Below are 57,671 nucleotides of genomic sequence, written 5' to 3' on the forward strand. Positions count from 1 at the left end.
TCAAGAGGTAGCACCAACGGCGGCCCCGGGTGAAAAACCCCAGCGCCCAAAGGGCCGCCTGAACCGCATGGAAACCCCACTGACACAGACTAACTCAGATCCAATACTCCTATCAGATTTTCTTGAACTTGATTGACTGTAATTCAAGAGGAGAAATAACAGAAAAGCTACTCATTTGAGTGGCTTTTCTGTTTTATACTACTTTCAGCTACACCCCTCTTCTTCATTTGTCGCAACTTAAACACCTCAAAGCTCTACTCTTTTAAAAGAGACTTAGCCTGATAATACAAATTGAAGCGTTGGCAGCCGTATCTTTGACGCAAATTCTTACCCTTAGAACTACTTAGATGTTATATAGCTTCACCAATGATTACAGCGAAGGCTGCCACCCTAACATTCTTCAAAGATTGACAGAAACCAATTTTACCCAACAAGCGGGGTATGGCAACGATCAATTTACTCTGGAGGCTGTAGCGGCCATCAAAACGCTTTGTCAGAAACCAGAGGTTGAGGTGCATTTGGTGGCGGGCGGCACGCTGGCGAATCTTATCATTTTAGGAGCCTTCCTAAAATCATATGAATCTGTGATTGCGGCCGAGACAGGACATATAAATAATCATGAGGCGGGTGCCATTGAAGCTACTGGGCATAAGATTGAAACGGTTCCCACCCCAGATGGGAAACTGACGCCTGCTACTATTCAACCATTGCTGAACAAGTTTCCAGAGTTTCATACGGTTAAACCTCGCATAGTATATATCTCTAATTCCACCGAGATCGGCACCATTTATACAAAACAAGAACTCACCGATCTCTCCACTTTCTGCAAGCAAAACAACCTGCTTCTGTTCATGGATGGGGCAAGGTTGGCTATGGCCTTATCGGCACCAACTAATGATGTAAGTTTAGCAGATGTGGCCTCTCTTACCGATATCTTCTATTTAGGAGCTACCAAGTGCGGAGGATTGATTGGCGAAGCCATTATTATTACCGACCCGAGCCTGCAAAAAGATTTCAAGTACTACATCAAACAACGCGGGGCGCTCATGGCCAAAGGAAGGCTCTTCGGAATGCAGTTCGCCGAGTTACTACGCCATAACCTCATGTTTGAACTGGCTGCCCATGCGAACCAAATGGCGCAAAAAATAGCCACCCAACTGCAGGAACTAGGTTTTACTTTCTTGACCCCAGCCCAATCAAACCAAATTTTCCCTATTCTGCCAGACACCCTTATTGCTGAATTAAGTAAAAACTACGGCTTTTTTGTATGGAAAAAAATGCCTGAAAACAAATCGGCGGTTAGACTGATCACCTCCTGGGCCACGCCCGAAGAAAAAGTAGACCAATTTTTACAGGAGGTGAAAGTACTTTCTGAGAAACAAAACTAAAACTGAACACCGCTTGCTGTTTTAGGTCTTATTTTCAGAAAACAGCCCTAAAACAGCAAGCATTCTTTATTTCTGCCTACTGTTGCCTTCTTGGGTGAAGAGGACAACCTATGTTCTTATCTCAATTACTGTAGAATCATTCTAAATAACTTGGCATTTTAAAATCTATACCCTAATATTGAATCATTATTTAGATTAAGTCTAATTACAAGTCAACGACTTGTTTAGCGATATGGAAGTACTTTCCCCGCGGCACTTTACACAATTCACTATTTCCTTTCAGATAAGGATTTTTTTCTTCATTTGCCTACTTCTAGCTCTTCCCTTTGCCGGGCAAGCGCAAAAAAAAGAAGCAATCTCTGGGAAGGTCATAGATACTGGAAGTAATGCCATAGAATTTGCCAACGTATATTTAAAAGGAACCGAAGCCGCTACACAGACCAAGGCTGACGGTACTTTCACACTTTCTGCTCCTTCCGGTGATTATGAGCTTGTCATCTCGTTTGTAGGATACTCTACCAAAACTACCCCAATACAGATAGCAGCCGGGCGTACCACTAATTTGGGCACCATAGTTCTGTCAGAAAACCAGAAAATAAGCGAGGTGGTGGTTACCGGGAAAACCCAAGGAACCATTGTTAAAGAAGAAGGCTTCAATGTGACCGTTCTGGATGCTAAAAAGCTTTACAGCACCTCCGCCGACCTTAACCAAGCCTTAAACAGAACTACTGGCATTAGAGTGCGCGAAGACGGAGGCGTGGGATCCAACTTCAGCTTCTCCCTGAACGGATTCACCGGCAGGCAGGTCAAGTTTTTCCTGGACGGTATTCCCATGGATAATTTCGGATCATCTTTAACGCTCAACAACTTACCTGTCACTATGGCAGAACGGGTAGAAGTATATAAAGGCGTTCTTCCTATTCATTTGGGGGCTGATGCCTTAGGCGGGGCGGTTAATATTGTCACGCGGGCCAACCCCAACTTTCTTGATTTTTCCTATGGCCTTGGATCCTTTAATACCCACAAGGCCTCTGTGAACGGAGCATTTACCAATCCTGATAATGGACTCACTTTCCGGGCGAATGCGTTCTACAACTATTCAGACAATAACTATAAAGTGGAGGTGCAGCCAATCAACTTCAGCACGGGTCAACGGGAAGAGGCGCGGGAAGTTGAGCGTTTTCATGATAAGTACAAATCGGGTACTCTCCAATTAGAAGGGGGTGTTTCCGGAAAGAAATACGCAGACTTGCTCTTGGTGGGAGTGATTGCATCAGGAAATGAAAAGGATATTCAGACAGGTGTAACCATGGAGCAGGTTTTTGGCGCCCGCACTTCCCGTTCCTCGTCTGTAATCCCTACGGTAAAATACCGGAAAACGAACCTTCTTGTAGAGGGACTTGACCTGAGTTTGTACAGCGCCTATAACATGACGCAGTTCAGGCTCATTGACACTACGCGTGCACAGTACAACTGGCTTCAAGAGACTAAGCCCACCAGTACAGCTGAACAAAACCGTACACAACTAAAGAACAAAGACAACGAAGGCTTGACCACGGCTAACCTTAGCTACGCGATTAACCCTGTTCACTCTCTTTCTTTCAACTATGTATTTTCTGATTTTGAGCGAAAATCAAGTGACGTGGAAGATCCTGAGAACGTGACATACCAGTTCCCCCAGTCCTTGAAAAAGCAGGTAATGGGCTTTGCTTGGCAAATGAACAAGCATCGGTTTAATGCTACGGCGTTCTCAAAGCTTTACCTATTAGATGCAAGTTCCTTTGAACGGGTTTTAGACGGAACGGGCACCGGTTATTACGCACCTACCCAGACCAATACCAATAACGTAGGCTATGGTTTGGCTGCAGCCGGCTTTATTTTGCCTCAATTTCAACTGAAGGCCTCTTACGAACATACCTATCGCCTTCCTGAAGCCATAGAACTACTGGGCGATGGATTGTACTACCGGGGAAACCCTGACCTTGTACCTGAGAACAGTGACAATATAAACGTAGGAGTTAACTACTCCTTCAAGATCCGCACAGATCACCAAATTGCAGTAGAGGCAAATTATATCTATCGGAAATCAGGTAATTATATCCGCCCAGACCAGAGACAAACCCAGCCAATTGACCGGCAATACATTAATGTTGGAAATGTGAACACCAACGGTGCAGAAACTGACTTCAGATACTCCTGGAAGAACAAGTTCCAGCTTGGTTTAAACCTTACCTATCAAAACATCATTGACAAGCAGGAATCCTTTACCAGTACAAATGAAACCGGCACTACCGTTTATAGAAACTGGGGCTATGATCACCGCCTCCCCAATACACCTTACCTTTTCGGGAACGCGGAAGTAGGGTATTCCTTCACTGACCTGGGCACAAAAGACAATGTACTCACCTTCAATTACAGCCTCAATTATGTGGAAGAGTATTACTTCACGCCACATCATTTGGGGTCTAATAACCAAGATGTGATTCCGCGCCAGCTAGCCCACAATGCTATGATTAATTACACGCAGCAGAATGGCAAATACGGTTTATCTCTGGAGTGCCGGAACCTGACCGACAATAAGCTCTTTGATAATTTTAAGCTTCAGAAGCCTGGTCGCTCTTTCTTCTTAAGAGTCAGATACTTTATCAATAAATAAGAATCTCCAACCAATAATTAACTTAATGAAGTCTATGTTAAAACAATTAGCCAAGATCAGCTTATTTGCGGGAGTAGTGTTTACTGCTTTCTCTTGTGATGATAAAGATGACCCCACCCCCGCTGCTGAAACGGATAAAGTATATGCCTTAGGTGTAGGCGTGACCACATCTACAGCTACCACTAACTATGTGGTACAAACTGGCGACCTCATGAACGGCACCATCTCCCTGACCGGAAACGGCCTGTTGCAGGAAGGATACCGTGATTACGCTTTCGGCGGCGGCAATTTCTATAGCATAGGCGGGTTGGGCGTAACAGACGTGAACACTATCAGCCTGAATGCCTCTAATCAGTTGACCACCAAAACGGGGCTTACGTTTGAAATGGCCAACAATGAATTTATTGATGTGGACGGCACGGGCAAAACCATGGTAGGAGTATCTATGCCCGCTAACCCCACCGCTGGACTAAACGCCAAGTTCTACACAGTAGATGTTGCTTCCAATACTATTACCAACAGAGCGGAAGTACCTATGAACGACATTCACCCCAGTAATCAAGACTGGCTGTTCCATACCGGAATGCAGGTAAGAGGCAACCAATTGTTCCAGACATTTTACCCAGTAAACCATACTACTTACGCTACAGCTAATACAGACACCTGTTACGTTGCCATTTACAGCTACCCGGGTTTTGCATTGCAGAAAGTGATTAAAGATACCCGCACAGGACCAGCGGGAGCGTTTAACACCCGTTCAGGTATTTTTGAAACCGAGAACGGCGACCTCTATACAGTTTCCAACAGCAGCTACTCAAACGGTTACAGCCAATCAACTAAACCAGCTGGTATCTTAAGAATTGCCGCCGGAAGCACTGAGTTTGATCAAAACTATTTCTTCAACACAGACACCGCGCCTAACGGAGGTAAGATTGCTCACGCAATTTACATAGGCAATAACAAGCTGTTTGCCGCAATAACTGTGGTGCCACCCACTCTTGACGACCGGTGGTCTGACAAGAACCTTCGACTTGCCATTGTGGATCTTTCTGCCAAAACTATTACTCGGGTAGCCAATGCGCCTGTTTTCACAGGTAATGGGGGCAGAAGCTTTGCAGCCCTAGTAGACGGGGACAAAGTATATACTGCCATAGCTGCTGATGGGGTAGTAAACATTTACCAAACAGACATAGCCACTGCTACAGCCACTAAAGGGGCTGAGGTACAAGGTTCCTTCTTAGGAGGTATTGCAAGACTAAAATAAAACTAATACCACAGCTTCAGCATTGCCTGCTGAGGCTGGTGTTTTTTTACTTTTTAATTCTGGTACAACATGAAAGGCAAGAAAAGGAACAACCCAAGCATACTTAGACGCATCAATGATTGGCTTCACCTTTGGCTGGGTCTGGCGTCAGGGATTGTGGTGTTTATTGTCAGCATTACAGGTTGCTTTTATGCCTTTCAGCAGGAAATCAAAGATGCCATAGAGCCTTGGCGTTTTGTGGAGGTGCAAGAGAAAAGCTTTGTGCCGCCCAGCCAGCTATTAGACACTGCTATGGCGTACATGCCCGGTGCAAAGCCAACTGGCCTCACTTACAGTAACCGAGAGAGCGCCGCCGCGGTGGGCTTCAGCAGCTTTGAGAACGGAAAGCGCAGCTTTACAGCTATCTTCCTGAACCCATACACCGGAGAGTTCCTGCAGAAACAGCAATCCATAGGCACTGGGAAATTCGACTTTTTCAGGTTCATTATTGATGGGCACCGCGCCCTCTGGCTGCCTTATAACATTGGCCGTCCAATTGTGGGGGTTTGCACGCTCATCTTTCTGGTGCTGCTCATTACTGGCTTGATCATGTGGTGGCCCAAGAAATGGAACAAGTCTAACCGCGACAAGAGTTTTAAAATTAAGTGGAAAGGCAGCTTTAAAAGGGTCAATTATGACCTTCACAACGTGCTCGGTTTCTACAGCCTACTTCTTGCTTTAGCACTGGGCGTTACTGGCTTAGTCTGGAGCTTTAAGTGGTTTGAAGAGGGCCTTTACTATGTAACTTCTGGCGGAAAAGAAATGCCAGAGCACCACCACCCGCATTCTGATACTACCAAAGCAGGTTTACTAGCCAATAACACCGTTTCTGCCCTTGACCAGGCTTGGTATAAAACTGTGGCAGTAGAGCCTAACGCGCAAGGCTGGTATATGACTCCTATTTTGGAAGACAAGGAAGACGCCATTGAAATCATAGCTTATCAAGACCACGGCTCCTGGTACAACCGCAACGAATATTTCTACGACCAATACACGTTAGAGCTTTTTAGGGTGCAAGGCGACCGGTATGCCGAAGCAAGTTTTGCCGACCAGTTGTCTTTGCTCAATTATGATATCCACGTTGGCGCCGTTTGGGGCTTGCCGGGCAAGGTTTTGGCCTTCTTTATCAGCTTAATTTGCGCTAGCCTACCTATTACCGGGTTTTTGGTGTGGTGGAATAAAAAGAAGAAAACTAAAAAGAAACTAAACTCATCTAAAACGCCTACGCCTAAAAACGCGGCAACCATTACGGCCTAGCGTTCTTCCTACTATTTCTGTTGCCTTCCCTACTGTATTTAATTGCTGACACTTTGGTGTTTTAGCCCTGTTTTTCAAAAATCAGGGCTAAAATAAAAAATAAGCAAACGGTCAATCCTACAGAGGCCTTCCACAGATCTGAGCAAGTTGTGAGGAAGGCTCTTCTGCTTCTCTTAAACATGAAGTAGTTTAAAGTTACTGTTAAACTTCTGTCTCTAACATTCATTCCCTTCCGTTTTGTGCAGACATAAATGAACACCTCCAGTCAATGTACGATGACAACCATTGAAGCGAAGTGGCACAGTTTTTCTCATTTGATATAGGGAATAATAAGCCAAGCCTGTTTATTCTTTCAAACTCAGCAACGGCTTCTATTTTGTCCTGTTAACCATTTCTTTTTCTACTAAGCCGCCTTTGATACATTAGTACAGTTTTTTTAACTATTTACCAGGATACCATTGGCGCCATTTAATTTTCTTTTGCATCTAATTAAAAATAAAGCACTTAACAAGATCAAAAGTCATTCCCCAACTTCTGCTCTTGTGTTCAATATTACCATACAAACAATTAAGAACAATACTATATTAGATTAATACCATAATCATATTTAACATATTTCATAATTCAACCATCACAAACACTTGCACTTATCCAATATAATATAAAACGTTTTATAAAATTCACAGAAGTAGCTTTTGCAGTTAACATTTAAATAACACGCCCTTATAACTCATTTTAATTATTTTTTTCTTTTAATTAAAATTTTTCATCAAATTTGATCAAGATTCATACTTAAACTAAATTGCACTAAGCAATATTTTTAGTATGTTTCTGAAGGCAACCCCTAGAACCCCCTAATGCCTGCTGCATGAAAAAAATTCTACTTCTCTGGATAGTTTTAATTCTTTCCCCTTTCGCTGGTACCGCTCAGTTTACCCCGGCCACACTAGGCAAAGCTTCTTCTTTTACGGTACTGTCGGGCACAGGAGTGCATAATGCTGGCGACACAAAGATCAATGGCAACGTTGGCGTATCTCCCGGAAACGGCTTTACAGGCTTTCCTCCTGGCATTGTCAACGGAGCTACAGTTATTAACCAGCCTGCTGCTGCCGAGGCACAGCATGACTTGGCAGCAACCTATACCCAGGCAGCCAGTGAAACTCCTACACAAATTCTGACTGGCCAAAATTTAGGCGGACTTACTCTTCAGCCAGGGGTATACAGATTTGAAGGAAATGCCGACCTTAACGGCACATTGACGCTTGACAACAACGGAGACCCAAATGCCCTATTTATCTTTCAGGTAAATGGCGACTTGCAAGTAGGGAGCAATGCGCGGGTAGCTCTTCTGGAACAGGCTCAACCCAGAATCAGAAATATCTTTTGGCAAGTATCAGACTCTGCAAGACTTGGCAGCGGCAGTACCTTCAGAGGAACTATTATGGCTCAGCAGGCTATCACCGCCAATACCGGGGCAACTGTTTATGGACGTCTGCTTTCTATAAATGAGGCAGTTAACTTAACTAACAATATCATCACTATTCCTACAGATTTATCGGTTACTATTACAAAAAGCGCCGGCAACACTGATGGCAACTACTTTATTGGCGAAACAGTTACCTATACCATTACCGCACAAAATGCCGGCCCCATAGGCGAAACCAATGTGCGGGTCACTGTGCTAAACTCAGGCTTATCTTTTATCAGCGCCAGTGCCCCTGCCGGCTCTACGTTTGACTCCTCAACCTCACAATGGAGCATCAACAATTTTGCCGCCGGAGCCACGGCCACCCTTGAAATAAAAGCGCAGATCAATAGCAATGCCACGGCCATATTGGTCAACAATGTCACCATATTAGGCGATGGTCTGGATGAAATAAGAGGAAACAATGAAAATTCTGTTTCTATCTGCGTGGCTCCTTCTGACCCGGGGACTATTTCAGGTCCAGCTTCTGTTTGTGTAGGCAAGGAAGTTACCTACAGCGTTATTCCAACCAACGTTGCCTCGCAGTATAACTGGACAGTACCTTCTGGTTGGCAGATTGTAAGCAACCCCAGTGCCCCTAGCATTACAGTAGTTGCGGGTTTACAGGAAGGTGAAATAACAGTTACTGCCCAAAATGTATGCAGTGTCAGTGACCCAAGCACAAAGCAAATTGCTACGTCTTCAGCTCCCCCTCCGGCACCAGGCCCTATCACTTCTAACGTAGCATTCAACAACCCCTGCGCCGGAAGCGAAGACATTACCTTCAGTATTGAACCTGTAAGTTCCGCAAACTCTTATGTTTGGACAGTACCCGATGGCTGGCAAATATTGTCAGGGGCAAATACTACTTCCATTACCGTGCGGGTAGGCAGTACTGCTGGCAATGTAGAAGTAAAAGCCTTAAATGCTTGCGGCCCCAGCGCCCCAAGCACCTTACAGGTAGTGCCCTCTACTACCCCGCCTACTGAACCAGACGGCATTTCAGGCAACACTACCCCCTGCGTTGGGGAAACCGTAACGTACATAGTCACCGGAGAAACTGGCGCAACTTATTTTAACTGGAAATTCCCAGAAAGTTGGAAGATCACCAAAGGAGACAGCACCAACACAGTTCAGGTATTGGTAGGCAGCACAGCTGGAAACGTTGTGGTAACAGCCATCAACGGCTGCGGCACCAGCAGCGCTTCTTTAACTCTTGCGCCTATGACTACTCTCACCCCTAGTGATATTAATGGCACCCTGGCTCCTTGCGCATCTAATGAAGGCATGGTGTACACCTACAGTGTGGCAGAAACGCAAGGAATATCAAGTTACTTCTGGCGTGTATCTGGCAACCTGACCATCATGGAAGGCCAAGGCACAGCCTCTATCAAGGTTAAAGTGACTACCAGCGTTACATCGGGCAATATTGTTGTAAGCGCCTTAAACAACTGCGGCCAGAGCGCTGAAAAAAGCATAACGGTAGTACCTATCACTAAGCCAAACCGTCCTTTGGCCATAACCGCTTCCACTCCGAAGCCTTGTGCCGGCGAAGAAAACCTGGTTTACTCTATTGACCCCGTTGCCGGCGCTACAAGTTACGTGTGGACCCTGCCGGCTGATTGGATTATCATGGGCCCAGCAGATGGCACCACTATTACAGTAAAAGCAGGCAGCACAGCAGGCAACATAACAGTAGCCGCCGTGAATAGCTGCGGAGCCGGTCCAGAAAGAACATTAGCGGTAACTCCCTCTTTAGATGTACCTACTGCTCCGTTGTCTATTACGGGCACAGCCAATCCTTGCGCAGGCGACCTGAGTGTGAGCTACTCTGTGGCAGAAGTGGTTTCTGCCACAGGCTATGTTTGGGAAGTACCAGCCGGTTGGACCATTACCAGCGGAGCTGGAACGTCTAACATTCAAGTAACCATTGGCAGCGCCAGTGGCCAGATACGGGTAACCGCTAAAAACAACTGCGGCAACAGCACTGCTGCCGTGTTAGAGGTAGCCCCTTCTACAGCACCTGCCCCGGCACCCGGATCTATAACGGGGAGCACTCCTTCTCCTTGCGTAAATGAGGAAAATCTAACTTATTCAATTGACGCCGTTAAAGGAGCTCAAAGCTATGAGTGGACGGTAACCGGCGACTGGATTATTACGGGTGGCAACGGCACCACCTCTATTGAGGTAAAGGCTGGTACAGGATCAGGCACCATCACCGTCAGAGCCAAGAATGGCTGTGGCTTGAGCGATGCCAGCAGCCTGACAGTACAACCCGCTACTGGTGCACCTCTTGCTCCGGTGGCAATCAATGGCAGAGCGGCAGTTTGTACAAATGAAGACAATTTAACCTACTCCATCAGTCCGGTAGCTGGCGCCACCAATTATACATGGCTTATCTCCAGCGCAGACTGGTCAATCATTCAAGGCCAAGGAACCACTTCCGTTCAGGTAAAAGCCGGCGTAAACCCTGCTGAGATTTCTGTGATTGCTAAAAATAACTGTGGAGTCAGTGAGGCATTTGTTCTGGCGGTTCAAACCAGCAACGCATTACCTGCCACTCCCGGACCAATTACTGGCAATAACAACCTATGCGCCGGGAATACAAATGTAAGGTTTAGCATTGCTCCGGTAGAAGGTGCTATTTCCTATGTTTGGTCAGTACCTAGCAGCTGGTCTTATACTCAGTCTACTGACGGCACTTCCATACAAGTTACAGTTGGCAATACCAGCGGCAAGGTAAGGGTAAAAGCAGTAAACGGTTGTGGTGAAAGCGCTGAAAGCGAGTTTAATGTTACACCAACACTTACGCCTCCGGCTACTCCAGGAAGTATCTTGGCTGGCTCAGCCGCTGTCTGCGCCTCAGAAGAAGGTGTTACCTATCTGGTTCCCCCAGTGACCGGCGCCAGCACGTACAGCTGGACCGTACCAAACGATTGGGAAATCACCGGAGGGCAAGGCACCAATATCATCACCGTTACAGTAGGAAAGTCAGTTGGTCAGATCACAGTGACAGCCTTCAACAACTGCGGAGCCAGCTCGGCCAGCACCCTTACTGTGAATCCTTCAGTTATTCCGGAAGCACCTGTTGCAATAAATGGTGAGAAGTTGCCGTGTGCGGGAAGCTCTGAAAATAAATATTCTGTAACTGAGGTTTCTGGCGCTACTGCGTATGAATGGACTGTTCCGGAAGGCTGGACTATCACCTCTGGTGCAGGAACAGCCTCTATTACTGTAATGGCTGGTAATACCGGAGGAAACATTACCGTAAAGGCAAATAACCACTGCGGCAGCAGCGCCGCCACCACATTACCAGTATCTGTTTCTACCACCGCTCCACCGGCACCACTGGCCATCTCTGGAAGTAACAGCGTATGCTCCGGTGCCACCAGCCTTGAATACAGCGTTGATGATGTTGACAATACCTCCACCTATATTTGGTCTCTACCTGCCGGCTGGTTGATTACTTCTGGCCAAGGCACTTCCCGCATAATGGTAGAACCGAGCAACAGCCCGGGTACTATTTCTGTGATGGCGCAAAATGGCTGCGGCATTAGCGCAGCCAGTATTTTGACAGTTACGGTTACCGGCCAAATGCCCTCTACTCCAAATAACATAACCGGACCTACTCAGGCCTGTGCCAATGCGCAGGAAGTTGTGTATAGCGTGGGTGCCGTGAGCGGGGCCACTGCCTATGAATGGGCTGTTCCGGAAGGCTGGGAAATCACCTCTGGTCAAGGCTCTGCTACCATTAAAGTGACTACCGGAACCTCAGGAGGCGCAATCAGCGTGAAAGCCGAAAACGGTTGTGGCATCAGCCAAGCAAAAACCATAGCTGTTACCACCATCAACGCACCCGAACAGCCGCAACTGATCAACGGACTGGCACACCAATGCGTCAACACTACAGGTGTTGTTTATTCCATAGAAGCTGTTGCAGGTGCAGACACCTATACCTGGTCAGTACCTGAAGACTGGAAAATCACCCAAGGCCAAGGCACCACCTCCATTACTGTAACCGTTGGGAACAAATCTGGAGACATAAAGGTGTTTGCTGAGAACAAGTGCGGAATCAGCAATACCATTACCTTGGCTGTTACCTCTTCTACTACTCCTTCACCGGCTCCGGGACCCATTAGAGGGGCAGTTGGTTTGGTATGTAAAAACCAGGAAAGACTAGTTTTCTCAGTTGACCCTGTCAGCTCCGCAAACTCTTACCTATGGGATGTGCCCGAGGGATGGCAAATAACTTCCGGACAAGGCACTACCTCTATCACTGTAAGAGCAGGCACAACTTCCGGATCTATCTCCATAAAAGGAGTGAATGGCTGCGGGGAAAGTGAAGCCAACTACTTAGCGGTAAACATCAGTGAAGCCACTTCTGTACAGCTAGGTGCCATTGAAGGTGAAACAAGCTTCTGCGCTACCCAATCTGGCTTACGCTATCAGGTTCCACCAATTGCAGGCGCTACAAACTACACCTGGACGCTACCTGCTGGTTGGGAAATCACCTCCGGCAAAGGAACCAACTCTATAACCGTAACGGCCGGAACGCAAACCGGCACTATAAGTGTGGTTGCCTCTAATGATTGCTCTAGCAGCCAAGCTCAGACTCTGGCACTTGTACCTAATGCCATGCCTGAGACACCCGCCTCCATCATGGACACCAGCAGCCCTTGCGGCGGACTTTCTTTCACCGTTAGTCCTTCCGTTAATGCTATTTCTTACACCTGGGAAGTACCCCAAGGCTGGACTATCATCAGCGGGCAGGGAACCACCTCAATACAAATAAAAGCCCCAGAAGGCAGCAAACCAGGGGTTGTGGGTGTAAGCGCGAATAGTGAAAATTGCTCAAGTCCTTACACATTCATTACCGCTGACCCAGCCATGGCTGAGGGTGAACTGGAATTCGCCAACGCTTTGACACCGAACGGAGACAACATCAACGATACCTGGAAAATCAGAAACATAGAGAATTACAAGGAGAATGATTTGGTCATCTTGAACCGGTGGGGCACCGAAGTGTATCGCCAAAAAGGATACCACAATAACTGGAACGGAGGAGAGCTAAGCGGTGGCACTTATTTCTATGTACTGAACGTGAAAACGTGCGACGGCTTCTTAAGATCATATAAAGGTTATGTAATGATTGTCCGGTAAACCAGAAAAAAGATTTAGAAATGAAGAAGATTTTATTCCCCCTGCTTTTTTTCTGGGCATTTACCGCCACCGCCCAGCAAAGCGCCTATTATACACAGTACATCTTCAATGGCCTGATTATAAATCCGGCCTATGCGGGCAGTAAAGGAGTGTTGAATATTAGTGGCATGCACCGGAGCCAGTGGAGTGGTTTAGAGGGCGCCCCTACTACACAAACAATTGCCTTAGATGGCGCTGTTCTTAACCAAAGAATTGGTCTTGGGCTGCAGGTAATGAATGATGTGCTTGGGGCGCAGGGCCAGAAAAGTGCCTTGGCCAGCGCCGCTGTACGCATTAATGTAGGGGCATCGGCCCGATTGGCATTAGGCTTAGCTGGCGGGGTTTCCCAATACTATGTTGATGGTACCAAATTACACCTACTAGATCCAGAGCAAGACCAGGCAATTCCTCTTTCAAAAGAAAGAAATTTTCTGCCAGATACTAAAGCGGGACTATTTTTTAACACAGAACGGTTCTTCTTGGGTTTGTCTGCTTTTAACTTAATCTCCTTCAAGAATGAGTTTACCTACACACCGGTACGTCACTTCTTTCTTACTTCTGGCTATGTTTTTCATATAAATGAAATGCTCAAGTTTAAACCAAGCTTTCTGCTGAAAGAAGACTTCAAGAGCCCCACTAACCTAGACCTGAACGCTTTCTTGCTAATTGGCGACAGGATTTGGGTTGGCGGAACCTACCGGAAAGCGTTAAGATTGTTCAACCCTGAAAGGTATAGAGGACAAGGCCTTGATACCAACAATGCATGGGCCCTGATGACAGAACTGTACCTAACCCCGAAGATCAAAATAGGTTATGCGCACGACATGACGTTGAACAGCCTGCAGGGCTATGCCAGCCATGAGCTGTCAGTGGGATTCTATTTTTTCAAAAAAGAAGCAACCCCCTCTTTAACCATTCGCCATTTTTAGACCTTACCCAACTACATGAGCTGCAAGAGAACCCCTAAATCTTTAGCTATATTACTTTTAGTGCTGTTTACACAAATCGCCTTAGGTCAAAAAGGACAGAAGCTGGCCGATTTACATTATCAAAAGAAGGAGTATGCTCTGGCCATTAAAGCTTATAAAGATGTGCTTAAAACGCAGCAGCCATCTTTAGAAGTAGTCACCAAACTTGCGGATGCCTACCGACAACTCAACAACCCTCAGGATGCTGAGTTTTGGTATGCCCAAATGTTGGCATTCCCGAATTACGACCCACAGCACCTAAAACATTTCGCTGACATGGCACGCATGAACGGCGACTTTAAAAAAGCGAAGAACCTGTACCTCACTTACGCTGAAAAAGTACCTTCTGCTCAACATGAGGCTATGAACCTGATCGCCACGTCTGAAAATGCTCAACTCTGGATGGCTCAACCTCAACCGTATGCGGTAGAAAAGCATCCTCAACTCAACTCAGAAAATTCTGATTTTAGCCCCGCCTTTTATCAAGAAGGAATTGTCTTCACCTCAGACCGGTACGGGAATGATAAAAAGCGGAAAGTGTCTGCCTTTACAGGAAAGCCTTATTCAGCTTTGTACTACAGCAAAAAAGAGGATTCTGGTTTTAGCTCAGCAGTACCTTTACCAGCCCCTATCCACAACGATGTACAGAACGGTTCAGCTGTCTTTTCTCCAGACGGCAATACTATCTATTTTACTCGTATCAATCATGTAAAGCAAAAGAAAAAAAAGGTAAATACTGATCCTTTCAGCTGGACCAAATTCTCCTCTACGCCAAATTATATTAATCGGCTGGAGCTATTTATCTCACAGAAACAAGCCAATGGCTGGAGTAAACCTAAACCATTCCCATACAACAATCCCAGCCTATATTCAATTGGGCACCCGGCTTTATCAGTAACCGGTGATACTTTGTATTTTGCTTCAGACATGCCCGGCAGCCTTGGCGAATCTGATATCTTTTTTTCTGTAAAGCAGCATAACAACGCTTGGTCTGCACCAACTAATTTAGGTCAGCAGGTTAATACCGAGGGCAAAGAGGTTTTCCCAGTCATTTCACCCTCCGGAAAACTTTACTTTTCATCTAATGGCCACAAGGGAATGGGAGGACTGGATATCTTTTCAGCGAATGGCTCCGGTGTTATTTGGAGCCAAGCAAAAAACCTGAGATACCCGTTAAACTCACCAGCTGATGACTTTGGTATTTTGTTCGAAAAGGCTGGCGACTCTGGTTATCTTTCATCTAACCGTGGAAGTACTGACGGCACCGATGATATTTTTTCTTTTAAGTACGCTCCCATACCATGCCATCTTTCAGGTATAGCTCTGGAAAAGGCAGAAATAAAGCCAGGACTCTTTAAAGACGTACCAGTAGCCAATGTTAAGATAAGCCTTTACAAAGAAGGTGATACTGTGCCTGTCATTACATATTCTAATGCAGCCGGACAGTTCACATTTGCCATTTTTGACGGCGTCGGATACAAAGTGAGAGCAACTAAAACAGGTTACCTCAATAGAACTGCCACTATTACACCTGCCTGTGAATCAACCGTAGATATGGTAAAACTAGGCATGGTGCTTAACCGCAACACCCTAAATACTCCTATTCTTGTTGAGAACATCTATTACGACCTAGACAAATACGACATTAGACCAGATGCCGCTTTAGAACTTGACAAGCTGGTACAGACGCTGAATGACAACCCGAATATCAACATAGAGCTAAGCTCCCACACAGATAGTCGCCAAACCCGATCGTATAACAACCTCCTTTCACAAATGCGCGCCCAGGCAGCCGTAGATTACATTGTATCCAAAGGCGTTGACCGCTCCAGAATTTCAGCAAAAGGCTATGGAGAAACCCGCTTGCTCAACCGGTGCGCAGACGGCGTAGCTTGTTCAGAAGAAGAACACCAGCTCAACCGCAGAACTGAGTTTAAGATTCTGAAGATAGAGTAGGTTTTGCCTGAAAAATGAACACAGGTTTTTTTTTCAGGCGTTAATTTTTCTGTTAGAAGTTTCAGCTTACGTACCTGTTTTAAAGCTGTTTTGGGAAAATCAGGCTTAAAACAGGTGTCCCCTGCTACTCATAGCCACAGGGTACCGCAAGACTACTTTAGTGGGTTCTTTTTAGAGTGTTTTTCTATAAGCAAAATCAACCTAATAGCGCAAGTCTTCCGGCTGTTTTAGAGCTGTTTTTGGAAAAACAGCTCTAAAACAGCCTTATAATAAGTATAAACCTAATGGTTGTGCCCAGCCATTGGGCTTGTTCCTTTTTTCAGCACGTATTCGCTGTACAAGAGGTATGCACCGGTAACCACTACCGTATCATTAGGTTTCAGGCCATTTTCTATGGCAACCTGATTTGCACTTTCCTCGCCTAAAGTTACCATTCTAGAAGTAAAGGTATTTTCAGCAGTCTTTACCCAAACGTGTGCCCCCTGCGCATCTCGAACTACTGCATCCAGCGGAAGCACCATCGCTTTCTGACTATCTGAGGCAGAGGGTAATGCAATAGAAGCCTGCGTACCGGGGATGAGGCGTCCCTGCGGATTAGACAGGGCTGCCCGCGCCACCACTATCTGGCTGTTCTGCCTAAACTCTGGGTTGATGAAAGATATTTTGGTCTTGATTGCCTCTTGCACACCAGGCACGCGTACTTCAACGGGTGTGCCAATCTGTACCTGGCTGGCTTCGGAGGCATATAGCTCCGCCTCTACCCAAATGGTATTCAACCGGTTGATGCGGTACAGCAGGGCTCCTTCAGCTACATACATACCTTCAGCGGAGGCTATTTCCGTTACCGTGCCAGCTGCCTGAGCCAGAAAAGTGATGCGGGCGTCTAATTTGCGCGAGCGGGCTATGCGGGTTATCTGCCCCTTGGACAGCCCCATGAGCAGCAGCTTTTGCTTAGCGGCCTCTAAAATAGAGGCAAACTGTTGCTCTTTCGGGAAGGCCTGCACCTGATCCAGTGCCAGCAGGTATTCCTGCTCCAGCGTGAGCAAAGATTCGCTGTAGAGGTCGTACAAAGGCTGCCCTTCCCGGATAAATTGCCCCGTTTCTTTCACGTACAGTTTTTCTATTCGGCCATCTGCACGGCTGCTTATCACATCTGCCTGCGTTTGGTCAACCACCAACCGACCATTTAATACAGTACTGCTGCCTACCTGCCCCCCCTGCACAGGCTGAACCTGTATGTTGCCTAGCTTTATTTGTGTATCAGAGAGCATGAGGCTGGCCTCACTGCTTTCTGCAGTTTGTTTTTGTACGGGCACTAAATCCATGCCGCAGATGGGGCATGAGCCGGGGCCTTTCTGTACAATCTGCGGGTGCATGGGGCAGGTATAAGTAACATTGGCAGCCTCTTCCACACCGTGGCCATGTTCGGCTTCTCCCCCACAGGCAACCAAAGCAGTAGCTATCAGCAGCAGTAAGAGACGGTTAAAAATTCTTTTCATCTGTTGTTTTCTTCTACCCTGATAAAACTTTCGCTGTCTACCAGGAATTGCGCATTGCTTGCTATGTCGTCTTCCACCCTCAGGCCTGACACCACCTCTACTAATCCATCGGCATGCTGCCCTACTTCCACTCTTTTGGGTCTGAACACTCCTTTTACTCTAAGGAAGGCAACGGAGGTAGCACCTCCCAAATCTAGCAGCGCCTCTTGGGGTATCCATAAGGCAGTGCCGGTACTGAAGCTCGTTTTGCCAGTGACCAGCTGACCAATAATGGTTAGTTTATCCTGTGCAGGCAGGGCTGCTCTTATCCGCGCAAAGTTCTCCCCTGCCTCAAACACGGGTTCTATGAGGTTTATTTGTGATGTCACTGGTTCGTTAGGCAATTGATTGAAAGTAATGGACACTGGCATTCCCTTCTGCAACTGACTCGCTTGATTTGGCGGTACGTTGAACTGCGCCCACACCTGTGATGCATCTATTACTTTTAAAAGCGACTGGCCATTAGTCACGTACATGCCCTCCCGTAAGGCAAATTCTCCGCCCGGAGACGTGGCAGTGGCACCTCCTGCACCGCCCGTGGCTCTGCCAGAACTTGATGCACCACCGCTCATACCCGCCATTCCTCCGCCGCCAGCTGCTGCATTACCTGCTGTAGGTGCTGAATTGGGAAGAGCGCTCACCTCTGGGTCAACCACGTAGCCGGAGTAAGGGCTGTACACGGTAAATGTATAAGAAGCTTTCCCGCTTCGGATGACTTGGTTTATCTGGGCTTCCGTAGCGCCTAACAGTCTGAGTTTTTGTTTAGCTCCACTGATTAATGCCGTGTGGTCAGGGTCGTTCTGCAACAGGTAAAGCAGTTCTTTCTGGGCCGTCACCAGTTCAGGGCTGTAGATATCATAGAGTTTCTGCCCTTTGCGCACTGGCTGGAAGTTGAACTGCACGTACAGCTTTTCAATACGCCCCCCAAACCTCGCCGGAATAATGTACTGCCTGCGGGTATCATAGACTACCACACCACTCATGGTGATTTCCTGCTGCATTTGTTTCTGCACAGGCTTGACTGTCCGGACAGAAGAAACCACCGTTTGATTTGCCGGCTCTAGCAGATAATTCAGGTCTGAAGTGTAATTTACCACTGGCGCGTCTTCTGCCTTAGTAGGCACCAGGTGCATGCCACAGATAGGGCAATCTGCAGGTTTATCGCTAACTATCTGCGGGTGCATAGGGCAGGTGTATTCTACGCCTGCTTCAGTGGCACTTTCTTCTCCCGCATGCTCTTGGCAGGCGGTAAAGGAAAAAGGAAGCAGCAATATCAACAGCCCTAAAATTCTATTTCTCCAGTTCCTTTTCATAATTCACCACTATCAGGTACAGCTGCTGCAGGTTGTTGAGGTATTCCATTTGTGCCATGTTCCAGGCTTCCCAGGCATCTACTACCAAGGGCAAGGCACCGGTGTTCTGCTCGTAGCTAAGCAAGGTTGTTTCATAGTTTCGGCGCAGGGCCGGAATAATTTTGGTTTCATAATTCTGCACTTGAGTTCGCTTGGCCTGGAGCTCTACGGCCATGCTACGCACCATGCCTACCGCTTCATTTAATAAACCCTCGCGCCCACGTTGCATGCCTTGAATTTCTAAATCTATAGCTTTCGCATTGGCCTTATACATCTTAGAAGCCCAGGGCGCAATAGGAATAGATACCATTCCCATGAGCGAGAACATTCGGGGCATCATATCCGCCCGAGGCACCATACCTTCTAAACGCACTCCAAAGTCTGGTTTGCGTTGCAGGTTCTCGAGGCGCAGGTTCAATTGCATGGATTCTATGCTACGGTCCAACCGGCGGATATCACTTCGGGAAGCACTTAAATCTACAGTATCTATGACGGCAATAGGCTCCGGCACTTTTACCAGGGGCACTACGGCGAATTTAAAGTCAGGCGGCAGGTTCATGAGCGTGTTCAGCTGAATGTTTTTCATGGCCATCTCGCCCTTCGTCATCACCAGCATGTTTTCAATCTCGCCTATCCGCCCTTCCACTTTATAAATACTGCCCAGCGAGCTTTGGTTATAGGGGTAGCGCACCTTGGCCAGCTTGAGCATGAACTCCATAATTCGTTGACTCTCGCGGAGCACCTGCATTTTCCTTTCCAGCACTACCCACTGATAATATGCTGTCTTGGCTTGCGCCCTTAGTTGGTTGTATTGGTAATCGCGCCCGGCCTCTTCCATACCGGCTCTGGAGAGTTGATATGCCTCCCGCGCTTTCAATTTAGCGGGATTGGTAATTTGCTGCTCCGCCGATACCATAAACATACCTTTATCCCCCGGGTCCATTACTTTCTGCCCGGGGTACGGGTACATAAACACGCCGCCACCCACCATAGGCGCCATTTGGCTTCGGGCACCTTCGGCCATGGCATTCTGGGCCAACGCCCGGTACTGATTCTCCAGCAGCATGGGGTTGTTCTGGTCAATGAGCATCAGGACAGAATCCAGTGATAACACCGGCCCCCGCGCCTGCACTTGCAGCGAGTCTTGCGCTCTTGCTACAGAACTTATGAACAGCAGAAGCGCTAAGAAGTATAGTTTAGTGCTTGACATCGTAAATTTCTATTTTGCCGTGTTTCTTCAGTTCGTACTCTTTGGTCATCTCAAACACCACGGGCGTTACCAGCAGAATGTGAATGGAAGAAGTCAGCACCCCTCCAATCAAAGGCAGCACAATGGGCAGCATGACATCAGTACCCACACCCGTTGCCCAAAGCACCGGAATCAGCCCGAACAATGACACCGACACCGTCATGATTTTAGGCCGAAGACGCTTAGCAGAACCCATGAACACATATTCCCGGATGTCTTTTTTGGTGATGGTCTGGCTGGAGTTTCCTTTGTCAGCGACCAGTTGGTTCATGGCCTCGTTGAGGTACACCACCATCACCATAGCTGTTTCCACGGCTAACCCGAACAAGGCAATAAAGCCAATCGCCACCGCCACCGACAAATTGATGCCGTAGAAGTACACAATAAAAACGCCGCCAATGAGCGCAAACGGAATGGTGATCAGGTTAAGGAGCGCCTCCTTGAAAGATTTAAACGAGAAGTACAAAATCAGGAAGATGATGAGCAGCACCAGCGGAATAATGAGCTTCAGGGTTTGGTTAGCCCGTATCTGATTTTCCCATTGCCCACTCCACTCCAGATGGTACCCGTTCGGGATGCCCGTTACCTGCTGGTTGATGGTTTCAATAGCCTCTTGAACGGTACTGCCCAAATCCCGGTCGCGCACGTTGAACAGCACCGCCCCACGCAGCTGTGCGTTTTCTGAGGTAATCATGGGCGGACCGTCTGCAAACTGCACGTTGGCTACCGCCGAGAGCGGCACAGTACCTCCTGCGCTGGCTTGCAGCGGAATGCGGCGAATGCGGTCTAAACTGTTGCGGTACTCTTGGGCCAGACGCAGATTAATGGAGAACCGCTGCCGCCCCTCAATGGTGTTACCAATGGGCATACTGCCCAGAGCAGATTCCACCACGGCGTTTACATCATCAACCGATAAACCGTAGCGCCCCAATTGGTCCCGCTTCACGTCTATCTCTAGGTATTTACCTCCGGTGACCGGTTCAATATAAAGGTCTTTCACACCCTCTACCCCTTGCAAGGCCTGCCGCACCTTCTCAGACACCACGGCAATGGAATCTAGGTTCTGACCATAGACTTTCACGCCCACATCAGTTCTTATGCCGGTGGCCAACATGTTAATGCGATTGATGATGGGTTGAGTCCAGCCGTTGATAACGCCGGGAATCTGCAGCTTCTGGTCCAGCTCGGCTATGATATCGGCCTTAGTCAAACCTTCCCGCCACTCACTCTCCGGCTTCAGCTGAATAATGGTTTCTATCATGCTGATGGGCGAGTTATCTGTGGCCGTACTGGCCCGGCCGGCCTTACCCAACACCTGCTCCACCTCGGGCACCGACATAATGATTTTATCTTGCACCTGCAGGATGCGTTTGGCCTCTGAATTGGAAATATCAGGCAGGGTTACCGGCATGAACAAAATGGAGCGCTCATCTAGCGGCGGCATAAACTCGGTACCCAAACGCATGAGCATGGGTATGGAAATAAGCAGAGCCAGAAGGTTCAGCCCGATGGTGGTTTTGCGCCACTCCAAACACCACCGCAGCACAGGACCATACACTTTGCCCAAACCCCGGTTAATGGGGTTGCTGCTCTCAGGCTTGAACTTGCCTTTCAGGAACAGCGACACCAGCACTGGCGTCACGGTGATAGCCACAAAGGCATCGACAATTAGAATAAAAGTTTTTGTCCAAGCCAGAGGACTGAACAGGCGTCCCTCCTGGCCTGTGAGCAGGAACACCGGTAGGAATGAGGTGATAATGATCACGGTGCTCCAGAAAACGCTGGGCCCTACTTGCTTTGAGGCTTTCTCGATGATGTTTAAACGCGTCTGCTTATCCATGGCTTTCCTCCGTGTGTTGGGCCTCGGCCAAGTGCCTGTAAGCGTTTTCTACCATCACAATGGCATCATCTACAATTACCCCAATAGAGAGGGCAATACCGGTAAGCGACATAATATTAGATGAAATATCAAAGGCGTTGAGCAAGATAAAGCCAATAGCCACCGAGAGCGGCAATTGAATGATGATGATGAGCGCGCTGCGCCAGTGGAACAGAAACAGGAACACAATGACGGAAGCCACAATCATTTCTTCAATAAGCGTACCCCGCACCGAGTCAACCGCCTCATTGATTAGGCCGCTGCGGTCATAGACTATGTTAAACTTCATGCCCTTGGGCAACCCCGCCGCTACCTCGTTCATCTTCTCTTTCACGTTTTCAATGACCTCCGCTGCGTTCTCGCCATAGCGCATAACCACTATGCCGCCCACTGCCTCACCCTCTCCGTTAATGTCAAAAATACCTAGGCGGCTTTCGCCGGTCATTTGTACTGTGGCCACATCTTTTACCTGAACTGGAATGGTATTTTGGGTAAGGATAGGAATACTTTCAATCTCTTCGGCAGACTGTAAGTAGCCTGTGGTTTTAACTATGTAGCCAATGTCGCTCATCTCAAACTTGCTGCCTCCGCTCTCGTTGTTGTTGGTACGCACCGCCGCCATTACCTGCGGCACCGTAATATTGAAATAGGCCAGCCTGTTGGGGTCAAGCGTGATTTGGTACTGCTTCTGAAATCCCCCAAACGAAGCAATCTCACTGACGCCCGGCACGTTCTGCAGCGCAAACTTCACATACCAGTCCTGCACGGCCCGCTGCTCACCCAAATCAAGCCCTGGGGCATCCAGAGTATACCAGAGAATATGACCCACGCCCGTTCCTTCTGGCCCAATGGTGGGCACCGCCCCCTCGGGCAGCAACCGGTTAGCCGAAGCCAGCCGCTCCGACACTCTTTCCCGCGCCCAGTACACATCGGCGTCATCTTCAAAAATGACATAGATGAAACTCATGCCAAACATAGACACGCCCCGCACATATTTCACCTGGGGCATGCCTTGCAAGTTGGTCACCAGTGGGTACGTCACCTGGTCTTCTATAATCTGAGGACTGCGGCCCATCCACTCCGTAAACACGATGACCTGATTCTCAGAAAGGTCAGGGATGGCGTCTACCTTGTTGGTGCTGACGGAGTATAACCCCCACCCGAACAGCCCTGCCGCAATGAGCAGCACCACCAGCCGGTTGCGCAGCGAAAAAGAAATAAGTTTGCCAATCATAAAAAGAAGGGAAGAAACTCTCCGGGCTGTTTTTGGCTCATTTTTCAGAAAACAGGCCAAAAACAGCAGTAGTGGTATCTATTGAACCGGAAGAGTCAAATGAACAGTCTACTGTTAGTGCTGGTCACCGGCTTCATGCTGATGCTGGGCTGTTGAATCCTGGCTTGCGCCTGCTTCCACTTTTTCCAGGAACATGCCGCACTTAGGGCACTTACCAGGCTCATTGCTTACTACTTCGGGGTGCATAGGGCAAGTATACGTTACCCCGGCCACCTGCTCCGTTGTTCCGGCCTGCTCAGTGGTAGTTGCATTTTGCTCGGTTCCGCCGCTATTGCAGGCAGTAAAAAGAGTTAGCCCAAAAAAAGCCACAGCAACGTTTAATTTGATTTTTTTCATTTGAGTATGATTAATAAGATGAATGATTCTTGTACAGATTTCACAGCCAGAACTACCGTTCCTCTTACGCAACAGCAACCAGCTTGAGAAAAGAATAAAAACTGATTTTAGTAAGTACCAGCATGCGTATTGGCGCAAAAACAGATAAGGGGCGCAGAAATAGCTATAGCTGCGCACCGATTGCTAGCCACACGGACACCATTATACAGAAGCCCAAGAACAGGCTAATAAAATCTAAATTAGAAAGGTTTGGTACAAGATTCCGAGGTGCCTGCCAGACATGGGCGGTGGCATTGGAACAGAAGGGAATTTATGAGAGAAGGTACGCGCCTTTGGAAAAACAGAAACAGAACTGGTGGCATAGACCTGCTTTGGCTCGTGTTTTGCAATTTGCTGCGTAGGAGCGTTGAAGTTAACTTGTGTAGCCGCACCGCGTAGCATGACGCAGGTAACGTCACTGCAGTTTTTTTTCGTGGTTTCTGCCTTTTTACCACAGCAGCAAGAAGGTTCTCCAAAGAAGCTGATGGAGGTTGCACCCTTGCCGCCGGCGCACTGCTTCACGCTCACTCTAAAACCAGTAGTCCCCAGTAACAGGGCCACAACTAAGGTGATGTGAATAAATTTCTGCAGTGCTTTCATTTGGCGCGAAATAATAGCTAGCGGGCTGATTTAGTCAAAAGCTTTGGTGGCTACTTTGGTAGAACGGCTACAAAGGTAAATATGTTGCCAAGCTAATATGTTATACAATCTTCAGGTTTTGTTATACAACTTTACATTTACCAGAAGCATTGAAACTGTAAGTTCCTGATTCATACCTCACTCATTTCTCAGGCTACTGCTGCGGCTACTCCCTTCTCTCCTTTCATTTTGCACACCTCAATAATGCAATTAAAATAAGCATGCCTTTTTAAAAATTTAATCGATTCCCCCATTGCCTGAATACAAGTATCTACATATATTACGCTTCTGTATTTTTTATAAATTTTATTTATTAATCTAATAACATCTTTAATAAAAGAATGAATAATCCTCGGCACCCAGAATTGCAGCGCCAGATAGATGAGAAAATTGCCGCCATTGCAGCTGTTGCAGACCAACTACCAGGTGTAGTGATTATCCATGATATTCAAAGAAACTTTTCTGTTGAATACATGTCCCCTAATGGGTTAGCTTCCCTTGGAGTTACGCTAGAACAATTAAAGGAAGTAGGTGCTGATTTCTATCTGGAGTTCTTTCACCCCAGTGATGACTCTCAATCTAATCCTTCAAAGTTGGCTGCAGGTCTGTTTGAACGAAATGACCCGCAAGAAATAATCTCGTTTTTTGAGCAAGTTAAATTCAGGGGAGTGGACGGCTGGCACTGGCACTTAACCACCATGAAAATTTTATTGCAAGATGAAGAAGGTCTGCCTCTGCTAACTATTTCCATAGCAATTTTAGTAGACCCTAAGCATCATATTACACCAAAGGTGGCTAGGCTTCTGGAAGAAAACACATTTCTACGTAACAACTATCAGCGCTTCGCTACATTAGGAGGACGTGAGCAAGAAATTTTGAGACTGGTGGCATTAGGGAAAAGCTCAGTGGAGATAGGCCAGGAGCTAAATATTTCTGAGAAAACCGTCAATACCCACCGGCGCAACATCAAGTCTAAGTTAGAGGCTCACACAAATTTTGAGTTGTCACAGTACGCGTTGGCGTTTGACTTGATCTAAAATCTCTTCTTACTGTTTTAGGCCTGTTTTTCAGAAAACAAGCCTAAAACAGTAAGTTTACAGCATGCCCCTTGCCTTGAACTCAAGGTATTTGTTGATGGCATTTACAGTTAATTTTTCCGGTGGCGTCAGAATGGATTGAATGCCGTGGCGGCTAAACTCCTTTACAATCTGCCTCTTTTCAAAAGCGAACTTCTCCGCGATGGCTTTCAGACAAATGGCTTCCAGACTATCAGCGGGTTTATCCAATAGCTCACGGGTTTCAGTGTTTTCAAAAAATACTACCAGCAGTAAATGGTGCTTGGCTAGTTTGCGAAGGTACGGCAGTTGGCGCTGTGCACCATTTAGGGTTTCGAAATTTGTGAACAGCAACAGCAGGCTCCGCTGCTTTATTTTAGACCGAACGGTTACATATAGGCGTTCAAAGTCAGATTCCAGAAAGCGGGTCTTTTGGTTGTAGAGCAGCTCCAGGATTTTCTGCAATTGTGAAGAACGTCTTTCAGCGGGTAGCACAGAACCTAAGGTCTCAGAGAAAGTGATGATGCCTGCCTTGTCTTCTTTCTTCAGCGCCACATTACTCAGCACCAAAGAAGCATTGATGGCGTAGTCCAGCAGACTCAATTCAGCAAAGGGCATTTCCATGACGCGGCCTTTGTCTATCACGCAATACACTTGCTGTGATTTCTCTTCCTGGTAGTGGTTCACCATCAGGTCGACTCTGCGGGCGGTGGCTTTCCAATTGATGGTGCGTTGGTCATCGCCGGCCACGTAATTGCGGATTTGCTCAAATTCAGAGCTATGCCCCACCCTTCTGATGCGCTTGATACCCAGCTCGGTCAGCTTCTGCGAAGCCGCTAACAATTCATATTGCCGCATTTGTATGAACGACGGATACACTGGCACCAACTGCCCCTGCCCAAACTTGTAGCGCTTCTTCACGACCTGAAAAGGCCCAGTTACCAGCACATTGATGGCCCCAAACGAATATACTCCCCGCTGCGTGGGTCTCAGGGAGTACTCAATGACTTTAGTTTCGTCCTTCGGTACCCGTACCCTGAAGGTAGCATCACGCTTCTGAAACTGGAACGGCAGTTCCTCCATCACCTCCGCCGAAATGTCAAAAGGATAATGGTTCTCCAGGTAGATATATACTGGGTTCTCGCTGCCGTTCGAGAGCTTCTCCTGCATGCTTCGGCTAGCCACCACTCCGTTTTTACGTTGAAATACCGTAGCCATGTCTATGAGCACAAACAGTACCAGCACCCCAAAAAAGATCTTGACCACAAACAGAATGGCCGGCAGGAAAAAGCCGAGCACAAACAGCCCCACCACCGCCGAGATAGCGTAGTAGAAGAACCGGGTGAAATAAAGGCTGCGGAGAAATGACACGGGAGCTGCGCTCAATTAAAAATTAGAAATTATGAATTAAAAATGCGGGGGTACTGCAAAGCTTTACGCTTCAAGTAGAAGAAGCACTGCTCTTCCATACCTGCTCTTTCGGATTTATTAATCCGGAAGTTCTCTGTCGGGGATTTCCTAATCCCCGTGCCTCCATCGGAAGACGTGAAGGGGATTTATTTATCTCCAACAGAGTGGTTCGGGATTGGTAAATCCCGAACAGCGTAAAAAGGTAAATTCATTACCTCGGCACCTCTATTTTCTGGATAATTTGCTTGATGACATCATCTGGCGTGGCTCCCTCCATTTCTTTTTCTGGGGTCAATTGAATACGGTGCCGCAACACGGGGTGCGCCAGTTCCTGCACATCTTCAGGAGTCACGAAATTGCGATTACGTACTGCCGCCAGCGCCTTGGCACTTGACAGCAATGCCAGCGAGGCGCGGGGCGAAGCCCCTAAATAAAGTGCTTTATTGGCTCTAGTCTGCACGATAATACTGGCAATGTACTCCAGCACCTTTGGGTCTACATGTACATTCTTCACTTGTTGGCGCAGCTGCACTATCTTACCAGAAGTAAGCACTGGCTGTATCTCATCTAATTCCCGCTGCAGGCTTGGGCGCTGGTGATGAATTTCCAGAATAGAAACTTCTTCCTGCAAAGAAGGATATCCCACCAAAATCTTGAACATGAATCGGTCAAGCTGAGCTTCAGGCAAGCGGTACGTTCCCTCCTGTTCAATTGGGTTTTGAGTGGCCAGCACCACAAATGGATCAGCCATGGTGTATTCTTTACCGTCATGGGTGATCTGCCCTTCTTCCATTACCTCAAACAACGAAGCCTGTGTTTTGGCGGGGGCACGGTTAATCTCATCTATGAGGACAATGCTGGAGAAGATGGGGCCTTTCTTGAAGTCAAAAGTAGCCGTGCCCGGATGAAACACGGAAGTACCCAGCACATCAGACGGCATCAAGTCAGGGGTGAACTGAATACGGTTAAAGGCCACATCTACCGTACGGGCAATCAATTTAGCCGTAAGTGTTTTGGCAATGCCCGGCACGCCTTCAATCAGCACGTGTCCATCGGCTAGCAGCGCCACTAACAGTAAGTCAATAAACTGCTCCTGCCCAATAATCCTCTTTCTGAGTTCGTCTTTTATTTGCTGTACGGCGGTGTGCAGTTCAGAAAAATCGGCCTGCGGTTCCAGCCCTAACACGGTTTCTTCTATTTGATCCATATCTTTTGTTTATCAGCTAGCCAGCCGGTAAAAATCTTCTAATTTCTTATTCAGGTTCCAGAGCGTATGCTCTTCTATACTGTCTGTATTTCGTATGTAGTGAATGAGGTTGAACAGCTCCCCTACTTCTTTGGACTCTACTCCTGATTTTTTCGAAACCCGCTCCTGAAATTCATGGTCCAGCACGTTGGTGCTCTCGTAGTAACGCAGGCGCAGGTACTCTAAAAAATAGTTTATTTTCTTTTGCGCAATAACCTGGTGGTCGCGGTAATTGTAGTAGAGGTTTCCCACTACCTGCACAAACTCCAAGGTAGTGTTTCGGGGCTTTTCCTGCACGGGAATAATGCGCTGGGTGCGCTTGCTTTCAAATACTACAAACAGCAACAAACCGCAGAGCGAAATATAGTATGCCCAAGACAACGCATCATTTGCTAAGATCACCCTAAAGATGGAATTTTCACCTAATGGCCCCTGGTTTTGGTACTCGTCCCACCAGACCTGACGAACAGGTAAATGCGAAAGGGCCGTGGCCGCATACTGTGCTTTGTTGCTGTTGATAACATAGTAGTTGCTGAAAGCCAGCGGCACCGTACTTACATAGATATTACCCTTGCCCAACGGAGCTCGCACGAAATTCACACCACCCTCCGCGTTCTTGCCTAAGACTTCTAAGTCAGAAACAGAATCTGGCTTGATGGTAATATTTGCCTTTTCCCAATCGAATTTGTACGCAACTTTTTTCTTTAACTGAGGGTGCAGGAACACCAGCTCCAAAGAATCTTTTTCTGTTTTAGGCGTATGCCCTGTTGAAAAGTTGAGGGTGTCTTTCAGGTAGTCTTCAAAATAATGAGCGCCTATAAACACGTTGTTGCCTTGGTGCACGAAATCCAAAAGGGTATTCATATCAAGGGAATCAGCCTCAAAAGCCTGATCTATGAAAACGTAGTTGGCTTCTTCATACACATACTCCTCTTCTTCCTCCTCTACTTCCAGAAGGTTTTCCTCCAGTTGGTTTACAATAGGCAAGCGCACCTGACTTACTGATTCACCTTTGAACAGATCCGGCAGCAGTTGGTACAGCACGTAAGTGCCGTATGGTATTTTATCTTTGTTAGAAAGGCTTTGGGTCCAGTCTACTGGTTTGGGCCGGTAGTACTCTACCAATACAAAAGCGGCAAACAGCAGGGCTAGCATCACCGCATATTTCCGGTATCCGCTCATGCCTTTGCTTTTATTGACCTGTTAAACTCTTGAATTGATTGCCTTACCGCCGCAAAACTTTCCTCATTTAACGCTGAGCCACCGTACCACACGTACTCAAACAACTGAGTTATGTGTGCAAAGGGACGCTGCAACGGGTTGTTCTGCAGTTCGGTGACGTAGGTACGGTTAGTTTTACTAGGGGTCCACTTGATCAATTCAAGATCAGTGAGCACTTTCAGCATGTTCAAATAGTACAGCCTGATGGCCCGTCGGTAATCTCCCTGCGTTTCTGCTTCTTCAATCAGAGACTGAAAATTCAGCTCGTGAATATCCTCGGTATAGGTTTCATAGGGTATCACTACTTTAGAAGTCTTTCGGCCAAAAAGCCCCACAAAATCTATCTGCAGTAGTTTTATGATAACAAAAACTGTAATGCCAATCAGAAATATGTAGGTGACATAGTTCCAGTTTGAGTCTGAAGTATCTTCTTTACTGCTCCCGAGCAAGCTGTTTAGCCACTGCCCTACTTTCCGCCAAAAACGCTCCCAGGCGGTGAGGTCAGGCCGGACGTCCTGGTAATACTTGAAGTCTTCGCTTTCCTGCAAAGACTTTAACTTTTCCGGATTTATTTGACGCACCTCTAAAGGCTGATGCTGATTGGCCGCAGCAGTACTATCTGGCAATGCCGCAGCAAATGAATGCTGTGGCAACGCCCAAAACATCAGCAAAAAAAGAAAAGGTAAATAGAGCCGCACCTGCTTAAATCTCATCTTGTTCTGTAGCAGGGTACAGCGGTTGCCGTTGCCCAATTTGATTTACTTTTTCCAGCAGCCCTACGCCATCTTTAATCTCTACCAGAGTAAAATACTGAAAGGCTAGAGCCACAGTGGTAATAACGTACAGCAACAGGTTCACAATAGATGAAAATGTACTGGCCGCAATAAAAACCATATCGTTCGTTCCGCCTGGCAAGTGGAAGATTCTGAGTACATACACTACCATGGAGGGTAGTGAAGCCACAAAAGCTATCAGTGCCTGTATAAGGCCAATAACTAAAATATAGCCGAAAGTTGGCCACCAGTTCCCCTTCATTAGGTAAAAGCAACGCTCTACGGCATCAATAAAGCCTAAGTCTTCGCGTACCATTACTATAATAAAAATAGACAGCACCACTGAAAGGTAAATACCTGGCACTATCAAAAGTAGCATTCCTAAGGCCACCATGATCACCACTGCAACCGAAGAATAGAACACCGCGACGGCCTGGCTCTTTACCACCTCCCACACATCAGTCACCTCAATGGGGCCTTCATAGTCCATGCGCAGCACCAGGTAAGAATATACCGTTAGGCTTAGCATGACAAAAGCCATCAAAGAGAAGAACATAGTAGCCAGGTAGTGTACATTGCCCACCATCATGCTGAAGGAGTCAAAGGCGCCATACTCTCCGTTGAGCGCCTGCAGCTGACTGCTTTGGAACAAACCCGAGAAAATACCCGCCAGCAAGGCAAAAGGGGCAGCAATAAAAAGAATGCACCGTGAGAGTGGCGCAAAATTTTGCCTGATGAACCCAAACGTGGCGTTTATTTTCTGGCCAAAATCGCGCTCAACTCTAAAATCAATGGGTTGGGGTTTGGTTTTCATTCCGGGCATGTAACCTGATGGGATAATAAATAAAGTAAAAGATAATAAATAAAGCTGACCCAATGATAATAAACAGGCTTAGGTAGAGCGGCATTTGCGTATAGCGGGTCACAAAACCCTCTAAAAACCCGGCCATGATAAAGATAGGCACCAGCCCCACCACAATCTTCAGCCCTTGTTTAGCGCCACGTTTAAAAGACTCTAACCTCGAGTAGGTTTTAGGAAACAGAAGACTGTTACCCATCACAAAACCGGCACACCCAGCAATGACAATAGCTGATATTTCAAGGGTACCGTGAATCCAGATGGTAAGGGCTGAGGTAGCCAACAGCCCCTGCTTGTAAAAGAAATATTGAAAGGCCCCTAACATTACCCCGTTTTGCAGCAGTACCCAAAAAGTACCCACTGAAAACAGCAAACCCAACACAAAAGCCGTGAAAGACACGTAAATGTTGTTAAAGGTTATCCGGAGGAACATGTAGGTGGCATCAGGGTCTTTGTAAATGGCCATTGGATCACCGCTCCGGATATTATCCAAGGTTTTGTTCACGTAAGAATCACCTAGAATGAGCCGCACAAATGTGTCATCATAAGCTGCCGACAAAGCCCCGATAAAGCAGGCAGCCGCAAATATCAGGAAGGAGTAAAACAGCTGCCGGTGGTGGTGGTAGAACAGCAAAGGCAACTCCTCTTTCCAGAAAAGAAAGAAGCGGTTCCGCTGTTCTTTTTTATTCTTGTAGATAGCCTGGTGCACTCTGCCCGTCAGCCCGTTCAGGTAATCGGTTACTTCTGACTCAGGGTAAAAGGTACGGGCATACGAAAGATCATCGGTTAACTCTATAAACCGATTGGCCAGCTCATCTGGGTTAGACGTTGGTTCACTGGCGTACTGCTTCCACTTAGCGGTGTTTTGTTTGATAAAAGCGGCTTCGCGCATGAACCTTCCTTTTGTTTCCTCTCAAATATATTTAACTTAGGCTACTTATTAAAGTAGTTACTGCTTAAAAATGAATACAATTAAGGTTAGAACCACCCAGAATGTGGAGGTTGAATATGCCATTGCCAGTGTGGGAGACAGAATTCTGGCGTATCTGGTTGATGGGGCGGTATTGGTAGGATGGTTCATTCTTATAGGAATTGTAGCCAGCACCTTCACTTTTCTTGAGTCAGCGGGAGAAGCCATTCTTATTTTCCTGCTTTTCCTGCCGGTACCTTTTTATCACTTGTGCAGCGAAATTTTTATGAACGGCCAAAGCCTAGGCAAAAGGGCCCTTGATATAAAGGTGGTGAAAATGTCTGGCCACTCCCCCTCTGTTGGCGATTACCTGTTGCGCTGGATTCTGCGCATTATTGATTCCGGCATTGTGGCTGTTATAACCATTGCCATTAACGGCAAAGGTCAGCGCCTGGGTGATTTGGCAGCTGGCACCACAGTCATCAAAACCCACATGGTGCGCCGCCGCAGACCTTTTCAGGTAAAAATAGAGGATGACTACCAGATCCAGTTTCCGGAAGTAACTCAACTTACCGACAAAGACATGGCTCTGATGCGCCAGCTACTTTATAAAGCCATTGAGCACCGCAACGAAGTCCTTCTGGAACGTATAGCCCAACGCGCCAAAGAAGTGATGGGTGTAGAAACCAACCTTACTGACCGCGAGTTTCTGAAGACCGTCATCAAAGATTACCAGCATGCAATGGCTGGGGTGGAAGCAGAAGCATAGCGTTTTAGGCTCGTTTCTCAGAAAACAGCCCTAAAACACATAGACCGCTGTTATCAGTTTTTGCACAGCCAATACTCATAGCGGCTTCTCTAGCTTCTTTTAACTACACTCCATTGATGCCCCTGCTCCCGCTGAGGGGAATTTTGCCTAGGAGCAGGCATGATTATGACTATTATACACAAGGTTTGTTCTTAACCCTCAACCTTATTTCTTCATTTAAATTTAGCGGAGAAGGCCTGCCGCATTCAAGTGCGGCAGGCCTTCTCCGTTTTCTGTTTATGGGCTACTTTTCTGAAATCAGCCTAAAAACAGAGTTACCTTTCCTACTCTATTCTCTTAGTTGCTTTGATTCTTTAGAGTGAACCACTCAAAGCTGGCGTTGCCGCTGGCGGTGCCTTTTGCTACTAGCCCTACGCGTACGGCTCTATCCCACGGCGGCAAAAAGGCTCCGCTTATGGCTTGGCCGCTGTTCAGGGTATTCCAGGTGGTTCCATCTGCACTCCAGGCAAACTGCAGTTGGTCACCCTTGGCTGCTGTAAGCCTTAGTTGCAACACATCTTGGGCCGGAGCAGCAGCTTTACCCAATATTTCCGTTTTACCTCCTTTGGTGATCCACAGCTGTATTTCATTACCTCTGACAGACACTCCTACCGCATTGCCAGGGTCTCCTACGGCGGCAAGACCGGCCGCTACTCCAGAAGATGTCTGTTTCTGATTGATGGCAGCAGTGGCAGTATAGTTAGCTTTCAGAGTCCGTTGGGCCAGCACGTTCCCAATCTTGTCCGGCGATGCCTGCAACGCTAACCTACCGTTGTTTCCGGTTTGCACAGAATAAGTTGGCATCGTCTCCACGAACCACTGCCAGCTTTCAGGCAACTTAGAAGATGTGAATTCCTCCCGCACATCCAACGCCTCATTACCATTTGCGTTATGTGGAGCCAGGGCGGTTACCGCAGGAGAGTTTACTTTAAAGGCAGGCCATCCGTCTGCTCCCCATAAGATTTCATCTAGCAAGCCCTGACGCCCGGCATAAACACTGCTGTTAGTGCTGTAGGCATGGTACAGGAAATAGTCTCGGCCTTGCGGATCTGACACGACCGTACCGTGTCCAGGGCACTTCCACGTTTCATTCTTCTTCATGATAGGGTTACCAGGATGTTTTTCCCAAGGCCCCCGTAAGTTTTTCGCTCTGGCCACACCCACGCCGTAGGTGCATTCCCTGCCGCAGCAGGCGTCACCCGCGTAAAACATGTAATAATACCCGTCGCGTTTCACCAAAGCCGGGCCTTCTACCAGACCTCCCTCCCAAGTTCCTCTTTCATTGCGGAAGAGCTCAAATTTCTCGCCCAGCAAAGCAGTTCTTTCCTCGTTCATGCGCTGGCCCCAGAGCGGAGTAGGTTTGCCCACGCTGTTGGCGTCTTCTTTCCAGATTAGGTACAGCTCACCCTTCTCATCTCTGATGGGGAAACCGTCAATTGAACCAACCTCTTGGCACACTATGGGGCCATGGTCGGTGTAAGGTCCAGTGGCGTTAGTGGCACTGGCTATACCCACACATAGGTTACCGCCTTTCTTTTTGGCGGTGTAGTAGATGTAATATTTGCCGTTATCGTATGAAATTTCAGGAGCCCAAAAATGAGCCTCGGCCCAGTCTGGCAGCTTGTTTGGGAACACATGCCCTACCGTCTCCCAATCTACCAAGTTCTTGGAGTGCAGAATAGGAAACAGAGGCGCCCATTCAGAAGAGGTAGCCGTGGCCCAGTAGTCATCCCCCACCCGTACCGCTGATGGGTCTGCATAATCGCCAGGCATCACCGGATTGGTATAGGTAACTGTTTGGGCAGATGCCGCGGGCGCAGGGGAAGTTCCTTGGTTGGCGGTACCTTTGTTCACGTTGCAGGAAAAGGTCAGGAGACCTACCACCGCAACGGTTAAGGAAAATATATTTTTTTTCATAGGAGAAAGGAATTCTTAGTCAGGTATTATTTCTGAACGGAAAACTTGTAGACGCTGCTGGTCTCGTAGGTCTCTCCCGGCCGCAACACGGTAGAAGGGAAATCCGGCTGGTTAGGGGAGTTCGGGAAGTGCTGTGTCTCCAGACAGAAAGCTGTTCTATACTCATCTTTGCTTCCGCCTTTGAAGGTGTTCTTGCTCTGCATGAAATTACCACTGTAGAACTGCAAACCCGGCTCGGCTGTTGACACCTCCAAAATGATTCCGCTCTTGTCGCCCTGTACGGTGGCCGCTTTGGTAAGCCCGTTGCCCTGCCCCTCGTTCAACACATAGTTGTGGTCATAGCCGGCCCCATTTTTCAGTTGCTCGTTTTGCTCATTAATTCTGGACCCTATGGCGGTAGGCTTACGGAAGTCGAAAGGAGTGCCTGCCACCGGAACAATTTTACCAGTTGGTATCAAGGTGGCGTCTATTGGAGTGTACGTGTCGGCGTTGATCTCCATTACATGGTTTAAGATGGTACCGCTGCCCTCGCCGTTCAGGTTGAAGAAGGCATGGTTGGTCAGGTTTACTACGGTGGCCTTGTCGGTAGTGGCTTGGTACTGCATCTTCACCTCATTATCATCAGTTAAAGTGTAGGTGACTTTTGCCTGCAGGTTACCGGGGAAACCCTGTTCCATGTCTTTGGAAAGATAGGTAAACACAATAGTTTGCCCGTCAGTCTGCTCCGCCTGCCACATAACTGCCTGAAAGCCCATTTTACCGCCGTGAAGCGTATTGATGTCATTGTTGATAGGCAGGTTGTACTCTTGCCCGTCCAGAGAAAACTTGCCTTTTGCAATACGGTTCCCGAACCGGCCAATGGTAGCGCCAAAATAAGGTTCAGTTGAGTTTTCATAGGCCTCTGCACTAGGCAGGCCCACCACCACATCCGTCATCTCGCCATTTTTGTCGGGCATCACGAAACTCACCCAGCGCCCACCGTAGTTTGTGAACGTTGCCGTGACATTGTTCTTGTTTTTCAGCGTGTACAGCCGCGCCTCTGTGCCGTCTTTGATTTTGCCGAACGGCTCACCCTCTGTGTTTACAGCTCCGGCCCTTTCAGCGGTGACTACTTGAGTCTCGGCTTCCGGCTTCGCAGAACAGCCTACCAAGCCCGCAGCGGAAATACTCAGCAGGGAGAGAGACAGGAGGATCTGCCGTATGTTTCTTTTTTTCATAGAGAGGTAATGATGAAATAGTGAATGGATGAATCAATGGGCAATTGTACTATTTGACCCAGACGGTAACGGAATGGGCACCCCAGCCGGAACAGGTTCTCCAAACTGAGGGTAGCCGTTTATTGTCCAGGTGAATTTTTGGGCTCTGATATTGCGCTGCCAACCCGGAGTGGCAGATTTCTTGGCATGGTACAGAATCCAGTCTTCCGTATTGTCCGGTGATTTGGTAAACGAGCAATGCCCTACCCCCAGAACCTGATCTGTTCCCTGAAAAACAGGGCCGTCAGATTTCTTCCAGTTTTTGGATTGCATAGGATCCATTAGAGTATCTGCCAGAGTTAGCTGCCCCAAACGGTATTCTTTCAGCCATGATTCACGGGTGGAGTAGATGACAAAAGCCTTCTCGTTCTTCTTCAGTATCTGTGGTCCCTCGTTTAGGTCTAGCTCTCCGCCTGTCTCCCATGTTTCAGTTGGTGAAGAAATTTTAACTCGGTTGGAGCTGATGGTGTAGGGGTTGCTCATTCTGGCGATAAACAGATGCTGTTTGGTTTTATCAGTTAAGGCGTTTTCCTCCCAGCCAGACCACACCGCGTACAGCTGCCCGTTCAGGTAAAAAGGAGAAAGATCTATAGCCCATTTCACGGAAGAGGAATCATCCATATTATCGCCGGTATACAACATCCCCCTGTCTCTGTAAGGGCCGAAGGGACTGTTAGTGGTAGACTCCAAGACCCCTGATCGCTGGTGTATGTAAGGCCCGCCCCTGACTTTGCCGGCTGTGTAGTAAATGTACCACTTGCCCTGCAGGTAATGTATTTCCGGCGCCCAAATGTTGTGCGCGTTCCAACCCTCCTCAGGGGCGCTCCACACCTGCACTCGCTTACCTAGTTGGGTTAACGTAGAAGATTTTGACACATAGATGCCTCCTCTACCCGCTCCGCAGGAGTAGTACACACTATCCATCTTGAGAACCCAAGGGTCTGCACCTTCCGCAATGGGGTTAGTAAAAAAACGTGAGGAGTCAACGGCAACAGCCTGGGCATCTGGAGAAGTCACTGGCACAGTCTGCTGCTTGCAAGACCACAGCCAAACCTGGCATGCAAGAGCTACCCAATAGAACGTACCTGATACCTTCATTCCTAATGATTTGATGTACTCAACATTGTTCAACTTTAGCACACGGTCATCGTTGAGTTTTTTGTTATTAGAACTACCCTTCAAATAAGTTTTAGAAACTTGATTTTAATTTGCGTCTGTTTTGCACCCACTTTTTAAAAAACAGGCGCAAAACAGACGTAAAGTATATTATGATGTACTTTCACTTCCCAATGACTAATCCAACTGGAAGTACAAAGTAGTTCCCCTATAGCACCTGCTGATATCCTAAAGGTGCAAAGCGTTAGAAACCACAATTCTGTTCAGTTCATTAAAATCAGACTAATAATTCAATTTCCGTTTCTGGCTTGATTTCTGAAAACCGGGTCAAAAACGGAAAATAAATACTTGTGCAGAGTCTAACGAACTGCCACTCATGCAGCCACTGAGAACCTCATAAATTTGCCCTAAATTTTTAAAAGTGGAGCAAAAACAACTCTGCTAAAAAGAAAGAAGCAAAGCCATATTGGCTCCGCTTCAGTTTTCTACACAAACAAAAAATTAATTTACTTCCCGCTCGTTTTTAGACGGCAACTTAGGGAACGGAGCATGCGGCTCTGTCTGGTACCAGTACACCACTGAGCTTATGTCTGATTGCTGAGGCAGGTAACGGTGTTCACTGCGCCAGCCCAGGTCTTGAATGGTTACCCTTAAATCTTTGTCGAAACGGATAGGATCCATGATATGCCAGCGGTACATTCCAAAACGCTGCTGTGCGCTATACAAACCATCTGGTCTTATTACCTGGTGTAAACCAGCATAAGCGGTAGAATAAGGTTCATATTGCCGGGTTCTCTTATTCTCAAAGTTGTATGAACCCAGGAAGTAGTCTTCTGCCCCAGTACCGTTTATGGTTGGCCAATCTTTATCACCGTCCATGTAAAACTTGATTTCGCCTTCGCCCCACCAGCCGTTGTTGTTCACGCCCCAGGCTATATAAGTACCCACATAGTGGCCTTTCCCTTTTATACCATCAATCAGCGTGTACAGAGACCCTTTTGTTGGATTGCTACGGCGAAACTGCGCATGGAAATAAGCAGCATCATCAGGTACTTGCGTCAAAGTGTAATCAACTTGGTAGAACAGGTTCATTCTGTCTGAATTGGTATTCTCCATCGTGATTTTACATTTCTTCCGGAAGGGCATTACCCAGTAAGAGTTAAATGCGCTGCCCGGGTTTACCTGCACAGGAAGCGAGTTCAGAGGAGCATATTCACCCCAACCCATTCCGAAGAAATCACCTACAGGCACTTCAATAGAAGGCTCTTTCTCATCATCCCAATAAACACGCAAGATAGAGTAGCGCCAGTTTCCGGTTGGGGTCATCCAGATGTGCTGAATGGCGCCTGGCCCTTCAATCTCAGCCAAGGTCACAGTTTGTCCACCTTCTATCCAAACAAAAGGATTTACTTTCCAACCAACACCTAATTCTCGGGCCTGATGCCCATGCACCCCTTTTTCAAGAGGCGTCATTCCGCCTTTGCCTTTGCCACCAGTAATGTTCTCTGGGCTTATAGAACGGGTTTCAGCATTAGACAAGCGGTACAGATTTCCCATGTTCATTTCAAGACCAGAGAAATTACCGACCTTCTGCGCGTAGGCGCTAAATGTAAAGAGGACTACAGCTAATAATGTAAGCAGGTTTTTCATTAGAGTTACTTTGGTTTTGGTAAATTTCATTGTTTGAACAGCCTCAGAAAAGGCATAACCCTCTCTTCAACAGATGCAGGCACCTGTTCTAAATCATGCTAGCAGGAGACTTGCTGCCATACCGTACCATGACAGCATGAACAGCAATCCTACAATTAACTAGAGGCAGTTATCTATTTTATTTCGCCAGAGGGTCTGGAAATTTTGGTTCCTACTTTAACAGGCTCTCCAAAGTGTGGGGTTCCGTCTGCATTCCAGGTAATTTTCTGGATGCGTGGACTTCGATTATTACCACATCCTTGACCGCTGGCCATGTTGGCGTGGTAAATTATCCAATCTTCAGTTCCGTCCGGAGATTTAAAGAAGCCATTATGGCCAGGGCCATACGCATTATTTTCACCCTTGGTAGAAAGAACAGGAGTGGCAGTTTTAACCCAGTCAGTTGGGTTCATTGGATTACCGTTGTCTTTGAGGGTTAGCATACCCAAGGCATAGTGGTCGGTCCAGCAACCGCTGGCTGAGAACACCATGAAAACTTTTCCATCTTTATTCTTGATTACTTCAGGCCCTTCATTCACTAGTCCGTTCCGCTCCCAATTATAAGTGGGCTGTGAAATCATAACCCGCTCTCCTTCTATTGTCCAAGGATTACTCATTCGGGCAATATAGATTTGTTGATTACCTGAATTGCTGGAGCTAGCCGTTCTCCAGCCAGACCAAATGAAATACATTTGATCTTCATGCGTAAAGACAGATCCGTCTATTGCCCACAAATCAGTTGGGTCAGAAATTTTACCTTTAAAGGTCCAAGTACCCGCCAATGGGTTTTCATTAGTATTTTCCAACACATACATTCTGTGGTTGGCGTCATCCCCGTCATCTGCCGCAAAGTAGATATACCACTTGTTATTAAGCCTATGTATTTCAGGCGCCCATATATTTTTGGAATAAGGGCCGGTGCTGGGCGGAGTCCATACTGTGACAGGGCTTGCTTTAGACAGTTGGCTTATATATTGGGTCCGGTAAATACCTATTCTGTTGCCCAGGGTATGGGTGTAATAATAGAAATTGCCATGATGCACTACCCACGGATCTGGCCCGCTTGGCAAGAGCGGATTAGTGAAAGTAGGATCCTGTTCTGTAGGCGGCGTTGCAGGCCCACTAGTTTGGTTATCATCACTTCCACATCCTAAAATGAATAGGACGGCAAAAAGATGTAGAAACAAAAAATTCTTGAACAACTTCATAAGCGGCATTTCATATCTTACCTCTGAAATGGATAGCAGAATTACCCTTTAGAGGGTTAGACTTCATGTGAGTGTACTTGACTACTAATCAAGGCACAAGAAATATTATTAATCTTGATTCTTTAGCAATTTAATAATAGTTAATCGTTTAAACAAGCTGTTTCTTAGCTCTACCTTTTAATTTTTCCTTCCTTCATAAAAATTTCACTATGCCCGTCACTAAAGTTTCGGGTAGTCACTGCCAGAACAGTGTTTTCATCTTTCAGGAACAAAGAGTTATAGTAGGCACCTTCAGACGAAGGCAGGTTGGGCCAAGGATATGAAATGTTAGTGAAATTTTTTGCCACACTATTTCCCACCAATACCAGCATAGTTGTTTTCTTCCAGTCTGGAATACTTCTTCCGCCTGCATCTTGCACCGAAAGTATGGTCTCTCCCGTTGGCAACTGAATAATATAAGGAGCGCCTCCCCAGATGTTTTCAGTGGTTGCCAACCATCTTCTACCGTTTTCAAGAGAAGCCGGAGCTTTGTATTCCCATTTCGCATCAAGTGAAGACCAGATTATCCAGGGAGATTTAGCTCCTTTTACCTGTTCAATGGGGAATACTATGCCTTTGTTGTTGTTCAACACTAAGGGTACTGGCATACCGTCGCGCATGTTGGTGGTGTAGGCAACACGCCTAGGTGATCTCCAGGTGTTTCCATTATCTGTAGAATGCACCATCAATATCTCTTGTTGCTCAGCCGTAGAACCAGGCCCATTCCAGAATCTGGCCTCACTGGCATAAAACAACTCTATTTCTCCACTTGGAAGCTGAATCATGGCTGGCTCCCAAGAGCGGCCCCTTGCCACAATTTTGGGTGGGCCAAATGTCCACCCGCGGTCGGTGCTCATTCTTATCTGAACATTAGAATGGGCGTTGTCATCTGGCCTACCTCTTCCGGCGTAAGCCAACATGACTGATCCATCTTTGAGGACTAATAACTCAGGGTTAGCGAATCCATAATAATCCGGATGATCATCTGCCACTATGGTTTCAGCGGGAGACCAAGTAACTCCATTATCAATACTTCTTCTAATGGCAATATTATCCCACACATTGTTGATGGGACCAAAATGATATGTAAGAAGTAGCGTGTCTCCTTTTACACGATGTATGCGCGGGTATTCTGCAAAATATACTTCATGTGATAATTTTGTAGCCGTGTTACTCCACTCGATGGTTAACGAAGGTCTGGAATTATCCTGCTCCGGATAATCGTCTTCATGAGCCTGTGATGGCGGTGCTGGTGCCGGATCTTCCTTGTCGCTTTTACAAGCGGAAAAGGAAAGCAATCCCGCCACTATAAACCAGAATGGTAATTTCTTAAAGTTCATCATGCTACTACTTTACTTTATTCGATATTCCCAACTTCTCTTTACAATCTTTTAAGGCTCTAGTTAATAAAGCCGCATTATGCATTACTCCAGCTTTCATCTCCTGATTAACCTACTCAGGCACAAGAGGAACTACTTCTACCTAGTTAAGAGATCTTCAAAGACCACACAAAAACTCTTGTTCTTATAAAAAAGAAGAAGCTGGAAAGTTCCTCCACAGGGTACCCTCCAGCTTCTCTTTATATTACTGCACTACAATTCTGCGGGTCTCAACAGAACCTTGATTATCTGTTACTTGCATTACATAAATACCAGGTGTCAACTGCAACTGCGCTGCGCCGCTTGCTGATGTTTCTGTCACAAAGCGTCCGTCAATAGCGTTAACACGCACGTGGTAATTTTTGCCGTTTTCAAACTTAACGTTCACCAAACCTTGTGAAGGGTTAGGATAAACCGCCATTTCAAACTTAGCTCTGGCATCTTTTGCGCCCAACACGCCGCCTGCCACAGAGAAGCTTTTTTTAGCGAACTGAGATCCAACATACGCATTGTCAATGGCCTGTACACCCCAACGGTACTTACCTTCTGGCAGCCCCTTTAAGGTCCAGCTTCTGTTAAGAGCTACATTTCCCATCTTTTGCATCATCAGCTTACCAGTGGTAGTGTCTGCCATAGCATAAGAAAAGTGTCTTCCGTCTGGGCCCACCACAAATAAGTTATAGCTTAATGAGTTTTGTGATGTCTTATCATCAGTGGCAGCATCCCAAGTGAAAGTAATGTCGCCGTTTGATCCTAAAGATGCTCTCAAGTTAGCAGGCATACTCGGAGCAGCATTTGTGGTAGTAGTTGGGTTCTTCACAATTAAGCTCACATTTCTGGCGAAGGCACTTCCTGCTCCATTGTAGTTATTGCCAGAGAAACCGGTCATAATTAAATCCAGATCACCGTCATTATCTGTATCGGCTACTTCTATAGCACTTTCAGATACCCCTGGAATTTTCGCATTATCTGCATGGGGAGTAAAAGTACCATTGTTGTTCAGATAGATATCGGTTGCCTGGCGCCCTTGGTTGTGGCTCCATCCAGTTACTATAATATCAAGGTCACCGTCGTTATCCCAGTCAGCAAACCTTGAGCCATCGCCCAAGCTAATTTGACGGTAATCCATAAAAATGGCGGCCTCCACAAAAGTACCGTTGTCATTTCTGTAGAGACGGTAGATATTGTCATTGTCTTCCCCAGAACCTAACCAGCCGTCTCCGTTCAGCAAAATATCTAAATCTCCGTCGCTGTCATAGTCACCCCACGAGTACGAGCCGTTCCCTTTAGGCTGTAAGCCCAGATTGCGTTCAGTGAACACGCCACTTCCGTTGTTTTCCAATACTCTGGAATAACGAACAGTATTAGGCAGGTTAGCATCATTAGCCGCCATCATGAACAAATCCAGATCTCCGTCTAAATCGTAGTCAATAGCCTCTACTATAGGTTCCCAAAGGTCAAAAGCATCGAATTGAGCCGACTCAGTAAATCCGCCCTGTTTGTTATTGAAGAATATTTTAGACTTGCCACCTTGTTTGTTTCCAAACAGGAAGATGTCTTGGTACCCATCATTATTCAAATCTGCCAACCCTACAGACGGAGACATTTGAGGAAGCGTCACGCCTGTAAAAGCAGTAAACACACCAGCAGCATTTGAAGTGAAAATATTTGTGTAAGGGTTTATATTATTAGGCTCATGAATACCGGCTTGCGCTAAATCAGGCAGACCATCGCCGTTTATATCACCCCAGCTGTAGGACACGTGCTTAGAACCCATAAAAATAGATTCAGCAGGCACAAAATTGCCACTCCCGTCATTCATAAGCAGCATAACTGTTGTATTATGCCCTCCAATTAGTAAATCTATATGGCCATCTCTGTTAACATCAATGGCAGAGATGTCACCATGTTGCACCTCTAATTCTAAATTCTGAATGGTGAACCCTTGCGCAAAGGCAGCCGCAGAACCAAATAGTCCCAAGCTAAGCAATAGTAATTTTCTTTTCATAAGTATTGGGTTAAAGGTTATTTAAGAATAAGGCTTAGCTATGGAGCCATGGGCCCCATAGCTATTATTTACTACCAGTTTGGGTTTTGCTCTATGTTTGGATTGATGTCTACGTCACGTTGCGGTATTGGAAGCAGCTCATGCTTACCCACTTCAAACCGAGCGAAGGCTGGATCTCTGTTAGCCAACTGCGGGCCTAAATCTCCCCATCTGGCCAAATCATTCCATCTGTGTCCTTCTCCAGCAAGTTCTGTAATCCGCTCATGCTTGATCTGCTCTAAGAATGCAGTTTGTGACAGATTGGGCTTCACGTCAGTAAGTCTTGCCAGGCCTGCTCTTTGCCTCACCCTGTCTACATACTGATATGCGTCAGTGGTTCTCCCTACCGCATTTAATGCTTCAGCATACATCAACAGCACATCGGCATACCGAATATAGCGCCAGTTGTTAGGTGAGCGGAAGCCCTCTGTGTTCTGAGTAGCATCGTTCAGGAACTTCCGGAACCAAACCCGGCTCCGGAAAGGGTGGTTGATGTTATATCTGATTGCCCAAGCCTGACCATATACTCTTGAAAATAAAGGCCCGCGCACGTCAGTGGAATCATACAGATAAGTTGCCTCCAATCTCGGGTCTCTCTGATTATTGACAGTTCTTTCTTTCAAAAACTCTCTGGTTCCCCATCTTAGCGCTTCCGCATCTTCAAAACCAGCAGGCGGCGGCGAGAAAAACTTGGCAATAGAGGTACCATAGTTCTGATCTGGTGTTGCAATATCATTGTCTGTGGTTTCAACCGGGTTAATGGCAAACTGAATTTCAAAAACAGATTCTCTGTTGTTTTCAGTTGTGCTCAAAAAGTTATCACGGTAGTTAGGCACTAAGCTGTAGATATTCCTGCCCTCTCCTTCAACTAACCACTGCAAAGGCGTTAGCGCCTCATCATACTTTCCATCTTGCATGTAGACCTTCGCCAACAAAGCATTTGCGGCACCTTTTGTAGCACGCCCCATATCAGCCGGATTGGCATAGGTGGCAGGCAATGCCGCCGCCGCCTCAGTAAGGTCTTTCTGCACCTGTGCCCACACCTGCTCCTGAGTAGCCTGCTCCGGCACGTCTTCTGGCGATGGTGTCTTAAGCAAGATTGGAACATTACCCCACAAACTAGCTAACTGGTAATAGAAGAGGCCTCTCAGAAATTTGGCCTCGCCCAGCAGCTGTTGCTTTTTGGTCTCGTCCATCTGAATGCTTGGTACATTGTCTAAAACCTGATTTGCACGGTTTATGCCCACATACAGTTCATGCCATAGAGTGGCAGTTTCCCACAAGTTATAGTTAGGCTGAATAAACTTGTCAATAGCGTTTGCCAATGCAGGGTTTGGGCTGTAGCTAGCTCCTAGGTCAGACCTAATAATGGTAAGAAAAGGCAACAGTCTAGAGAAGCCTGGCCGGTGAAAGGTACTGTAGACAGCATTTACCCCTTGCTGGGCGTGTTGGGCATTTTGCCAAAACACCGCAGTAGTTGGTCGGTTAGGGTTATCAATATCTAGATCAGTTTCACAGCTTGAAACTGCCAAACCAGCCGCTAAAAGAGAATATATAAATAACTTTTTCATGTAACTCTAATTAAGGGTTCTTATTAAAATCCGCACTGAATTCCAAAAGAGAAGATTCTGCTGGCTGGCCAGTTTCCTGAATCAAAACCTCTGTCCAAAATTCCGCTACCTACCACGTCCGGATCTAAACCACTGTATTTGGTGAAGGTGATTAAGTTCTGACCGCTTACAAAAATGCGTGCTGTTCCGAACCCAATTCGTGAAAGAGCAGCCTTAGGTAATGCATAGCCAACTTCAAGATTCCGAACTCTAACGTATGAGCCGTTTTCTAACCAACGGTCACTTGAGAAGGCGTTATTGAGAGCAATAGCCGGATCTCCTTCCTCTAAACCCAAGCGGGGGTCAGTGGTGTTGGTATTGTCTTCTCTCCAAGGATTGATGTCACGTCTGAAGTTGTTCAATTGGTAACTATCCAGATCTCTTCTCACCCCATTGTATATTTTATTACCGAACACCCCTACCAGCTGCAAGTTCACGCTGAAATTCTTGTAAGAGGCGTTGAACTGGGCACCAGTTTGCAAAGTAGGCCATGGAGATCCACCCACGTAGGTACGGTCACCATCTTCCGTGATACGACCATCATCATTGATGTCTACAAATCTGATATCACCTGGTCTGGCATCTGGCTGAATGATGGTACCCTGAGAATTTACGTGCGCATACACCTCATCATAGTTCTGGAAGATACCAGCGGTTTTCATAACGTACCACTCTCCCAACGGCCTTCCCACTTCACTACGGGTAAGGCCTGTAGAAATATAGTTCTGAACACGACCGCGGTTGCCTAAATCCAATACCTCATTCTTAATGGTAGTGGCATTTACAGAAACATCCCATTTCAATGCTCTTTCACTGTTACGGTAAGTTGCCCCAAACTCAAAGCCCCTGTTTCTGATAGAGGCGGCATTTACCGGTGGGTCGCCTTCTAGGTTACCTAAGTACAGCGCTATGGGCAGGTTTACCAATACATCTCTTGATTCAGAGTTATAGGCGTTAAATTCCAGGGTAAGCTTGTTGTTGAACAAACCAGCGTCAAAACCTAAGTTCTGCACAATCCGGCTTTCCCATCTTAAGTCTGGGTTTGTCAGTCTTGCCTGATAGGCACCTATACCAATTATCTCAGAACCGTTAGGTCCAAAAACAGCTCTAGGGTTGCTGTTCAGGTAACCAATGTAATCCCATGAGCCCAATGTATTGATACCAAGCGTACCATAAGAGGCATTAATCTTTAGGTTATTTACCCATTCCACATTAAAAAACTCTTCTTCACTCAAGCGCCACGCGGCAGAGAATGACGGGAAGAAACCTGTTCTATAGGCCTCCCCAAACCTTGAGTCTTGATCAACACGGGCAGTAACGGTAAACAGGTAGCGGTCTTTCAACACATAATTCACCCGTCCTAAATACCCAAGGTTTCTGAAGTTATTGATCACGTCGCCGCTAACTGCAGCAGCACCACCGGCAGAATTAATAGTAGTGTAATATTGCCCATCTACCACCTGCAGGAAAGTACGCCCGGCTGTAGCACCCTCATGATGTATTGTCTGCTGAGTCACCCCAACAACCCCATCAATATGATGCACCCCAAAGTCTTTTGTAAAATTTAAGGTGTGGTCAAACTTAGTGTTCAAGAATCTACCGCGGGCTTCATCAACTCTGGTTGAGTCTGAATTTTGGTTATAGCGCCAGTCGCCACGTTTTCTGATAGTTCTGGTGTGGTCAAAGCTTACTTCTAGACCTGCATCAAATTTATATGTAAGCCAATCTGCCACTTTCACTTCCACGAACCCGTTACCAATCAACTTGGCAAAGTTGTCTCTTGTTCTCCACAGCTCATTTACTGCTATTGAATTCCATGCATACGTCTCAGCGTTTGCGTTTCCTATACCAAAACCACGAGGATTGTTACCGCCTACTCCAATATAAGAATCACTGCGCACCGGAATGACAGGCAACATTCTAGGAATGTCATAGAAAGGATTCCCACCTGCCGGTCTTTCCTGGACAGTATTGGTTAGGAGAAGGTTTTCTCCGAAAGAAACTCTACCTCTTTTGCTTCGGGTGTTAATCCGCAAGCTACCTCTCTCAAAGTCGTGGCCAATCAATACCCCTTTGTTAGAGAAGAAGCTTCCTGACACCATATAAGTGCTGGTCTCAGAGCCACCTGAAACATTCAGGTTATAATCCTGCATGTTCCCTAACTGAAAAGCTTCTTCCTGCCAATCAGTATCAATAGACGGATCAAACTCATCGCTTACGCTTGGAGGGGCTGGCAGACCGGCATTTTCAAACTGCACTCTTTGCAGAGCCGCAAACTCTGAAGCATTCATCAGGTCCCAGCGCTTTGGTATCTGCTGAATACCATATTTCGCAGAGAACTCAACCTTGGCAGGGCCCTCACGACCTTGCTTTGTTGTAATAATAATTACCCCGTTACCGGCCCTGGAACCATAGATTGCCGCAGCCGAGGCGTCCTTTAATATCTGAATAGATTCAATGTCATTCGTGTTAACGGTAGTATTGGCATCAGACAACATACCATCAATCACATACAAGGGCGCCGTGTTTCTAAAACTTGCCGCGCCTCTAATTTCAATAGCAGCCCCCTGCCCTGGCCTTCCAGTTGTTCTCACCGTTACTCCAGGCGATAGGCCTTGTATAGACTCTGCAACGGTTGTAGCAGATACTCGGCTTGCTTGCTCTGTGTCTACCACAGCCACTGCACCAGTAAGATCTCTCTTTCTTACCGTCTGGTACCCGATCACCACCACCTCATTTAATGTTTGCTCGTCCGCCTGAAGAACAGCATTCACCACGGACTGACCAGCAATAGGCACCTCCAGAGGCGTATACCCCACATAAGAGAAGACAAGCGTACCGTTCTCTTGATTTTCTGCCAGGTTAATCAAGTAATTCCCGCTAACATCTGTAGAAGCACCGTTTGTGGTTCCCTTCACCAATACAGTTACGCCTGGCAAAGGTTCACCACCTGCACTTGTCACTTTTCCGGTCAAGTTTCGCTGCTGCGCAAAAACCTCTTGCACCAGAGTGCTCAGCATTAGAAAAGTAAGCCCCAAAAGCACCCTTCTCCAATTGTTGCTCTCTAGGCGGCACGTTGAAGCACCTTGCCGCAATTCAATAGGTAACTTTTTTTTCATGTAATATAGGTTTGGGATTATGTAAAAGTATTTCAGAATTAAGCCTTGGTCCTCTGGCTACTAATCATTAACCAACCACTTCCATCTTTCTTTAACCTCTATTCCACATGCAGACAAAACCGTCAATAAGCCACAAGGTTAGTTAAGCGATTAACAACAGCAAACTTAAGATTTTTTTTCAGAACACAAGCAGTTTTATAAAATTTTCATAATTTACCAGAAGTTATCAGGTGTGTGATTATTAAAAAATCACTAACAAGCCGCACGAACAAATTTTCTCCAACAGAAAAATATACAATACATAATAGCATCAAATAGAACTATTAGTACAAGACAAATTAAATATTATGCTGAATTTCAATAATTTAGCAATATCAATATCTATAAAATAGCTAAAGAAGTTTGTTCGCATCAACTGAACAACTGTTATACATCTAGAAAGTTTAAACTAAATACTCTGGCAAAACAGGGGCTCATTTGCCATTAACCTTGCATTTAGCATACTGTCATACAACACATAACATATTAATTAATAGCTTTTTAATAAACAACCAAAAAAGATAATTAAGATTTAAATTGTATATTTAATCGATTAAGCATAGTTTAGCTTAATAAACGCTTAACATTAAGTTACACAGGCCGAGGAGTTGCGAAATATTCACATATGAGAAATAAGGTATCTTTAAAAGACATAGCACAGAAAGTGGGAGTTTCTACCGCTGCAGTATCCTATGCTCTTAACAAGGAGAAAGAAGGAAAAGTGAGTGATGAAATGGCCGCCAAAATCAGGGCTACAGCAAAAGAACTCAACTACCAACCAAACCAAATTGCAAAAAGCTTAAAGATTGGGCGCACCAATACCTTAGGTTTAATTATTGCCGATGTTTCTAACCCATTCTTTGCCACCATTGCCCGAGTGGTAGAAGATGAGGCGAAAGCACATGGCTACACAGTAGTTTTTGGCAGCTCAGACGAAAAAGCAGAACGGTCATGGGACCTAATTAATGTTTTAGCAAATAGACAGGTGGATGGATTAATCATTGCCCCGTCAGAAGCCTCAGAAGACCAAATACTATATTTAAAGGAGCAGAAGATACCTTTTGTTCTAATAGATAGATATTACCCTGACATACCATCCAGCTTTGTTGTTCTTGATAATTACAAAGCTGCTTATGACGCCGTGTTTCACCTCATTGAAAATGGCAGAAAAAGGGTAGGCATGTTAGCCTACAAAACAAACCTGTATCATATGCAGGAGAGAAAAAGAGGGTACCAGGAAGCTCTTCAGGCAGCAGAGCTTCCAGTAGGCAAAAGCCTTTTGAAGGAAGTAAAGCATGATGACACCAAGAACGGGGTAAAAGCTGCCATAGATGCTATGCTTGCTTCTCCAGAAGGACTTGACGCCCTATTCTTTGCCACCAACACCCTGGCAATACATGGTCTGAAATATATTGACAGCTTAAATCTTAAAGTTCCAACTGATCTAGCCATTGTCAGTTTTGATGAGGGTGAGGCATTTGACTTTTACTACTGCCCTTTAACCCACATAAAACAACCAGTAGATGAAATTGGCAAAGAGGCGGTCCAGCTCCTACTAGATCAAATGTCTAGCTCCAACGGCAGAATAGGACAGATTCATTTTGAGCCTGAACTAATAATACGCCAGTCTAGCGGAGCTTAAAAACTGAAATCTCTAAAAAAGATCTTGTTGCTTTAATGTTTTAATCGATTAACTGCAATACCTATCAATCCCCACCATTGTGCTCCATACTTTTTTAAGCTTCTCCACCGAGTTAATTGCAAAACAATACATATGAAAAAAACTCCCCTTTTAATCCTTCTTCTAGCTATGAGCCTACAGGCATGCCAAACCAACGAGAGTAAAACCCAAGAACAGTCAACAGCCTCTCAGCAGAGTACTGAAGGCTCTTTTGGGTATGACTTAAATTTCCTGAAGAGCAAAGACGACAGCCTTGTTGTACTTAAAAGCGCAGATGGATCTAGCCAGGTGATTGTATCTGCTAAATACCAAGGGAAAGTATTTACCTCTACCGCAGAAGGCATAGATGGTAGAAGCTTTGGCTGGATTAACTATGAGGCTTTTGATGCCCCTATTGACCCACACATGAATGCCTACGGCGGAGAGAACAGATTATGGCTTGGTCCTGAAGGAGGTAAGTTCTCTATCTTTTTCAGACCGAACGCTAAAATGGTTTTTGACAACTGGGCTACACCGGCTGCCATTGACACAGAACGTTGGCAAGTACTTTCCAGTGGACAAGACAAGGTTTCAATGCAAAAAGAAACCTCTATTCAGAACTACTTAGGCACCACCCTGAACACTAAAATCAAACGTGATGTACAGATACTAACCAGTGCTGAAATTGAGAGCATGCTGGGAGTGGGCGCAGGCGAAGGAGTAAAAGTGGTTGGTTTTAAAACCAACAATGCTATCACCAACACAGGTGACAAAGCCTGGACAAAAGAAACAGGAGCTCCCTGTATCTGGATTCTTGACATGTTCAACCCTGCCAACGGCACCGTAATTGTGGTTCCTTTCAATGAGCAGGCTACCGGCAAAGTAGCTACCACCGATTATTTTGGGGAGATACCAGAAGACCGCATTAAGTACAATAACGGGATTTTGTATTTTAAAGCAGACGGTAAATCAAGAGGCAAATTAGGCTTGGCCCCAGAGAGAGCAAAACCTATTGCCGGCAGCTATGACCCTACCAACAATGTGCTAACCGTTACAAAATTTGATGTAGACAACAATGGCGTTTATCTCAACCAAGAATGGACCACGGCAAAAGATCCACTAAAAGGTGATGCTGTCAATGCATACAATGATGGTCCTCTGGAAGATGGAAGCCAAATGGGTCCTTTCTATGAAATTGAAAGCGTTTCACCGGCAGCGTTCCTTCAGCCTGGCCAAACACTTACCCATAACCACAGCGTTTTCCACTTTACCGGTGACAAAGCCGCATTAGATCAAATTGCGCAGAAGATTTTTGGTGTCTCCCTGGAAACCATTCAAAATACATTTCAAAAGTAAGAAGCATAGTCAAGTTGAGACTAGCTGTTGAACAAAGACAAATGAAAGAAGCAAAAGAAGAATATCCAAGAATAGGCATCAGACCTATTATAGACGGCCGATTGGGCGGCGTGCGTGAGTCATTGGAAGAAACCACCATGAACATGGCTCGCAACGTAGCAGCGTTGTTTGAGCGTGAATTGAAATATCCAGACGGCACCCCAGTACAATGTGTAATTGCTGACTCCACCATTGGTGGTGTAAAAGAAGCAGCCGACTGTGCTAAAAAGTTTGAGAGAGAAAATGTAGGAGTTTCTTTGTCAGTTACCCCCTGCTGGTGCTACGGCACTGAAACCATAGACATGAACCCTCATCTGCCTAAGGCAATTTGGGGCTTTAACGGAACCGAAAGACCTGGTGCAGTTTATCTGGCCGCGGCACTTGCCGGGCACAACCAAAAGGGTTTACCAGCCTTTGGGATATACGGCAAAGACGTTCAGGATGTAGGCGATCTTTATGTACCGGAAGATGTAAAGTCTAAGCTTTTAAGCTTTGCCAGAGCAGGTCTGGCCGTAGCCATCATGCGCGGAAAATCATACCTAAGCATTGGCTCAGTTTCAATGGGTATTGCCGGATCTATTGTAGATGCTGATTTCTTTCAGAACTACCTGGGCATGCGCAATGAGTATGTTGATTCTACAGAGGTGTTGAGAAGAATTGAGCATAATATTTTTGATCAGGAAGAATATGCCAAAGCTATTGCCTGGACAAAAGAGAACTGTAAAGAAGGAGAAGACTTTAACCCAGCGGAAAAGCAGAGCACCAGAGAGCAAAAAGACCAAGATTGGGAGTTCGTGGTGAAAATGACCCTAATTATTCGGGATCTGATGATTGGCAACGAGAAGTTGGCAGAGATGGGATTTGGAGAAGAGGCTTTTGGTCACAATGCCATAGCGTCAGGCTTCCAAGGCCAGCGCCAGTGGACAGACTTTTTACCGAACGGAGACTTTCCAGAAGCAATCTTGAACTCCTCTTTTGACTGGAACGGAATCAGGGCACCCTTCATGGTAGCCACTGAAAACGACTCGCTGAACGGCGTGCCTATGTTGTTCGGTCACCTGCTCACCAATACGGCTCAGATCTTTGCCGATGTAAGAACTTATTGGAGCCCTGAAGCGGTAGAACGCGTTTCCGGCTGGAAACCAACTGATCAGGCTGCCAACGGATTCATCCACCTGATCAACTCGGGCTCCTGCACCTTAGACGGCACCGGCCAACAATCGCGTGACGGCCAGCCTGCCATGAAGCCTTTCTGGGAGATTAGTGAAGAAGAAGCTCAAGCCTGTTTAAACGCTACCACTTGGTACCCTGCCAACAATGGCTACTTCAGAGGGGGCGGCTATTCTTCTAAGTTTTTGACTAAAGGTGGCATGCCCGTCACCATGAGCCGGATTAACCTGATCAAAGGCCAAGGCCCCGTGTTGCAGATAGCGGAAGGTTATACCATTGATATTCCGGAGAATGTACACCAGATATTAGATGAGCGCACTGACAGAACCTGGCCTACCACTTGGTTTGTGCCAAAACTAACCGGTCAGGGAGCCTTCAGAGATGTGTATTCTGTAATGGCCAACTGGGGCTCTAACCATGGCTCTATCAGCTACGGACACGTAGGCTCAGATCTAATCACGCTTGCCTCTATGCTCCGGATTCCGGTTTGTATGCACAATGTGGAAGATGAGCGTATTTTCAGGCCTTCTGCCTGGAGCGCCTTTGGCATGGACCCAGAAGGTTCAGACTACCGTGCCTGCCAAACCTATGGCCCTGTCTATAAATAGATTTTCATTCCACTCAATGCGCAGGCAGTTGCAAATTTTAGTTAGTTAACTGCCTGCGCATTTAACTAACACGCTGCACACTTTAATTTTTGATTTCTGTTTTAAGCCTAAATTTTCAAAAACAGGTCTGAAACACAGCTTTTAAGTCTACTCTCTTTGCACTCCTTACTATTCTAAACAAACGCATGTAAACCAGCCTACCGGCACCACCAAACTCAAACAAGCAAGAACAATGGCGAAGGATTTTAGAAGTTCCATGATCAAGTCGGCCAACCTATGGCCTTTTATTCTTATCACTAGCCTTTTCTTCTTCTGGGGGTTGGCTAATAACATGACCGATACGCTGCTGGCAGCTTTTAAGCGAATCATGAGCATGACTGATTTCCAGACCTCCTGGATTCAGTTAGCCTTTTATGGTTCTTATTTTTGCCTGGCTTTGCCAGCCGCCATCATCATCAAAAAGTACACTTACAAATCGGGGGTATTATTGGGGCTGGGGCTTTTCATTTTAGGTGCTTTGCTGTTTTACCCAGCAAGCCAATCTATGGATTACGCCCACTTCCTGATTGCCTTGTTCATTCTGGCAGGTGGCTTATCTATTCTGGAAACCGCGGCCAATCCGTTTGTGTTTGCCATGGGCTCGGAAGAAACCGGAACCAGACGCTTGAATCTGGCCCAGTCATTCAACCCAATCGGCTCTATGACGGGCGTACTGCTCAGCAAGCTGTTCATTTTGTCGCAACTGAATAAAGCCAGTGCTGAAGAAAGAGCAGACATGACAGCTGAGCAGCTACAGACCATTCAATCAGACGAACTCTCGTCAGTAATGGGTCCTTATGTAGGTGTAGCCGTTGTGCTGGTACTTTTAGGAATACTGATCAAGACCACTAAAATGCCTGAAATGAAAGATGAAGGTAGATTAGACCTGGGGGCAACTTTTAAAAGGCTTCTGAAAAAGCCGACATATGTGTGGAGCGTAATTGCGCAGTTCATTTATGTAGGGGTGCAGATCTGTGTATGGTCTTTTACGATCAGATACGTAATGGAACAGCTCAGCCTGAACGAAGACGACTCTTCTAACTATTACCTGGTTTCTCTGATCTTATTTGCCAGCTGCCGGTTTATTTTCACAGGCTTGATGAAATACATCAGACCAAGAATATTACTGCTGTTCTCCGCTATTGCGGCTGTGGCATTTACCTTGATAGTTATTTATGGTAGCGGGCATTTAGGTGTTTATGCTTTAATAGGTATTTCAGGTTGCATGTCCTTAATGTTCCCTACCATTTATGGCCTAGGCATGCGTGGTGTAGGCAAAGACACTAAGATAGCCGGATCGGGTATGATTATGGCAATTTTAGGAGGCGCCATTTTGCCTGTTTTTCAAGGGCAGATGTCAGATTCAACCCAAAGCATTTCGCTTTCTTTTTATATCCCATTATTCTGCTTCGCCTTTATTGCCTTATATGCGCTATTTGGTGCTAAGCTGGATAAATCAGCTGATTACGGAACAGAAAACGAAGTATTGGAAAAAGAGCCATTAACAAAAGCGGTAATCTAAAGTCTGTTTAACCTGAGGTTTGATACAAGTAGAAATCTGTTAAACAATTATTTTCTGTCTTATTGTGCCATCTGCCGCGGGCATACTTTTACCAAATTTGACAATATCATGAGCGAAGATAAATATGTGATTGGGGTTGATTACGGAACCGACTCAGTACGGTCTGTTATTGTGCATGCCAGTACCGGTAAAGAGGTAGCGGCAGCCACGTTTGTTTACCCACGCTGGAAAAAAGGGCTGTACTGCAACGCCGCTAAAAACCAATTCAGACAGCACCCATCTGATTATATAGAGGGGCTGGAACAAACTGTTAAGCAGTGCCTGCAACAAGTAGATGCTGCCGTAAGGGCTGGCATTAAGGCTTTGTCAGTAGACACTACTGGTTCTACGCCGGTAGCTGTGAATGAGGCAGGTGTTCCTTTAGCGCTTCTTCCAGAGTTCAGCGAGAACCCCAATGCCATGTTTGTGCTTTGGAAAGACCACACTGCCGTAAAAGAGGCGGCTGAAATAAACGCTCATGCGGAACAATTTGAGAAGAACTACCTGCAGTATGTGGGTGGCATTTATTCCTCTGAATGGTTCTGGGCTAAAATGCTTCATGTGCTACGGCAAGATGAACAAGTCAGAAACGCCTGCTATACCTGGGTAGAACATAGCGATTGGATTCCTTTTCTATTGACCGGGGGCACAAAGTCCTCAGAAATCAAAAGAAACGTTTGTGCTGCGGGCCATAAAGGATTATGGTCAGCTGACTTTGGTGGCTTTCCGCCGGAAGAGTTCTTTGCCACGCTTGACCCAGTGCTGGCAGGACAAGCCAACCGCCTGAGCAACCAAACCTATGCCGCAGACGCACCTGCCGGACAAATTAGTCAGGAATGGGCAGAGCGGCTTGGTTTGCCACAGGATATGCTCATTGGCATAGGCGCCATAGATGCGCACATGGGAGCCGTAGGCGGTCAGATAGAACCTTATCATTTACTCAAGGTGATGGGCACTTCAACCTGCGATATGATTGTTGCGCCTGCCGAATCATTTGAAGACACGCTGGTAAAAGGAATCTGCGGCCAAGTGAATGGCTCCATCATTCCTGGCATGATAGGCATGGAGGCCGGTCAGTCTGCCTTCGGTGATGCGTTTGCCTGGTTCAAGGACTTGATAGCGTGGCCCCTACAGCACCTTTTATCTAACTCTACCCTTATTGATTCTGCCACAGCCAAAGCTCTAGTGCAGGAGACTTCAGACAAGATCCTTTCTGAGTTAAGTAAGCTGGCGGCCCAACTACCTGTAGAAACTGAGAGCGAACTGGCCGTGGATTGGCTAAATGGCAGACGTACTCCCGATGCCGACCAAACCTTAAAAGCAGCTTTCAAAGGCCTGAGTTTAAGTTCAGACGCCCCAAGTATGTTTAAAGCGCTAGTGGAAGCTACCTGCTTTGGCGCCCGCAGAATTGCTGACCGATTTGTAGAGCAAGGCGTTCCGGTGAAAGGAGTTATTGGAATTGGCGGCGTAGCAAAGAAGTCACCTTTTGTGATGCAAACCATGGCCGATGTGTTGGGTATGCCTATCAAAATACACGAGTCTGAGCAGACTTGCGCGTTAGGAGCCGCCATGTTTGCCGCTACAGTAGCTGGATTATACCCCAATGTTCAGGCTGCCATGGAAAAAATGGGCGGTGGGTTTGATCAAGTCTACACCCCAGAACCACAAAAAGCTGAAGTATATACCCTCCGCTACCAAAAGTATTTGGAGTACTGTAAGTTCATAGAGTTTGGGAACACTGCTTTGAAGGAAACCCAAGAAAATTTGGTTGGTGCTGTTTAATCAGAGGAAGAGGCCCTAAGTCTACAGTTGAAAGCCTTCAAGTTGGCAGATAGATGCCATCTTCTTTATATTTTAAATAAAACTCTCTGTTGCTAGAAATCCTGCTGCTAGACTTTGCAGCGTTATAGGAACAGAGAGTTTTTAACATTCATCTATCATTAGCCCCTCTGTTTCGCAATCGATTACGCAAACTATAACTCTCTTCTATTAGAAAACCCGCAGAACCCGCCATTCTTATCTTTGAATATTTTCCAAAATTTGCAGCGCTAGTTTATCAAATAGATTCTATCATAAACCAGCATCAGCAGTGAATTTTAAATTTATTAACCCCTGAACAAGACGCCCCCTTGCTCTTCTCTAAAATAATCTTCTATATTTACGTAATCGATTACGTAAACTATGGGGCGAACTACTATTCATGACATAGCGAAGGAGCTGAATACGACAGCTGCCACGGTATCGCGGGCGCTGAATGATCATCCTTCTATCAGCGCGGCCATGAAAGAGATTGTGCGGAAGACTGCCCACCAGCTAAACTACCAACAAAACCGGATTGCCTCTTCCTTACGCTCTGGCAAAACCTTTGTGATTGGAGTTGTGATTCCGAGTGCAGACATCAGTTTTTTTGGCTCGGTAATCCATGGCATTGAAATGGTAGCTAAAACCCACGGCTACAATGTCATCCTTTTCCAAACAAATGAGCGGTATGAAGATGAAGTACAGGGCATACAAACCCTATTGCAGTCTAATGTAGATGGAATTATTGCTTCTATCACTAAAGAAACCTCCAACTTTGACCATTTTCTGGAAGTAAAAAGACGGGGAATTCCGCTTATTCTGTTTGATAGAGCCACCGACGAACTGGGTGTTTCTACGGTAGTAATTGATGATTACAAAGGTGCTTTTATGGCTACGGAACACTTGCTCCAGCAGGGTTACACCCGTATTGCGCATATTGCGGGTCCCTCCCATATCAAGATCTTCCATGAGCGCCTGCGAGGGTACGTGGATGCATTGGCTGCCCACCACATCAAAATAGACGAAGACCTGATCACTTATGGCAAAGTGTCCATTGAGTCTGGCAGAACCTGCACTCAGCAACTGCTCCAGCTCCAGAAAAACCGACCCGATGCCATCTTTGCGGTAGAAGATTTCACGGCTCTTGGAGCCATGGAAGCTATCAAAGAAAGCCAATGGAACCGCCCTGGGCAGATTGGGTTAGTTGGCTTTGCGAACG

General features: G+C 46.5%; 37 protein-coding genes (1 of these 37 running past the window's edge). 15 read left to right on the top strand and 22 right to left on the bottom strand.

The window, feature by feature from the left end:
• Positions 1–347 precede the first annotated feature (347 nt).
• The 7 genes from A8O23_RS15535 (at position 348) to A8O23_RS15565 (ending at position 16,192) form a co-directional block, all read left to right on the top strand.
• Positions 348–1,388 (top strand): threonine aldolase family protein, encoded by a 1,041-nt coding sequence (locus A8O23_RS15535; protein WP_066623037.1) that lies wholly within the window; start codon positions 348–350, stop codon positions 1,386–1,388.
• Between the two features lie 232 nt (positions 1,389–1,620).
• The gene (locus A8O23_RS15540) at positions 1,621–4,044 is read left to right on the top strand and encodes a TonB-dependent receptor (protein ID WP_082883100.1); all 2,424 of its coding nucleotides are present in this window, start codon (positions 1,621–1,623) and stop codon (positions 4,042–4,044) included.
• Between the two features lie 34 nt (positions 4,045–4,078).
• Complete coding sequence (locus tag A8O23_RS15545; RefSeq protein ID WP_066623300.1) at positions 4,079–5,308, top strand: DUF4374 domain-containing protein; 1,230 nt, start codon at positions 4,079–4,081, stop codon at positions 5,306–5,308.
• 69 nt (positions 5,309–5,377) lie between these two features.
• On the top strand, positions 5,378–6,604 hold the full coding sequence (locus tag A8O23_RS15550) for a PepSY-associated TM helix domain-containing protein (RefSeq protein ID WP_066623039.1): 1,227 nt from the start codon (positions 5,378–5,380) through the stop codon (positions 6,602–6,604).
• 868 nt (positions 6,605–7,472) lie between these two features.
• Positions 7,473–13,229, top strand: coding sequence for an ice-binding family protein (locus tag A8O23_RS15555; RefSeq protein WP_066623041.1), 5,757 nt, complete (start codon positions 7,473–7,475; stop codon positions 13,227–13,229).
• Positions 13,230–13,249: 20 nt separating this feature from the next.
• Entirely contained in the window at positions 13,250–14,197 is a 948-nt protein-coding gene (locus tag A8O23_RS15560; protein WP_066623043.1) for a PorP/SprF family type IX secretion system membrane protein, read from the top strand.
• A 15-nt stretch (positions 14,198–14,212) separates the two neighbouring features.
• Positions 14,213–16,192 carry an OmpA family protein gene (locus A8O23_RS15565; protein ID WP_082883102.1) on the top strand — a complete coding sequence of 660 codons (1,980 nt, stop codon included), beginning with the start codon at positions 14,213–14,215 and terminating at the stop codon, positions 16,190–16,192.
• A gap of 281 nt (positions 16,193–16,473) precedes the next feature.
• On the opposite strand, the gene A8O23_RS15570 is transcribed toward A8O23_RS15565, so the two are convergent.
• The 7 genes from A8O23_RS15570 to A8O23_RS15600 all read right to left on the bottom strand — a co-directional run bounded on the left by A8O23_RS15570 (position 16,474) and on the right by A8O23_RS15600 (position 24,479).
• Complete coding sequence (locus A8O23_RS15570) at positions 16,474–17,691, bottom strand: efflux RND transporter periplasmic adaptor subunit (RefSeq protein WP_066623045.1); 1,218 nt, start codon at positions 17,689–17,691, stop codon at positions 16,474–16,476.
• The gene (locus A8O23_RS15575; RefSeq protein ID WP_066623047.1) at positions 17,688–19,043 is read right to left on the bottom strand and encodes an efflux RND transporter periplasmic adaptor subunit; all 1,356 of its coding nucleotides are present in this window, start codon (positions 19,041–19,043) and stop codon (positions 17,688–17,690) included. The genes A8O23_RS15570 and A8O23_RS15575 overlap by 4 nt, the downstream gene beginning before the upstream one ends.
• Entirely contained in the window at positions 19,021–20,292 is a 1,272-nt protein-coding gene (locus A8O23_RS15580) for a TolC family protein (RefSeq protein WP_066623049.1), read from the bottom strand. Before A8O23_RS15580 ends, A8O23_RS15575 begins: the two co-directional genes overlap by 23 nt.
• The gene (locus A8O23_RS15585) at positions 20,279–22,171 is read right to left on the bottom strand and encodes an efflux RND transporter permease subunit (protein ID WP_066623055.1); all 1,893 of its coding nucleotides are present in this window, start codon (positions 22,169–22,171) and stop codon (positions 20,279–20,281) included. Before A8O23_RS15585 ends, A8O23_RS15580 begins: the two co-directional genes overlap by 14 nt.
• A complete protein-coding gene (locus A8O23_RS15590) occupies positions 22,164–23,444 on the bottom strand; it encodes an efflux RND transporter permease subunit (RefSeq protein ID WP_066623306.1) in 1,281 nt (426 codons plus the stop codon). The genes A8O23_RS15585 and A8O23_RS15590 overlap by 8 nt, the downstream gene beginning before the upstream one ends.
• Positions 23,445–23,558: 114 nt before the next feature.
• On the bottom strand, positions 23,559–23,840 hold the full coding sequence (locus tag A8O23_RS15595) for a heavy metal-binding domain-containing protein (RefSeq protein ID WP_066623057.1): 282 nt from the start codon (positions 23,838–23,840) through the stop codon (positions 23,559–23,561).
• Positions 23,841–24,074: 234 nt separating this feature from the next.
• The gene (locus A8O23_RS15600; RefSeq protein ID WP_066623059.1) at positions 24,075–24,479 is read right to left on the bottom strand and encodes a hypothetical protein; all 405 of its coding nucleotides are present in this window, start codon (positions 24,477–24,479) and stop codon (positions 24,075–24,077) included.
• 380 nt (positions 24,480–24,859) lie between these two features.
• On the opposite strand from A8O23_RS15600, the gene A8O23_RS22065 reads away from it, so the two are divergent.
• A complete protein-coding gene (locus A8O23_RS22065; protein ID WP_066623063.1) occupies positions 24,860–25,555 on the top strand; it encodes a response regulator transcription factor in 696 nt (231 codons plus the stop codon).
• A gap of 57 nt (positions 25,556–25,612) precedes the next feature.
• On the opposite strand, the gene A8O23_RS15615 is transcribed toward A8O23_RS22065, so the two are convergent.
• The 6 genes from A8O23_RS15615 to A8O23_RS15640 form a co-directional block, all read right to left on the bottom strand.
• Positions 25,613–26,944: a DUF58 domain-containing protein gene (locus tag A8O23_RS15615; RefSeq protein WP_066623309.1), complete on the bottom strand. Its 1,332-nt coding sequence runs from the start codon at positions 26,942–26,944 to the stop codon at positions 25,613–25,615.
• A gap of 250 nt (positions 26,945–27,194) precedes the next feature.
• Positions 27,195–28,190 carry an AAA family ATPase gene (locus A8O23_RS15620; protein WP_066623066.1) on the bottom strand — a complete coding sequence of 332 codons (996 nt, stop codon included), beginning with the start codon at positions 28,188–28,190 and terminating at the stop codon, positions 27,195–27,197.
• Between the two features lie 12 nt (positions 28,191–28,202).
• Entirely contained in the window at positions 28,203–29,411 is a 1,209-nt protein-coding gene (locus tag A8O23_RS15625) for a DUF4350 domain-containing protein (protein ID WP_066623069.1), read from the bottom strand.
• A complete protein-coding gene (locus A8O23_RS15630) occupies positions 29,408–30,163 on the bottom strand; it encodes a DUF4129 domain-containing protein (protein ID WP_066623071.1) in 756 nt (251 codons plus the stop codon). Before A8O23_RS15630 ends, A8O23_RS15625 begins: the two co-directional genes overlap by 4 nt.
• Positions 30,153–31,037 carry a hypothetical protein gene (locus A8O23_RS15635; protein ID WP_066623073.1) on the bottom strand — a complete coding sequence of 295 codons (885 nt, stop codon included), beginning with the start codon at positions 31,035–31,037 and terminating at the stop codon, positions 30,153–30,155. Before A8O23_RS15635 ends, A8O23_RS15630 begins: the two co-directional genes overlap by 11 nt.
• The gene (locus A8O23_RS15640) at positions 31,012–31,974 is read right to left on the bottom strand and encodes a stage II sporulation protein M (RefSeq protein ID WP_066623080.1); all 963 of its coding nucleotides are present in this window, start codon (positions 31,972–31,974) and stop codon (positions 31,012–31,014) included. Before A8O23_RS15640 ends, A8O23_RS15635 begins: the two co-directional genes overlap by 26 nt.
• Before the next feature lie 70 nt (positions 31,975–32,044).
• Between A8O23_RS15640 and A8O23_RS15645 the strand changes: the two genes are divergently transcribed.
• The gene (locus A8O23_RS15645; RefSeq protein WP_066623083.1) at positions 32,045–32,761 is read left to right on the top strand and encodes an RDD family protein; all 717 of its coding nucleotides are present in this window, start codon (positions 32,045–32,047) and stop codon (positions 32,759–32,761) included.
• A 336-nt stretch (positions 32,762–33,097) separates the two neighbouring features.
• Here the strand turns inward: A8O23_RS15645 and A8O23_RS15655 are convergent, their stop codons facing one another.
• The 9 genes from A8O23_RS15655 to A8O23_RS15695 form a co-directional block, all read right to left on the bottom strand.
• Positions 33,098–34,717 carry a family 43 glycosylhydrolase gene (locus A8O23_RS15655; protein ID WP_239693424.1) on the bottom strand — a complete coding sequence of 540 codons (1,620 nt, stop codon included), beginning with the start codon at positions 34,715–34,717 and terminating at the stop codon, positions 33,098–33,100.
• 26 nt (positions 34,718–34,743) lie between these two features.
• The gene (locus A8O23_RS15660; RefSeq protein WP_066623086.1) at positions 34,744–35,934 is read right to left on the bottom strand and encodes an aldose epimerase family protein; all 1,191 of its coding nucleotides are present in this window, start codon (positions 35,932–35,934) and stop codon (positions 34,744–34,746) included.
• Positions 35,935–35,967: 33 nt separating this feature from the next.
• Entirely contained in the window at positions 35,968–37,155 is a 1,188-nt protein-coding gene (locus tag A8O23_RS15665; RefSeq protein ID WP_239693425.1) for a glycoside hydrolase family 43 protein, read from the bottom strand.
• Between the two features lie 435 nt (positions 37,156–37,590).
• Positions 37,591–38,769, bottom strand: a complete 1,179-nt coding sequence (locus A8O23_RS15670; RefSeq protein WP_204377710.1) for a glycoside hydrolase family 172 protein — start codon at positions 38,767–38,769, stop codon at positions 37,591–37,593.
• Between the two features lie 143 nt (positions 38,770–38,912).
• A complete protein-coding gene (locus tag A8O23_RS15675) occupies positions 38,913–39,986 on the bottom strand; it encodes a glycoside hydrolase family 43 protein (protein WP_082883113.1) in 1,074 nt (357 codons plus the stop codon).
• A gap of 170 nt (positions 39,987–40,156) precedes the next feature.
• Complete coding sequence (locus tag A8O23_RS15680; protein WP_066623089.1) at positions 40,157–41,368, bottom strand: sialidase family protein; 1,212 nt, start codon at positions 41,366–41,368, stop codon at positions 40,157–40,159.
• A gap of 241 nt (positions 41,369–41,609) precedes the next feature.
• Complete coding sequence (locus A8O23_RS15685) at positions 41,610–43,412, bottom strand: T9SS type A sorting domain-containing protein (RefSeq protein WP_066623092.1); 1,803 nt, start codon at positions 43,410–43,412, stop codon at positions 41,610–41,612.
• Between the two features lie 71 nt (positions 43,413–43,483).
• On the bottom strand, positions 43,484–45,022 hold the full coding sequence (locus tag A8O23_RS15690) for a RagB/SusD family nutrient uptake outer membrane protein (protein WP_066623094.1): 1,539 nt from the start codon (positions 45,020–45,022) through the stop codon (positions 43,484–43,486).
• Positions 45,023–45,045: 23 nt separating this feature from the next.
• Positions 45,046–48,180, bottom strand: a complete 3,135-nt coding sequence (locus tag A8O23_RS15695; protein ID WP_066623096.1) for a SusC/RagA family TonB-linked outer membrane protein — start codon at positions 48,178–48,180, stop codon at positions 45,046–45,048.
• 664 nt (positions 48,181–48,844) lie between these two features.
• On the opposite strand from A8O23_RS15695, the gene A8O23_RS15700 reads away from it, so the two are divergent.
• The 6 genes from A8O23_RS15700 to A8O23_RS15725 form a co-directional block, all read left to right on the top strand.
• Complete coding sequence (locus A8O23_RS15700) at positions 48,845–49,861, top strand: LacI family DNA-binding transcriptional regulator (RefSeq protein WP_066623099.1); 1,017 nt, start codon at positions 48,845–48,847, stop codon at positions 49,859–49,861.
• A gap of 132 nt (positions 49,862–49,993) precedes the next feature.
• The gene (locus A8O23_RS15705; protein WP_066623102.1) at positions 49,994–51,235 is read left to right on the top strand and encodes a DUF6786 family protein; all 1,242 of its coding nucleotides are present in this window, start codon (positions 49,994–49,996) and stop codon (positions 51,233–51,235) included.
• Between the two features lie 41 nt (positions 51,236–51,276).
• A complete protein-coding gene (locus A8O23_RS15710) occupies positions 51,277–53,052 on the top strand; it encodes an L-fucose isomerase (RefSeq protein WP_066623105.1) in 1,776 nt (591 codons plus the stop codon).
• Positions 53,053–53,284: 232 nt separating this feature from the next.
• Complete coding sequence (fucP, locus tag A8O23_RS15715; RefSeq protein WP_082883103.1) at positions 53,285–54,613, top strand: L-fucose:H+ symporter permease; 1,329 nt, start codon at positions 53,285–53,287, stop codon at positions 54,611–54,613.
• A gap of 108 nt (positions 54,614–54,721) precedes the next feature.
• Complete coding sequence (locus tag A8O23_RS15720; protein WP_066623115.1) at positions 54,722–56,434, top strand: ribulokinase; 1,713 nt, start codon at positions 54,722–54,724, stop codon at positions 56,432–56,434.
• Positions 56,435–56,833: 399 nt separating this feature from the next.
• Positions 56,834–57,671: the 5' portion of a LacI family DNA-binding transcriptional regulator gene (locus A8O23_RS15725; RefSeq protein ID WP_066623118.1), read on the top strand. The gene runs 209 nt beyond the window's last position; 838 of the gene's 1,047 nt are visible here — the first part of the coding sequence; it begins with the start codon at positions 56,834–56,836; its stop codon lies beyond the right edge, outside the window.

It is taken from the genome of Rufibacter roseus, assembly GCF_001647285.1.
GTDB lineage: Bacteria > Bacteroidota > Bacteroidia > Cytophagales > Hymenobacteraceae > Nibribacter > Nibribacter roseus.

Bases quoted from the DNA above. Each gene is read 5' to 3' on its own strand.
- A8O23_RS15535 (WP_066623037.1), top strand. From the start codon at position 348: ATGTTATATAGCTTCACCAATGATTACAGCGAAGGCTGCCACCCTAAC.
- A8O23_RS15540 (WP_082883100.1), top strand. From the start codon at position 1,621: ATGGAAGTACTTTCCCCGCGGCACTTTACACAATTCACTATTTCCTTT.
- A8O23_RS15545 (WP_066623300.1), top strand. From the start codon at position 4,079: ATGTTAAAACAATTAGCCAAGATCAGCTTATTTGCGGGAGTAGTGTTT.
- A8O23_RS15550 (WP_066623039.1), top strand. From the start codon at position 5,378: ATGAAAGGCAAGAAAAGGAACAACCCAAGCATACTTAGACGCATCAAT.
- A8O23_RS15555 (WP_066623041.1), top strand. From the start codon at position 7,473: ATGAAAAAAATTCTACTTCTCTGGATAGTTTTAATTCTTTCCCCTTTC.
- A8O23_RS15560 (WP_066623043.1), top strand. From the start codon at position 13,250: ATGAAGAAGATTTTATTCCCCCTGCTTTTTTTCTGGGCATTTACCGCC.
- A8O23_RS15565 (WP_082883102.1), top strand. From the start codon at position 14,213: ATGAGCTGCAAGAGAACCCCTAAATCTTTAGCTATATTACTTTTAGTG.
- A8O23_RS15570 (WP_066623045.1), bottom strand. From the start codon at position 17,691: ATGAAAAGAATTTTTAACCGTCTCTTACTGCTGCTGATAGCTACTGCT.
- A8O23_RS15575 (WP_066623047.1), bottom strand. From the start codon at position 19,043: ATGAAAAGGAACTGGAGAAATAGAATTTTAGGGCTGTTGATATTGCTG.
- A8O23_RS15580 (WP_066623049.1), bottom strand. From the start codon at position 20,292: ATGTCAAGCACTAAACTATACTTCTTAGCGCTTCTGCTGTTCATAAGT.
- A8O23_RS15585 (WP_066623055.1), bottom strand. From the start codon at position 22,171: ATGGATAAGCAGACGCGTTTAAACATCATCGAGAAAGCCTCAAAGCAA.
- A8O23_RS15590 (WP_066623306.1), bottom strand. From the start codon at position 23,444: ATGATTGGCAAACTTATTTCTTTTTCGCTGCGCAACCGGCTGGTGGTG.
- A8O23_RS15595 (WP_066623057.1), bottom strand. From the start codon at position 23,840: ATGAAAAAAATCAAATTAAACGTTGCTGTGGCTTTTTTTGGGCTAACT.
- A8O23_RS15600 (WP_066623059.1), bottom strand. From the start codon at position 24,479: ATGAAAGCACTGCAGAAATTTATTCACATCACCTTAGTTGTGGCCCTG.
- A8O23_RS22065 (WP_066623063.1), top strand. From the start codon at position 24,860: ATGAATAATCCTCGGCACCCAGAATTGCAGCGCCAGATAGATGAGAAA.
- A8O23_RS15620 (WP_066623066.1), bottom strand. From the start codon at position 28,190: ATGGATCAAATAGAAGAAACCGTGTTAGGGCTGGAACCGCAGGCCGAT.
- A8O23_RS15625 (WP_066623069.1), bottom strand. From the start codon at position 29,411: ATGAGCGGATACCGGAAATATGCGGTGATGCTAGCCCTGCTGTTTGCC.
- A8O23_RS15630 (WP_066623071.1), bottom strand. From the start codon at position 30,163: ATGAGATTTAAGCAGGTGCGGCTCTATTTACCTTTTCTTTTTTTGCTG.
- A8O23_RS15635 (WP_066623073.1), bottom strand. From the start codon at position 31,037: ATGAAAACCAAACCCCAACCCATTGATTTTAGAGTTGAGCGCGATTTT.
- A8O23_RS15640 (WP_066623080.1), bottom strand. From the start codon at position 31,974: ATGCGCGAAGCCGCTTTTATCAAACAAAACACCGCTAAGTGGAAGCAG.
- A8O23_RS15645 (WP_066623083.1), top strand. From the start codon at position 32,045: ATGAATACAATTAAGGTTAGAACCACCCAGAATGTGGAGGTTGAATAT.
- A8O23_RS15655 (WP_239693424.1), bottom strand. From the start codon at position 34,717: ATGAAAAAAAATATATTTTCCTTAACCGTTGCGGTGGTAGGTCTCCTG.
- A8O23_RS15660 (WP_066623086.1), bottom strand. From the start codon at position 35,934: ATGAAAAAAAGAAACATACGGCAGATCCTCCTGTCTCTCTCCCTGCTG.
- A8O23_RS15670 (WP_204377710.1), bottom strand. From the start codon at position 38,769: ATGAAATTTACCAAAACCAAAGTAACTCTAATGAAAAACCTGCTTACA.
- A8O23_RS15675 (WP_082883113.1), bottom strand. From the start codon at position 39,986: ATGAAGTTGTTCAAGAATTTTTTGTTTCTACATCTTTTTGCCGTCCTA.
- A8O23_RS15680 (WP_066623089.1), bottom strand. From the start codon at position 41,368: ATGATGAACTTTAAGAAATTACCATTCTGGTTTATAGTGGCGGGATTG.
- A8O23_RS15685 (WP_066623092.1), bottom strand. From the start codon at position 43,412: ATGAAAAGAAAATTACTATTGCTTAGCTTGGGACTATTTGGTTCTGCG.
- A8O23_RS15690 (WP_066623094.1), bottom strand. From the start codon at position 45,022: ATGAAAAAGTTATTTATATATTCTCTTTTAGCGGCTGGTTTGGCAGTT.
- A8O23_RS15695 (WP_066623096.1), bottom strand. From the start codon at position 48,180: ATGAAAAAAAAGTTACCTATTGAATTGCGGCAAGGTGCTTCAACGTGC.
- A8O23_RS15700 (WP_066623099.1), top strand. From the start codon at position 48,845: ATGAGAAATAAGGTATCTTTAAAAGACATAGCACAGAAAGTGGGAGTT.
- A8O23_RS15705 (WP_066623102.1), top strand. From the start codon at position 49,994: ATGAAAAAAACTCCCCTTTTAATCCTTCTTCTAGCTATGAGCCTACAG.
- A8O23_RS15710 (WP_066623105.1), top strand. From the start codon at position 51,277: ATGAAAGAAGCAAAAGAAGAATATCCAAGAATAGGCATCAGACCTATT.
- fucP (WP_082883103.1), top strand. From the start codon at position 53,285: ATGGCGAAGGATTTTAGAAGTTCCATGATCAAGTCGGCCAACCTATGG.
- A8O23_RS15720 (WP_066623115.1), top strand. From the start codon at position 54,722: ATGAGCGAAGATAAATATGTGATTGGGGTTGATTACGGAACCGACTCA.